54 protein-coding genes and 1 pseudogene (1 of these 55 running past the window's edge) are annotated in these 57,671 nt (G+C 50.8%); 52 read left to right on the forward strand and 3 right to left on the reverse strand.

Annotated elements, in window-relative coordinates:
* From E1963_RS13015 to E1963_RS13065, 11 genes are all read left to right on the forward strand, one after another.
* A partial coding sequence (locus tag E1963_RS13015) for an FGGY-family carbohydrate kinase (protein WP_243117721.1) occupies window positions 1-671 on the forward strand: 671 nt, incomplete at its 5' end.
* Window positions 672-1,176: 505 nt separating this feature from the next.
* Window positions 1,177-5,040 carry a DNA-directed RNA polymerase subunit beta gene (rpoB, locus tag E1963_RS13025; RefSeq protein WP_132278626.1) on the forward strand — a complete coding sequence of 1,288 codons (3,864 nt, stop codon included), beginning with the start codon at window positions 1,177-1,179 and terminating at the stop codon, window positions 5,038-5,040.
* A gap of 14 nt (window positions 5,041-5,054) precedes the next feature.
* Window positions 5,055-8,678, forward strand: a complete 3,624-nt coding sequence (rpoC, locus tag E1963_RS13030; RefSeq protein WP_132278628.1) for a DNA-directed RNA polymerase subunit beta' — start codon at window positions 5,055-5,057, stop codon at window positions 8,676-8,678.
* Window positions 8,679-8,827: 149 nt separating this feature from the next.
* Complete coding sequence (locus E1963_RS22750; protein ID WP_243117722.1) at window positions 8,828-9,163, forward strand: GIY-YIG nuclease family protein; 336 nt, start codon at window positions 8,828-8,830, stop codon at window positions 9,161-9,163.
* Window positions 9,081-9,503 carry a hypothetical protein gene (locus E1963_RS20705; protein ID WP_243117732.1) on the forward strand — a complete coding sequence of 141 codons (423 nt, stop codon included), beginning with the start codon at window positions 9,081-9,083 and terminating at the stop codon, window positions 9,501-9,503. The genes E1963_RS22750 and E1963_RS20705 overlap by 83 nt, the downstream gene beginning before the upstream one ends.
* 179 nt (window positions 9,504-9,682) lie before the next feature.
* Entirely contained in the window at window positions 9,683-9,925 is a 243-nt protein-coding gene (locus E1963_RS13040; protein ID WP_132278630.1) for a Fur family transcriptional regulator, read from the forward strand.
* A gap of 21 nt (window positions 9,926-9,946) precedes the next feature.
* Entirely contained in the window at window positions 9,947-10,159 is a 213-nt protein-coding gene (locus E1963_RS13045; protein WP_066580431.1) for a FeoA family protein, read from the forward strand.
* 14 nt (window positions 10,160-10,173) lie between these two features.
* On the forward strand, window positions 10,174-10,395 hold the full coding sequence (locus E1963_RS13050; protein ID WP_132278632.1) for a FeoA family protein: 222 nt from the start codon (window positions 10,174-10,176) through the stop codon (window positions 10,393-10,395).
* A 47-nt stretch (window positions 10,396-10,442) separates the two neighbouring features.
* Complete coding sequence (feoB, locus tag E1963_RS13055; RefSeq protein ID WP_132278634.1) at window positions 10,443-12,632, forward strand: ferrous iron transport protein B; 2,190 nt, start codon at window positions 10,443-10,445, stop codon at window positions 12,630-12,632.
* Window positions 12,633-12,651: 19 nt separating this feature from the next.
* Window positions 12,652-12,834 (forward strand): FeoB-associated Cys-rich membrane protein, encoded by a 183-nt coding sequence (locus E1963_RS13060; protein WP_066581866.1) that lies wholly within the window; start codon window positions 12,652-12,654, stop codon window positions 12,832-12,834.
* Between the two features lie 103 nt (window positions 12,835-12,937).
* On the forward strand, window positions 12,938-14,023 hold the full coding sequence (locus tag E1963_RS13065) for a M24 family metallopeptidase (protein ID WP_049728715.1): 1,086 nt from the start codon (window positions 12,938-12,940) through the stop codon (window positions 14,021-14,023).
* A gap of 273 nt (window positions 14,024-14,296) precedes the next feature.
* Here the strand turns inward: E1963_RS13065 and E1963_RS13070 are convergent, their stop codons facing one another.
* Complete coding sequence (locus E1963_RS13070) at window positions 14,297-14,665, reverse strand: TSUP family transporter (RefSeq protein ID WP_243117723.1); 369 nt, start codon at window positions 14,663-14,665, stop codon at window positions 14,297-14,299.
* Window positions 14,666-14,788: 123 nt separating this feature from the next.
* Here E1963_RS13070 and E1963_RS13075 point away from each other — a divergent pair, with 123 nt between their 5' ends.
* The 22 genes and pseudogenes from E1963_RS13075 to E1963_RS13175 form a co-directional block, all read left to right on the forward strand.
* Window positions 14,789-15,355 carry an HD domain-containing protein gene (locus tag E1963_RS13075; protein WP_132278636.1) on the forward strand — a complete coding sequence of 189 codons (567 nt, stop codon included), beginning with the start codon at window positions 14,789-14,791 and terminating at the stop codon, window positions 15,353-15,355.
* A gap of 266 nt (window positions 15,356-15,621) precedes the next feature.
* Window positions 15,622-16,203 carry a hypothetical protein gene (locus E1963_RS13080; RefSeq protein ID WP_132278638.1) on the forward strand — a complete coding sequence of 194 codons (582 nt, stop codon included), beginning with the start codon at window positions 15,622-15,624 and terminating at the stop codon, window positions 16,201-16,203.
* A 58-nt stretch (window positions 16,204-16,261) separates the two neighbouring features.
* Entirely contained in the window at window positions 16,262-17,056 is a 795-nt protein-coding gene (locus E1963_RS13085) for an energy-coupling factor transporter transmembrane component T family protein (RefSeq protein WP_132278640.1), read from the forward strand.
* Entirely contained in the window at window positions 17,044-17,904 is an 861-nt protein-coding gene (locus tag E1963_RS13090) for an energy-coupling factor ABC transporter ATP-binding protein (protein ID WP_132278642.1), read from the forward strand. Before E1963_RS13085 ends, E1963_RS13090 begins: the two co-directional genes overlap by 13 nt.
* Window positions 17,891-18,703 (forward strand): energy-coupling factor ABC transporter ATP-binding protein, encoded by an 813-nt coding sequence (locus E1963_RS13095; RefSeq protein WP_132278644.1) that lies wholly within the window; start codon window positions 17,891-17,893, stop codon window positions 18,701-18,703. The genes E1963_RS13090 and E1963_RS13095 overlap by 14 nt, the downstream gene beginning before the upstream one ends.
* A complete protein-coding gene (locus E1963_RS13100) occupies window positions 18,700-19,353 on the forward strand; it encodes a GDSL-type esterase/lipase family protein (RefSeq protein WP_132278646.1) in 654 nt (217 codons plus the stop codon). Before E1963_RS13095 ends, E1963_RS13100 begins: the two co-directional genes overlap by 4 nt.
* The gene (locus E1963_RS13105; protein WP_132278648.1) at window positions 19,316-20,593 is read left to right on the forward strand and encodes a M20 family metallopeptidase; all 1,278 of its coding nucleotides are present in this window, start codon (window positions 19,316-19,318) and stop codon (window positions 20,591-20,593) included. The genes E1963_RS13100 and E1963_RS13105 overlap by 38 nt, the downstream gene beginning before the upstream one ends.
* Window positions 20,594-20,607: 14 nt before the next feature.
* Window positions 20,608-21,888: an amidohydrolase family protein gene (locus E1963_RS13110; protein WP_132278662.1), complete on the forward strand. Its 1,281-nt coding sequence runs from the start codon at window positions 20,608-20,610 to the stop codon at window positions 21,886-21,888.
* Window positions 21,889-21,902: 14 nt separating this feature from the next.
* Complete coding sequence (locus tag E1963_RS13115; protein WP_132278665.1) at window positions 21,903-22,646, forward strand: glutamine amidotransferase; 744 nt, start codon at window positions 21,903-21,905, stop codon at window positions 22,644-22,646.
* Between the two features lie 58 nt (window positions 22,647-22,704).
* Window positions 22,705-23,832, forward strand: coding sequence for a M20 family metallopeptidase (locus E1963_RS13120; RefSeq protein WP_132278668.1), 1,128 nt, complete (start codon window positions 22,705-22,707; stop codon window positions 23,830-23,832).
* Window positions 23,833-23,981: 149 nt separating this feature from the next.
* Window positions 23,982-25,046, forward strand: a complete 1,065-nt coding sequence (locus E1963_RS13125; RefSeq protein ID WP_132278671.1) for a LacI family DNA-binding transcriptional regulator — start codon at window positions 23,982-23,984, stop codon at window positions 25,044-25,046.
* 128 nt (window positions 25,047-25,174) lie between these two features.
* Window positions 25,175-25,594: a 30S ribosomal protein S12 gene (gene rpsL / locus E1963_RS13130; protein WP_049728728.1), complete on the forward strand. Its 420-nt coding sequence runs from the start codon at window positions 25,175-25,177 to the stop codon at window positions 25,592-25,594.
* A 162-nt stretch (window positions 25,595-25,756) separates the two neighbouring features.
* A complete protein-coding gene (gene rpsG, locus E1963_RS13135) occupies window positions 25,757-26,227 on the forward strand; it encodes a 30S ribosomal protein S7 (RefSeq protein ID WP_207669408.1) in 471 nt (156 codons plus the stop codon).
* A 9-nt stretch (window positions 26,228-26,236) separates the two neighbouring features.
* Window positions 26,237-28,354, forward strand: a complete 2,118-nt coding sequence (gene fusA, locus E1963_RS13140) for an elongation factor G (protein ID WP_066580397.1) — start codon at window positions 26,237-26,239, stop codon at window positions 28,352-28,354.
* Window positions 28,355-28,489: 135 nt separating this feature from the next.
* Window positions 28,490-29,683 carry an elongation factor Tu gene (tuf, locus tag E1963_RS13145; RefSeq protein WP_006443176.1) on the forward strand — a complete coding sequence of 398 codons (1,194 nt, stop codon included), beginning with the start codon at window positions 28,490-28,492 and terminating at the stop codon, window positions 29,681-29,683.
* A 103-nt stretch (window positions 29,684-29,786) separates the two neighbouring features.
* The gene (locus tag E1963_RS20710) at window positions 29,787-30,146 is read left to right on the forward strand and encodes a carbohydrate kinase family protein (protein ID WP_243117724.1); all 360 of its coding nucleotides are present in this window, start codon (window positions 29,787-29,789) and stop codon (window positions 30,144-30,146) included.
* A complete protein-coding gene (locus E1963_RS20715; RefSeq protein ID WP_243117725.1) occupies window positions 30,133-30,531 on the forward strand; it encodes a carbohydrate kinase family protein in 399 nt (132 codons plus the stop codon). The genes E1963_RS20710 and E1963_RS20715 overlap by 14 nt, the downstream gene beginning before the upstream one ends.
* A 223-nt stretch (window positions 30,532-30,754) precedes the next feature.
* A complete protein-coding gene (gene uraA, locus E1963_RS13155; RefSeq protein WP_132278677.1) occupies window positions 30,755-32,014 on the forward strand; it encodes a uracil permease in 1,260 nt (419 codons plus the stop codon).
* 207 nt (window positions 32,015-32,221) lie between these two features.
* Window positions 32,222-32,755, forward strand: coding sequence for a DUF8052 family protein (locus E1963_RS13160; RefSeq protein ID WP_132278680.1), 534 nt, complete (start codon window positions 32,222-32,224; stop codon window positions 32,753-32,755).
* 70 nt (window positions 32,756-32,825) lie between these two features.
* Window positions 32,826-34,562, forward strand: coding sequence for a carbon starvation CstA family protein (locus E1963_RS13165; RefSeq protein WP_132278683.1), 1,737 nt, complete (start codon window positions 32,826-32,828; stop codon window positions 34,560-34,562).
* Window positions 34,563-35,330: 768 nt separating this feature from the next.
* Window positions 35,331-35,693, forward strand: a complete 363-nt coding sequence (locus E1963_RS23120; RefSeq protein WP_414655373.1) for a sensor histidine kinase — start codon at window positions 35,331-35,333, stop codon at window positions 35,691-35,693.
* A pseudogene (locus E1963_RS13175) lies at window positions 35,636-36,205 on the forward strand (L-arabinose isomerase); the annotation flags it as partial. The gene E1963_RS23120 and the pseudogene E1963_RS13175, both read left to right, overlap by 58 nt.
* Window positions 36,206-36,272: 67 nt before the next feature.
* Here E1963_RS13175 and E1963_RS13180 read toward each other — a convergent pair.
* Entirely contained in the window at window positions 36,273-37,055 is a 783-nt protein-coding gene (locus tag E1963_RS13180) for a DeoR/GlpR family DNA-binding transcription regulator (RefSeq protein ID WP_132278686.1), read from the reverse strand.
* 84 nt (window positions 37,056-37,139) lie between these two features.
* Window positions 37,140-37,469: a helix-turn-helix domain-containing protein gene (locus E1963_RS13185; protein WP_117772662.1), complete on the reverse strand. Its 330-nt coding sequence runs from the start codon at window positions 37,467-37,469 to the stop codon at window positions 37,140-37,142.
* A 277-nt stretch (window positions 37,470-37,746) separates the two neighbouring features.
* On the opposite strand from E1963_RS13185, the gene E1963_RS13190 reads away from it, so the two are divergent.
* From E1963_RS13190 to E1963_RS13280, 19 genes are all read left to right on the forward strand, one after another.
* Window positions 37,747-38,844, forward strand: coding sequence for an alcohol dehydrogenase catalytic domain-containing protein (locus tag E1963_RS13190; RefSeq protein ID WP_330570826.1), 1,098 nt, complete (start codon window positions 37,747-37,749; stop codon window positions 38,842-38,844).
* A 98-nt stretch (window positions 38,845-38,942) separates the two neighbouring features.
* Window positions 38,943-40,307 (forward strand): ABC transporter substrate-binding protein, encoded by a 1,365-nt coding sequence (locus E1963_RS13195; protein ID WP_132278692.1) that lies wholly within the window; start codon window positions 38,943-38,945, stop codon window positions 40,305-40,307.
* Between the two features lie 151 nt (window positions 40,308-40,458).
* On the forward strand, window positions 40,459-41,355 hold the full coding sequence (locus E1963_RS13200; protein WP_243117727.1) for a carbohydrate ABC transporter permease: 897 nt from the start codon (window positions 40,459-40,461) through the stop codon (window positions 41,353-41,355).
* Window positions 41,356-41,367: 12 nt separating this feature from the next.
* Window positions 41,368-42,240 carry a carbohydrate ABC transporter permease gene (locus tag E1963_RS13205; protein WP_132278695.1) on the forward strand — a complete coding sequence of 291 codons (873 nt, stop codon included), beginning with the start codon at window positions 41,368-41,370 and terminating at the stop codon, window positions 42,238-42,240.
* 32 nt (window positions 42,241-42,272) lie between these two features.
* The gene (locus E1963_RS13210; protein WP_132278698.1) at window positions 42,273-42,908 is read left to right on the forward strand and encodes a class II aldolase/adducin family protein; all 636 of its coding nucleotides are present in this window, start codon (window positions 42,273-42,275) and stop codon (window positions 42,906-42,908) included.
* A 13-nt stretch (window positions 42,909-42,921) separates the two neighbouring features.
* Window positions 42,922-43,686 carry an SDR family oxidoreductase gene (locus E1963_RS13215; protein ID WP_132278701.1) on the forward strand — a complete coding sequence of 255 codons (765 nt, stop codon included), beginning with the start codon at window positions 42,922-42,924 and terminating at the stop codon, window positions 43,684-43,686.
* A gap of 49 nt (window positions 43,687-43,735) precedes the next feature.
* Window positions 43,736-45,529 carry an L-fucose isomerase gene (locus tag E1963_RS13220; RefSeq protein WP_132278704.1) on the forward strand — a complete coding sequence of 598 codons (1,794 nt, stop codon included), beginning with the start codon at window positions 43,736-43,738 and terminating at the stop codon, window positions 45,527-45,529.
* Between the two features lie 18 nt (window positions 45,530-45,547).
* A complete protein-coding gene (locus E1963_RS13225; RefSeq protein WP_132278707.1) occupies window positions 45,548-46,657 on the forward strand; it encodes an ABC transporter ATP-binding protein in 1,110 nt (369 codons plus the stop codon).
* A gap of 22 nt (window positions 46,658-46,679) precedes the next feature.
* Window positions 46,680-47,708: an NAD(P)-dependent alcohol dehydrogenase gene (locus tag E1963_RS13230; protein WP_132278710.1), complete on the forward strand. Its 1,029-nt coding sequence runs from the start codon at window positions 46,680-46,682 to the stop codon at window positions 47,706-47,708.
* A gap of 15 nt (window positions 47,709-47,723) precedes the next feature.
* Window positions 47,724-48,695 (forward strand): carbohydrate kinase family protein, encoded by a 972-nt coding sequence (locus E1963_RS13235; protein WP_132278713.1) that lies wholly within the window; start codon window positions 47,724-47,726, stop codon window positions 48,693-48,695.
* Window positions 48,696-48,709: 14 nt separating this feature from the next.
* On the forward strand, window positions 48,710-50,170 hold the full coding sequence (locus tag E1963_RS13240) for a rhamnulokinase (RefSeq protein ID WP_132278716.1): 1,461 nt from the start codon (window positions 48,710-48,712) through the stop codon (window positions 50,168-50,170).
* Window positions 50,128-51,060: a ketose-bisphosphate aldolase gene (locus tag E1963_RS13245; RefSeq protein ID WP_330570827.1), complete on the forward strand. Its 933-nt coding sequence runs from the start codon at window positions 50,128-50,130 to the stop codon at window positions 51,058-51,060. The genes E1963_RS13240 and E1963_RS13245 overlap by 43 nt, the downstream gene beginning before the upstream one ends.
* A 13-nt stretch (window positions 51,061-51,073) precedes the next feature.
* Window positions 51,074-52,624 carry a rhamnulokinase gene (locus E1963_RS13250; RefSeq protein WP_132278719.1) on the forward strand — a complete coding sequence of 517 codons (1,551 nt, stop codon included), beginning with the start codon at window positions 51,074-51,076 and terminating at the stop codon, window positions 52,622-52,624.
* Window positions 52,621-53,667 carry a zinc-dependent alcohol dehydrogenase gene (locus E1963_RS13255; RefSeq protein ID WP_132278722.1) on the forward strand — a complete coding sequence of 349 codons (1,047 nt, stop codon included), beginning with the start codon at window positions 52,621-52,623 and terminating at the stop codon, window positions 53,665-53,667. The genes E1963_RS13250 and E1963_RS13255 overlap by 4 nt, the downstream gene beginning before the upstream one ends.
* A gap of 14 nt (window positions 53,668-53,681) precedes the next feature.
* Window positions 53,682-54,356, forward strand: coding sequence for a class II aldolase/adducin family protein (locus E1963_RS13260; protein ID WP_132278725.1), 675 nt, complete (start codon window positions 53,682-53,684; stop codon window positions 54,354-54,356).
* Window positions 54,357-54,371: 15 nt separating this feature from the next.
* On the forward strand, window positions 54,372-55,784 hold the full coding sequence (locus tag E1963_RS13265; protein WP_132278728.1) for an L-fucose/L-arabinose isomerase family protein: 1,413 nt from the start codon (window positions 54,372-54,374) through the stop codon (window positions 55,782-55,784).
* Window positions 55,785-55,836: 52 nt separating this feature from the next.
* Complete coding sequence (locus tag E1963_RS13270; protein ID WP_132278731.1) at window positions 55,837-56,832, forward strand: dihydroxyacetone kinase subunit DhaK; 996 nt, start codon at window positions 55,837-55,839, stop codon at window positions 56,830-56,832.
* 11 nt (window positions 56,833-56,843) lie between these two features.
* Window positions 56,844-57,482, forward strand: coding sequence for a dihydroxyacetone kinase subunit DhaL (gene dhaL, locus E1963_RS13275; RefSeq protein ID WP_132278734.1), 639 nt, complete (start codon window positions 56,844-56,846; stop codon window positions 57,480-57,482).
* Between the two features lie 125 nt (window positions 57,483-57,607).
* Window positions 57,608-57,671: the 5' portion of a PDC sensor domain-containing protein gene (locus tag E1963_RS13280; RefSeq protein WP_132278737.1), read on the forward strand. Its footprint extends 512 nt past the window's final position; 64 of the gene's 576 nt are visible here — the first part of the coding sequence; its start codon is at window positions 57,608-57,610; its stop codon lies off the right edge, out of view.

Raw genomic sequence — 57,671 nt, forward strand, 5'->3', positions numbered from 1 at the left:
TCATGATGAACATCGGGGAGGAGCCGGTCTTAAGCACCCACGGGGTGGTGACCTCCCTTGCGTGGAGCATGGGCGGGAAGGTGAACTACGTGCTGGAGGGGAACCTGAACTACACGGGAGCGGTGATCACGTGGCTGAAGGACGACCTGAAGCTCATAAGCTCGCCGGCAGAGACGGAGGAGCTGTCGGGGGAGGCGGTGCAGGACGACGGCCTGTACCTCGTCCCGGCATTCTCGGGGCTTGGGGCGCCGTACTGGGACAGCCATGCGGCGGCGGCCATCGTAGGGATGACGCGCACGACAGGGAAAGCGGAAGTGGTAAGGGCAGGCGTGGAATGCATCGCCTACCAGATAACGGACATCGTGAAAGCGATGAGCGAAGATGCACAGGTGAAGGTGGAAGAGCTGCGTGTGGACGGAGGGCCGACGAGGAACCGGTACCTGATGCAGTTCCAGAGCGACATCGCAGAGGCGGCGGTACAGGTGCCGGATTCGGAGGAGCTGTCGGGCATCGGCCCGGCGTACGCGGCAGGGCTTGCCCTCGGTGTGTGGGATGAAAGCATCTTTGACAGATTGAAACGGGTAAAATATGAGCCGAAGATGGAAGAGGACGTAAGGACAAAGAAATACAGCGGCTGGAAAGCCGCGGTGTCCTCTGTGCTGACAAAATAATATCGTGGACAGGACGATTCAGCCCTGCCGCTTTCTGATGAAGTAAAAACTTCGGAAAGACGGCGGGGCTGCTTTTGTTGCACTGAGGAACGGTAATAATCATTCTTGAGTTTTCAGGCTGTCCAAGAGTTTTATCGTAGAAGAAGAGAATAACTAGAAGCAGTGCATCCTGATTGAGTAAAATAAAGACGGTTTGTGTTCAGTTTGTTGGCATAGCTTAGGATATTGTACTACGATTTGACCGATGTGTCAGTTATACGAAGGAGGAAGAAGGATATGAAGAAATATGTTGCAGAATTTATAGGAACTGAGGAATGCCGCCTTTTTTACAGATTTTAGTTGACAAGCCCAAATTCTATGTGGTATAGTAAAAAATGCGCTATTGTGGAAAGTTATGCCATGATACCGCGTGAAATGGCTTGAACAAGCGGTTTCACTGAATCAGTTGTATGTTATGGGCAACTCGTAGCCCACCCAAAAAATATATGAGGAGTGAAACGTCAATATGGAGAAAAACAGAATTCGTCCTATCAAAAGCGGAAAAAGTTCACGCATGAGCTATTCCAGGCAAAAAGAAGTTCTTCAGATGCCTAACCTGATCGAAGTCCAGAAAGATTCCTACCAGTGGTTTCTGGATGAAGGGTTAAAAGAAGTATTTGATGATATTTCCCCGATTGCCGACTACAGCGGCCATCTCAGCCTGGAATTTGTTGATTTTACATTGTGCGAGGATGATGTGAAGTACACGATTGAAGAATGCAAAGAGCGCGACGCCACCTATGCGGCGCCTTTGAAAGTAAGAGTACGGCTTCACAACAAGGAAACCGATGAAATCAATGAGCATGAAATCTTTATGGGTGACCTGCCGCTGATGACAAGTACCGGAACGTTCGTCATCAATGGGGCGGAACGTGTAATTGTCAGCCAGTTAGTACGTTCACCCGGAATCTACTATGCGATTGCGCATGATAAGGTAGGAAAGAAGCTGTATTCATCTACGGTCATCCCGAACCGAGGTGCATGGCTTGAGTACGAGACGGATTCCAATGACGTTTTCTATGTGCGTGTAGACAGAACAAGAAAGGTGCCGATTACTGTATTGGTCCGTGCTCTGGGAATCGGTACCAACCCTGAGATTGTCGAGCTGTTCGGCGAGGAGCCGAAGATTCTTGCAAGCTTTGAAAAGGATGCTGCGACAAACTACCAGGAAGGCCTGCTGGAACTGTACAAGAAGATCCGCCCGGGAGAGCCTCTTGCGGTAGACAGTGCGGAAAGCCTTATCACAAGCATGTTCTTCGACCCGAGACGTTACGACCTGGCCAAAGTAGGCCGCTATAAATTCAACAAGAAGCTTGCCCTGAAGAACCGCATCACAGGCCATGTGCTCGCCGAAGATGTCAAACATGCATTGACCGGCGGACTTGTGGCGGAAAAAGGGACCAAAGTAACGAGAGAAATCGCTGACGCTATCCAGAATGCAGCGGTTCCGTTCGTGTGGATCGAAAGACCGGAGGAAGAACGCAATATCAAGGTTCTTTCTAACATGATGGTCGACCTTGCATCCATCGTAGACATCGACCCGAAAGAGGTAGGGGTTACCGAGCTTGTGTATTATCCGGTACTGGAGACGCTTCTGGAAGAGACGGCAGGCGATATCGATGAACTGAAGGATGCTGTCAAGAGGGATATCCATGACTTGATTCCAAAGCATATTACGAAGGAAGACATTCTGGCATCGATCAACTATAACATCCATCTGGAATACGGCCTGGGCAATGATGATGATATCGACCATCTTGGCAACAGACGTATCCGCGCGGTCGGAGAGTTATTGCAGAACCAGTACAGGATTGGCCTGTCAAGACTCGAAAGAGTTGTCCGCGAACGAATGACCACACAGGATCTGGAGGGGATATCCCCGCAGTCTCTGATTAATATAAAGCCTGTCACGGCTGCAGTGAAGGAATTCTTCGGATCTTCACAGCTGTCACAGTTCATGGACCAGAACAACCCGCTCGGCGAGCTGACCCACAAGAGACGTCTGTCTGCACTTGGGCCAGGTGGCCTGTCAAGAGACCGTGCCGGCTTCGAGGTGCGTGACGTCCACTATTCACATTACGGAAGGATGTGCCCGATTGAGACGCCGGAAGGTCCGAACATCGGACTGATCAACTCTCTTGCGACATATGCGAGAATCAACCAGTATGGATTTGTAGAAGCCCCATACCGCAAGATCAGCCATGAAGACCCGGATAATCCGGTCGTTACGGATGAAGTCGTGTATATGACCGCGGATGAAGAGGATAATTACCACGTGGCACAGGCGAACGAACCTCTGGACGGGGAGGGACATTTTATCCATAAGAACGTATCCGGACGTTACCGCGAAGAGACGCAGGAATATGAACGGACCAGATTTGATTATATGGACGTATCTCCGAAGATGGTATTCTCTGTCGCCACGGCGCTCATTCCTTTCCTGGAAAATGATGATGCCAACCGTGCGCTCATGGGTTCCAACATGCAGCGTCAGGCAGTTCCGCTTCTCATGACCGAGTCTCCGGTAGTCGGAACAGGTATGGAAGAAAAAGCTGCCGTTGACTCCGGCGTATGTATGGTGGCAGAAGCAGCAGGCGTGGTGGAACGCTCTACTTCCAATGAGATAACGATCCGTCAGGATGACAATACGCTCAAGAGATATAAGCTCACCAAGTTCCTTCGGAGCAACCAGAGCAACTGCTACAACCAGCGGCCGATCGTATTCAAAGGGGACCGGGTGGAAGCAGGCGACGTAATCGCAGACGGACCGTCAACATCCAACGGTGAGATGGCGCTTGGCAAGAACCCGCTTATCGGCTTTATGACATGGGAAGGTTATAACTACGAGGATGCGGTCCTCCTGAGCGAACGTCTCGTGCAGGATGACGTGTATACCTCTGTCCATATCGAAGAATATGAGGCGGAAGCCCGCGATACGAAGCTCGGGCCGGAAGAGATTACCCGTGATATCCCTGGCGTCGGCGACGATGCGCTTAAGAATCTGGATGAGAGAGGAATCATCCGTATCGGCGCTGAGGTGCGCGCAGGCGATATCCTCGTCGGCAAGGTGACTCCAAAAGGAGAGACCGAACTGACCGCAGAAGAGAGGCTGCTCCGTGCGATCTTCGGTGAGAAGGCGCGTGAAGTTAGGGATACGTCCCTTAAAGTACCTCACGGCGAATATGGTATCGTCGTAGATGCGAAGGTATTTACGAGAGAGAACGGTGATGAACTGTCTCCGGGCGTAAACCAGGCAGTACGTATCTATATTGCGCAGAAGAGGAAGATATCTGTCGGTGACAAGATGGCGGGACGCCACGGTAACAAGGGTGTCGTTTCCCGTGTGCTTCCAGTGGAAGATATGCCGTTCCTTCCGAACGGACGTCCGCTGGACATCGTTCTGAACCCGCTTGGCGTGCCTTCACGTATGAACATCGGTCAGGTGCTCGAAATCCACCTGTCTCTGGCAGCGAAGGCTCTTGGCTTTAATATAGCGACACCGGTATTCGACGGTGCGAACGAGATTGACATTATGGACACTCTGGACCTTGCCAATGATTATGTCAACCTGAGCTGGGAAGAATTTGAGAAGAAGCATAAAGAAGATCTGCTCCCGGAAGTGCTGCAATATCTGTCAGACAACCGTGAACACAGGAAACTTTGGAAGGGTGTCCCGATATCGAGAGACGGAAAGGTCCGCCTCCGCGACGGAAGAAGCGGGGAGTTCTTCGACAGCCCGGTTACGATTGGACACATGCATTACCTGAAGCTGCACCATCTTGTTGATGACAAGATCCACGCCCGTTCGACAGGCCCTTACTCCCTCGTCACACAGCAGCCGCTCGGCGGTAAAGCCCAGTTCGGCGGCCAGCGCTTTGGAGAGATGGAGGTGTGGGCGCTTGAGGCGTACGGCGCATCTTACACGCTGCAGGAGATCCTGACTGTCAAGTCGGATGATGTCATCGGCCGTGTCAAGACGTATGAGGCGATCATCAAGGGAGAGAACATCCCGGAGCCGGGCATACCGGAATCATTCAAGGTACTGCTCAAAGAGCTCCAGTCCCTCGGCCTGGATGTACGTGTGCTGCGTGATGACAACACAGAAGTTGAAATCATGGAGACGGTAGATATGGGTGAGACGGACTTCCATTCTCTCATTGAAGGCGACAGAAACTACCGCGAGGAAGATAACCTCGGTGCAAAGGGTTATACAGAACAGGAATTCCAGGGAGAAGAGCTTGTGGATGTGGAAGAAGAGGCAGAGGAAGACGACTTCGACGTGGAATTTGAAGAAACTGAAGAATTTGCAATGGATATAGATGAAGAATAGGAAGGGGTGCCTGTATGCCTATAAACAGTAATGAACAATCATATCAGCCAATGACTTTCGATGCTATCAAAATCGGTCTGGCATCACCCGATAAGATATTAGACTGGTCCAGAGGAGAAGTGACAAAGCCTGAGACCATTAACTATAGAACACTGAAACCGGAGAAAGACGGACTATTCTGTGAGAAGATCTTCGGACCGAGCAAGGACTGGGAATGCCACTGCGGCAAATATAAGAAGATCCGTTACAAAGGAGTCGTATGTGACCGGTGTGGCGTTGAGGTTACAAAGGCAAGCGTGCGCCGTGAGCGTATGGGCCATATCGCGCTTGCCGCCCCTGTATCACACATCTGGTATTTTAAAGGTATTCCGAGCCGTATGGGGCTTATCCTCGACCTGTCCCCGAGAACGCTGGAGAAGGTGCTGTATTTTGCATCTTATATCGTACTCGATAAGGGAGAGACAGACCTGCAGTATAAGCAGGTGCTGTCCGAACAGGAGTATCAGGAAGCGCGAGAATCCTGGGGAAGTGCGTTCCGGGTAGGTATGGGAGCGGAGGCGATCAAAGAGCTTCTGGAATCTATAGACCTCGACAAAGAATATGAAGAGCTTCAGGCGGGGCTCGAGGGGGCTACCGGCCAGAAGCGGGCCAGGATCGTGAAGCGTCTGGAAGTAGTAGAGGCGTTCCGTGAATCCGGAAATAAGCCGGAGTGGATGATAATGACCGCAATCCCGGTGATACCGCCGGATCTTCGTCCTATGGTACAGCTGGACGGCGGACGGTTTGCCACATCTGACTTAAACGACCTTTACAGAAGGATCATCAACAGGAACAACCGTCTGAAACGGCTCCTTGAACTTGGCGCTCCGGACATTATCGTTAGAAATGAAAAGAGGATGCTGCAGGAAGCGGTAGACGCGCTTATCGACAACGGCCGCCGCGGGCGTCCGGTCACGGGACCGGGCAACAGGGCGCTGAAGTCGCTTTCCGATATGCTGAAGGGCAAGTCGGGACGTTTCCGTCAGAACCTGCTCGGCAAACGTGTCGATTATTCAGGCCGTTCTGTTATCGTAGTAGGGCCTGAACTTAAGATATACCAGTGCGGCCTGCCTAAAGAGATGGCGATAGAGCTGTTCAAGCCTTTTGTAATGAAGGAGCTTGTACAGAACGGCACGGCGCACAATATCAAAAATGCGAAGAAAATGGTGGAGAGGCTGCAGCCGGAAGTGTGGGATGTACTGGAAGATGTCATCAAGGAGCATCCGGTCATGCTGAACCGTGCCCCTACGCTCCACAGACTCGGCATACAGGCATTCGAGCCGATTCTTGTGGAAGGCAAGGCAATCAAGCTTCATCCTTTGGTATGTACTGCTTACAATGCCGACTTCGACGGCGACCAGATGGCGGTCCATCTTCCGCTCTCGGTGGAGGCTCAGGCAGAATGCCGGTTCCTCCTCCTGTCACCGAACAACCTGCTGAAACCTTCTGACGGGGGACCGGTTGCCGTTCCATCACAGGATATGGTACTCGGCATCTACTACCTGACCCAGGAAAGGCCTGGGGCAAAAGGAGAAGGCAAGGTATTCAAGAGCGTAAACGAGGCGATACTCGCCTATGAAAATAATGCAATCACGCTTCATTCACGCATCAAAGTCCGTATGTCGAAGGCTTTGCCGGGCGGAGAGGTTAAGACGGAGACGATCGAGTCTACCCTCGGCCGGTTTATCTTCAATGAGATCATTCCTCAGGATCTTGGCTTTGTTGACCGTGAGGCAGAAGGAAATGAGCTGCTGCTTGAAGTAGACTTCCACGTAGGAAAGAAACAGCTGAAACAGATTCTTGAGAAGGTCATCAACACACATGGCGCCACAGCCACGGCGGAAGTGCTGGATGCCATCAAGTCCACCGGCTACAAATATTCTACAAGGGCGGCAATGACAGTATCTATCTCAGACATGACCGTACCGCCGCAGAAACCGGAGATGATCCAGCAGGCACAGGATACGGTGGATAAGATTACGAAGAACTACAAGCGCGGCCTTATAACAGAAGAAGAGCGTTACAAGGAAGTCGTAGAGACGTGGAAAGCGACGGACGATTCTCTGACCGAGGCGCTGCTGTCCGGGCTTGACAAATATAACAATATCTTCATGATGGCAGATTCCGGAGCCCGTGGTTCCGACAAGCAGATCAAGCAGCTTGCGGGCATGCGTGGCCTTATGGCAGATACGACAGGACGTACGATCGAGCTGCCTATCAAGTCAAACTTCCGTGAAGGGCTTGACGTACTGGAATACTTCATGTCTGCGCACGGTGCACGTAAAGGTCTATCAGATACGGCTCTGCGTACGGCGGACTCCGGTTACCTGACAAGACGTCTTGTCGACGTGTCGCAGGAGCTCATTATCCACGAGGTCGACTGTGCGAAGAAAGGTGCCGAGATTCCAGGAATGTATGTAAAAGCATTCATGGATGGAAATGAAGAGATTGAAAGCCTCCAGGAGCGTATCACAGGACGCTATCTCTGCGAGGACATCGTCGACAAAGACGGCAATATACTTGTGAAGGCGAACCATATGGTGACGCCAAAGAGGGCTGAGCTCATCATCAAAAGAGGTGTTGATGAGAAGGGCGGAGAACTCAAGAAGATCAAGATCCGTACGATTCTCACATGTAAATCACACAGCGGCGTGTGTGCGAAGTGCTACGGGGCAAATATGGCGACAGGAGAGCCGGTACAGGTCGGTGAGGCGGTAGGTATCATCGCTGCACAGTCTATCGGTGAGCCTGGTACCCAGCTTACGATGCGTACCTTCCATACAGGAGGTGTGGCCGGTGATGATATCACGCAGGGTCTTCCACGTGTCGAGGAGCTGTTCGAGGCAAGAAAGCCGAAAGGTCTTGCAATCATTACGGAATTTGCAGGTACGGCTGCTATCAATGACACGAAGAAGAAGCGTGAGATTATCGTGACGAATAACGAGACCGGCGAGTCAAAGGCATATCTTATCCCTTACGGCTCCAGAATCAAGATACAGGACGGAGCAGAGCTTGAGGCGGGAGATGAACTGACGGAAGGAAGCGTCAATCCTCATGATATCCTTAAGATAAAAGGCCTGCGCGCCGTCCAGGATTACATGATACAGGAAGTACAGCGGGTATACCGTCTGCAGGGCGTTGAGATCAACGACAAGCATATCGAGGTCATCGTGCGCCAGATGCTCAAGAAAGTCCGCATCGAAGAGGCGGGAGATGCTGAATTCCTGCCAGGGACGTCGGTCGATATCCTTGATTTTGAAGATGTGAATGAAAAGCTTGCGGAAGAAGGCAAAGAGCCGGCGACAGGAGAGCAGATCATGCTCGGTATCACAAAGGCATCCCTTGCTACCAACTCCTTCCTGTCCGCAGCGTCCTTCCAGGAGACGACGAAGGTTCTTACGGAAGCGGCTATCAAGGGCAAGATCGATCCGCTTATCGGCCTGAAAGAAAATGTCATCATCGGCAAGCATATCCCGGCCGGTACCGGCATGAGGAAATACCGTGATGTACGGCTGGATACGGAACTGTCCATGGAAGATGAGCTTATGTTCGATGAAGAGCCGGAAGAAGCGGAAGAATTCGTCGAAGCAGAAGAATAGAACGGGAATAAGAAGATGCGGGAACGCAGGCCCCAGGAGCATTACGGCGTAATGTGGGGACGGCGTTCCCGCATCTTTGTATTGATACGATCAAGCGAAAAGGTTATAATTGCAGTAGTTACATTTTGTTTCATAAAAAGGAGAGAAAAATGAGTGATACATGTGGATATATCTATATCTTAACGAACCCTTCCTTTGAAGAGTACGTAAAGATCGGCTATGCGGATGATGTTCAGAAAAGATTGAAACAGCTTAACAGAAGTGAATGTATTCCATTTGCATTTCGGGTATATGCTACCTATGAGGTCAACTCCCGGCTTTCCGATATGAAGATCCACAGTATTATTGATAAATTGAACCCTAACCTTCGGTCTATTGAGACTTTCGCAGGGAAAAAAAAGAGTGCGAGAGTTTTATGCCATGCCGCCGGAGGACGCGTACAGTATCTTGGAAGCAATTGCAGAAATGCACGGATGTACAGATAAGCTAAAGAAAATAGAGCCGACTGTTTCCGAAGAGCAGGCGGAAGAGATGGCAGAAGAAATTGAAGCTGAGCACAAAGAGAGACTGGCTCCATTTCGTTTTTCTATGTGCAATATACAGCCGGATTCTATCCTTGAATTTTGGACTAGCGCAAATGTCAATAGTGGCATTACATGTAAAGTTGCCAATGACAGACAAGTCGAGTATCAAGATAAGCTATGGTCTTTATCCGCGCTTGCAGCAAAGCTGTCAAATTCAAAATGGTCTGTTGCCGGGCCCAGATATTTTAAATACAATGGCGAATGGCTGAACGATATCCGGGAACAAATGTCGGTAGAGTAGACACGGTACGAAGAAAGATTTAAGAATGTGCACGGGCACATTCTTTTTTTGCCCTAAAACAAGGGTGCCCTGCACCTTATTGATAAAAGTTATCAAATATGTTGTTGACAAAGATTCTCATAAGGAATATAATACCAATGTAAATGATAATCAATATCAACAAATGCCGGAGTGATAATATGAGTCAGGAAGAACGTCTGCAGGAGATAATGAAACGTCTGAAAGAGAATGGGTATCGGATTACGAGCCAGAGAAAGATGCTGCTGGAAGTGATATTGGGCAATGAGCATTCTTCCTGCAAGGAAATCTATTTTGCCGCAAAGCAGATAGACAAGAAACTTGGCATTGCAACTGTATACCGTACCGTACAGCTTCTGGAGGATCTGGAACTGGTCAAGAAGGAGATGGCGGTACAGCTATAATGTGGATAAAAAGGAGTGATCATGATGCCACTGACAATGCTTGGGTCGGGCGAGACTGCGTCAATCAAACGTGTAGGAGGCCAGAACGAGGTGAGGAAGTTCCTGGAGAGCCTGGGATTCGTAACCGGTGAAGAGGTGAAGATCGTATCGGTGAACGGAGGCAATATTATCGTCCAGGTAAAGGAATCCAGAGTTGCAGTCAGCAAGGGAATAGCAAATAAGATCATGGTTTAGGAGGAACGAAGGGAATGCGCACATTGAGAAGTATCGGATGTAATCAGACGGTCTCGGTAGTAAAGCTTCATGGTGAGGGAGCGGTTAAAAGGCGGATTATGGACATGGGAATTACGAAAGGGACGGAAGTGTTTGTCAGAAAAGTAGCCCCTCTAGGCGATCCGGTTGAAGTTACCGTTCGCGGGTATGAACTGTCGCTGCGTAAGGCTGATGCAGAGATGATAGAGGTAAAGTAACGGGAAGAATAGCGATTGGCGAATAAGACATAGCAGGAGGAATAGAGATGGGAATCAAGATAGCACTTGCCGGAAATCCAAACAGCGGCAAGACGACGTTGTTTAATGGACTGACCGGTTCAAACCAGTTCGTAGGGAACTGGCCGGGGGTTACGGTTGAGAAGAAGGAAGGCAAGCTTAAGAGCAATAAAGAAGTAGTCATAATGGACTTGCCGGGAATCTACTCCCTGTCACCATATACGCTTGAGGAAGTGACTGCAAGAAATTACCTGATTACAGAGCGCCCGGATGCCATTCTGAATATCGTGGATGGGACGAACCTGGAGCGCAACCTGTATCTGACGACCCAGCTTATGGAGCTGGGAATCCCCGTTATAATGGCAGTCAACATGATGGATGTGGTCAAAAAATCAGGCGATGCCATCGATACGAGAAAACTGGGAGAAAAGCTCGGCTGTGCGGTCGTGGCAATCTCTGCGCTGAGGGGAGAGGGAATCGAAGAAGCAGCCGGGAAAGCGGTAAAAGCGGCGCAGAGCAGGCAGCCGGCAATGCCGGTACATGAATTTTCTCAGGAAGTAGAGGCGGTCCTGGATGAGATCGAGTCGATGCTGGGCGGAGACATTCCGGAAGAACAGAAGCGATTCTATGCAGTGAAGCTGTTTGAACGCGACGACAAGATTGCAGAGCAGATGAAGCATGTGCCGGACATATTTTCGATCATTGAAAAAGCAGAGAAAGATATGGATGATGATTCTGAGAGCATCATCACAAACGAGCGATATGACTACATAACCTCTATCATAGGAGAAAGCCTTACAAAAGCGAACAAGGAGAAGCTGTCCACGTCGGATAAGATAGACCGCGTCGTGACAAACAGATGGCTCGCGCTGCCTATATTTGCAGCCGTCATGTGGCTTGTATATTATGTATCTGTGTCTACGGTTGGTACATGGGCGAAGGACTGGGCAAATGACGGTGTATTTGGCGAAGGATGGAAGCTGTTCGGGCTGGTAGATGTGCCGGGCATACCTGTTATCGTAGAAAATGGGCTGAATGCTATCCATTGTGCACCGTGGTTGCAAAGTCTTATCCTGGATGGTATCATTGCAGGTGTAGGAGCGGTTCTCGGATTTGTGCCGCAGATGCTCGTGCTTTTCATATTCCTTGCATTTCTTGAGGCATGTGGATATATGGCAAGAGTCGCGTTTATCATGGACAGAATATTCCGCAAGTTCGGCCTTTCAGGAAAGTCGTTCATACCGATGCTTATCGGTACCGGATGCGGAGTGCCAGGCATCATGGCGTCAAGGACGATTGAAAACGACCGTGACCGGAAGATGACTATCATGACTACTACATTTATCCCATGCGGGGCAAAGCTGCCTATCATAGCGCTCATTGCAGGTGCCCTGTTCGGCGGAGCTTCCTGGGTTGCGCCAAGTGCTTATTTTGTAGGGATTGCAGCTATTATCTGTTCGGGCATCATATTGAAGAAGACGAAGATGTTCGCCGGAGACCCGGCACCGTTCGTTATGGAGCTTCCGGCATATCATATGCCTACGGTCGGAAATGTGCTCAGAAGCATGTGGGAGCGTGGGTGGTCCTTTATCAAAAAAGCGGGAACTATCATCCTGCTTTCTACTGTCTTCATATGGTTCACATCCAGCTTTGGATTTGTGGATGGTCATTTTGGAATGGTAGAAGATTTAAGCGACGGCTTGCTTGCAAGCATCGGCCGCGGCCTTGCCTGGCTGTTCGTTCCTCTTGGATGGGGAGACTGGAAGTCGGCAGTCGCAGCGATCACGGGTCTCGTGGCGAAAGAAAATGTCGTGGGAACCTTCGGTATTCTCTACGGCTTTGCGGAAGTGGCGGAAGACGGTGCAGAAGTATGGGGAACGCTTGCGTCCAGCATGACCGCTGTCGCGGCATATTCGTTCCTCGTGTTCAACCTTCTGTGCGCACCTTGCTTCGCCGCTATGGGCGCTATCAAGCGGGAGATGAACAATGTCAGATGGTTCTGGTTTGCAATTGGATACCAGACGATACTTGCTTATGCGGTATCTCTCTGCGTGTTCCAGTTCGGGAGCCTCTTTACAGGTGGCGGATTCGGAATAGGCACAGTGGCGGCAGTAATCGTGCTGGCTGGATTCCTGTATCTTTTGTTCAGGCCGTATAAGGAGAGCTCTTCGCTGAAAGCGAACGTATCCAGCGTAAATGCCCGCAAGGCAAAAGCATAAGCAGAAAGAAGGAGATATTATGGCATTGGCAGCAATCAGCAGTGTTTTATCAACAGGAGCGGTAGGGCTTGTCGTCCTCGGAATCATCGTCCTGATCGTACGGAGCATGTGGAAGAAGAAAAAGGCGGGCGGTTCCTGCGGCTGCGGCTGCAGCGGCTGTGCCCATAGCTGTGGTATGAAGTCGATGGACGAGACGAAGTAGATTGACTTTTTCTATGCAAGATAATATAATGAAGCTAGTTGAAACCGGTAGTGTACAGCTGCCGGTTTTAATGCCGAATATATAATGAAAGGTTGGGGAAAATATGGACCAGAACAAAGTATCAAGAGTTTTAAAGTCAATGGAAGAAAATGGAGTCCCTCAGATGATCATATCTGACCCGGTAGCCATCTTCTATCTGACAGGAGCATGGATTCATCCAGGGGAAAGATTACTTGCATTGTATCTGAATGTGAACGGTAATCATAAGATGATGATCAATAAGCTGTTCCCACAGGAAAAAGATCTTGGGGTAGACATCGTGTGGTATGATGACATCGAGGACGGTGTTGAGATCATGAGCAGATTTGTTGAAAAAGACAAGGTGATGGGAATTGACAAGACATGGCCTGCAAAATTCCTGATCCGCCTTCAGGAACTGGGCGGCGGAAGCAAATTTGTAAACGGCTCTCCTATCGTCGACTACATCCGTATGATTAAGGATGAAGGCGAGCAGGAACTGATGAGGGAATCCTCCAGACTGAACGATATCGCTATGGAAAAACTGATTCCATGGGTATCCAAAGGACTTACGGAGAGAGAGCTGAACGCTAAAATCCGTGAAATCTACAAAGAGCTCGGCTGTGAGGACGTATCCTTCGATCCGATTACAGCATATGCAAAGGGAGCGGCAGATCCGCACCATGTAACGGATGATTCAAAAGGGAAACGCGGCGACTGCGTAGTGCTTGATATCGGTGCATTCAAGGACAACTATGCGTCTGACATGACGAGAACCGTATTTATCGGCGAAGTGTCCGACCGTGCAAAGGAAATCTATGACATCGTCGTAGAAGCCAACAGACGTGGTATCGAAGCAGCAAAACCAGGAAACAGGATGTGTGATGTGGATCTGGCAGCGAGAAACTATATCGAAGAAAAAGGCTTTGGACAGTATTTTACACATAGGACCGGACATTCCATCGGTCTGGAAGACCATGAATTCGGTGATGTGTCTTCTGTCAATGAAGATATCATCAAGGTGGGACAATGCTTCTCTGTCGAACCGGGAATCTACATCCAGGAAGAGGGTATCGGCGTACGTATCGAAGACCTCGTAATCATTACAGAGGACGGATGCGAAGTGCTGAACAACTTCACGAAGGACCTTATCATAGTTCCGGAAGAGTAATAGAAAAAATAATTATAATAAGACCAGACGCTTCGCAACATGGGGCGTCTGGTCTTTTTTTCCTGCGTGTTAAAAGAAGAGGATGAGAAGGTAGAAGAACTGCTTGAAGCTGTCCGGAGACGCAGAGATGAAATATGATACCGTACCGGAGAGCGTTGTAGAGGTTAACCTGTTTCTCAGTGGAGAACCATAGGAAGACATTGAGATTCCGCAGGAGAATGTTCACAGCATCTGACCTGGAATGAAGGAAGCGGCTGACAGCCGCCGGCATAGTCAGCTGCCGCTTCCCATCACTTTAAGCGCCAGCAGCGCAAGCACGAGTAATATACTTGGCTTTACGACCTTCGTCCCATTCTTCATGACGAGGCCCGCTCCGATATAGCCGCCGAGCATATTGCAGGCGGCAGCGGCATGACCGAGCGGAATCATGACCTGGCCGTTGAGAAGAAAGACGATGAGCGAAGTTATGTTGGTAGTCAGGTTGATGACTTTGGCCTGCGCGTTGGCGGTCTTGATGCTGAGCTTTGCAAATATGGTAAAAGCAATGATCAGGAAGGTACCTGTTCCCGGCCCGTAGAAGCCGTCGTATCCGCCGATGAGGAAGGCGGAGAAGGGCAGGATGATTACAAGGACGTACGTCATGACGCTTTCCGGCACGAGCAAAGAGATGTGGCAACCGCAAAATCATAAAAAAGTACATATTCACAATTATTTTATGGTGTGTTAGAATATATGGCATATGAGTACAAAAGGAGGACGACCATAATGAACAGAGAGCAGGCACACGATATCTTGATGAAATATATGAAAGGTGATAATTATATTACGCATTCTTATGCCGTGGAGGCAATCATGAAAGGGCTTGCCAAGCGTCTGGCCCCGGACGAGGTGGAATACTGGGGAATCGTCGGGCTACTTCATGATCTTGATGAGGAACGGTGCGACTGGAAGAATGATATAAGCGTACATGGACCGACTTCCGTGGAGATACTGAAAAAAGAGGGGATTGACGATCCGGTGCTGTTTGACGCTATCAAGGCACACAATCCGAAGTGTGGCATGAAGGCGAAGACGAAGCTTCAGTACGCGGTGCTGGCGGCGGATCCGATGAGCGGTTTTGTTAAAGCGGTCGCTCAGATATATCCGGACAAGAAGATTGCCAGCGTAAAGCATAAGTCCGTGATGAAACGCTTTAATGAGATGCGCTTTGCGGCGGGAGCAAACAGAGATTATATGGAAATGATAGAATTTACCGGACTCAGCCTGGACGACCTCATAGATGTCGCTTTGGAGGAGATGGGGGCTATAGCGGATGTTCTGGGGCTGGCGTAAGAGCCGGCCCTTTTTTTCTGTATTAGGTAAAGCGATTTAATAAAATGCGTTATGCACAAAAATCAATTTTTATTTTGGTGAAAATAGAGAAAATAAAAGTTTGAATTGTGACAATTAACAAAAATATACCATATAAATCGTCGAAATATGACGATTGACACTTTTACATTTGTAAAGTATGATGTTGCTAAGACATTTGGTAAAACGGTTTACCGAACGTATTTACGCAACAATGAGAGAAAAGTCAATGTAAGAGGAGGAAAATCATGAAGAAATTTAACAAGTTAACTATTTTTTTGATTCCAATTGGTATTGCAGTTAACGTAGTGGGCGGACAGCTTGCGGTTCTGCTGAAGCTGCCTGTGTTTCTAGACAGCATCGGAACGTTCGTCGTAGGTGCTTTATGCGGGGGAGTTCCCGGAGCACTGGTGGGATTGGGATGCGGATTGATCAATGCCATATCGCTGCCGACACTTCTGCCGTACACGATCATAGGCGTGCTGTTTGGTTTTCTCGGTTCATTTTTGGCAAAAAAACAGATGTTCTCCAAGTTCTGGAAGGCGCCGGTCAATGGTGTGATCATAGCAATTATCAGTACCTGCATTGCCGTTCCGATTACAGCCATATTATATGGCGGATTTGTCGGAACAGGGGCCAGCGTAATTGTAACCACCCTCATGGCAGCGGGCTGGGATGTACTTCCGGCTACCTTTGTAAGTGAGCTGTCATCAGAGCTGATTGATAAAATTATCTGCCTGATTATCATATTCTTTGTCTTAAAGGCTATGCCCGCACGTTTTGTTGTAAAGCTTCCAAATGGAAAACATTTCATCAAAGAAGAGCAGTAATATATGGTTGCAGCCATAAGGCATATGGCTGCAACCTTTCCAAAAGGAGGAAGATTATATGGATTATGATTTTACAAAACAGTATATGAATCCAAAAAGGACAGGTAACGTGATAAGAGACCTGAACCCTATGAGCAAGGTAAATCTAATGCTGGTACTGGGGTTATCTCCGTTTATCGTCCAGAATTATTATTATGGTTTTGGAATGGTAATATTGTTTGTGCTGTTTTCGGCTGCAGCGGGCTGCTTCCGCTCTTTCTTTTCCTTGTACTGGAAAGTGCTGCTTTTATTCGGTGTATTCCTGTTTGTCGTAAAAGCGGCGTTTGCGCCGGGAGAGCATGTCCTGTTCAGGCTGTGGGGAATCTGCGTGTCGACGGAAAGCATACAGTCAGGGCTTAACATCGTATCGCTCGTTCTGGCTTTCAGCGGGGCGTTTATATTGTTCGTCAAGACGACGCCGATGGATGAATTTACATATGCCCTGGAAAAAAAGGGCGTATCACATATGGTATCATTCGTCATCTTGTCATCGTTTCAGACAATTACGGATCTAAAGCAGAATGCACAGGTCATTATGGAATCACAAAAAGCAAGGGGTATTGAGACAGAAGGGAACCTTCTGAAACGGGCGAAGGCTTACATACCGGTTATGGGGCCGCTCGTGCTCAACGCGATATCCAGCACGGAAGAGAAATCCATTGCTATGGATGCCAGGGCTTTTTCAGCACCCGTTGCACACACATTTCTGTCGGAGCTTCCGGAGGTGTCCATAGGGGAGAAAGCTGTTGTTATCTTATTCGACCTTGCTTTTGTAGGACTGGTAACAGGGAGGATAGTTTTATGGCTTATATAGAATTGAACGAGGTCACTTATACATATCCGCTTATGAAGGAGCCGGCGCTTCAGAACATATCCTGCTCGCTGGAGCTTGGAAAGTTTTATGGGGTCATCGGCGAAAATGCCGGAGGAAAGACGACATTCTGTAATCTGCTGCGGGGTCTAATCCCACATTTCTATAACGGTAAACTACTCGGAGATATGACGATAAACGGTGAGGATATCCGAAAAATCGATGTAGATATCCTGTCTACGAAGATGGGGTATATCTTTCAAAATCCATTTACCCAGATCAGCGGCGTCAGGAAGACGGTGTTTGAAGAGATAGCGCTGGGGCTTGAGAACCTGGGAGTCCCAAAAGCCCAGATGATAGAGAAGGTCATCGAGGTAGCGAAACTCCTGAAGATAGAAGAGCTGCTTTTGAACGACCCGAACCGGCTGTCCGGCGGGCAGAGGCAGAGGGTGGCTTTTGCATCGATCATAGCCATGGATTCAGATATATTTGTAATAGACGAACCGACCTCCCAGCTCGACCCGGAAGGAACGGAACGCATTTTCGAGATTATACACATGCTGAAGGAGCAGGGGAAGACGATTATTCTGGTGGAGCATAAGGTGGACCTTATTGCGGAATATGCGGATGAGGTACTGGTATTTCAGAAAGGCAGGCTGCTGAAAAAAGGGGATGCCAGAACCGTATTGAGCGATCTGGAACTTCTGGAGCATGGAACCATGCTGCCGCAGGCGGTTATATTAGAGCGGGAATTAAGACTTAACGGCATTGTACTTCCTAAGGTGCCGGTTACCACAGAAGAGTGCATAGACCTTTTGCGGAAGGGGGATGTCGGATATGAATCAAATTGAGTTGAGAAATGCCAGTTTCCAGTATCCGAATGGATTTTTAGCGAATGACGATCTAAACCTTATTGTGAAAAGGGGAGAAAGAGTTGCGATAGTAGGGCAGAATGGCGCGGGCAAGACGACGGCCGTGAAAATGATGAATGGGCTGCATAAGCCATGTAAGGGAGATGTACTTGTAGAAGGAAGGAATACGAAAGATTATACGACTGCCCAGATAGCGCGGCAGGTGGGATACGTATTCCAGAATCCTGATGACCAGATATTTAACCAGACCGTATATGCAGAGATAGCGTACATGCCTAAGTACTATAAGATGGCTGAAAAGGAAGTGGATAAGAGGGTAAAAGAGGTTGCAGAATTACTGGAGATAGAGACTTACTTAAAGATGAACCCTTTTGAGATCCCATATGTGACCAGAAAGTTTGTAACGATTGCAGCCATCCTGGCAACAAAGCCGCAGTACATTATTCTGGACGAACCTACAGCCGGCCAGGACCTGACGGGAATCAAGGTGCTGACGCGGGTGCTTGAGGAGCTGGAGAAAATAGAGATCGGCGTAGTGACCATCACCCATGATATGGAATTTGCAGCCAATAACTTTGAGCGTGTTGTCGCTATGGCCAATAAAAAGATCATAAAAGACGGAAACGTCCGTGACATATTCAGCGACGATGACATATTACGCCAAAGCAAGATAAAACGCCCCGGAATCGGACAGATTGCAGACAGCATAGGGCTGGGCAAAGATATCTTGAACGCCCGGGAGTTTGTAAAACGTTATAAAGAAGTGACGGCGCCATGATGCAGGTGCTGTGCTATGGGGATTCGAATACATGGGGATACCGGCCCGAGACAGATGGCAGGCTCATTTGGGAAGAGCGTTACCCGGGCATCTTAAGCAAGAAGCTGGGTGCCGGGTACCGGGTGGCAGAGAATGGACTGTGCGGCAGAACGACCTGTTTCGACAGCACAACGGAGCCCTATGTAAACGGGCTGGAAGAGGCGAACGTGTGCGCTTTGGTACATGCGCCCGTTGATATAGCGGTCGTCATGCTCGGAACGAATGACTGCAAAGACGAGTACGGCGCAGAAGTGGACGATATCGGGCAAGGGATGGAAAAGGTGGCGGAAGTATTTGAACATGCCGGGGCGCACATCATACTTGCGGCACCGCCGGTGCTGCGCGGACTGGAAAAGAGCCCTTTCTACCGTGAATTTGGAAGAGGGGCAGAAGAAAAGAGCAGGAGGCTGGCCGCATGTTATCAGAGTCTGGCATCGAGGCGCGGATGGCAGTTCCTGAATGTGGATACGGTTGCACGCGCGGGGAATCTTGACAGAATCCATCTCGATAAAGAAGGGCACCGAAGGCTGGCAGAAGGCATATACCGGATGATTGCACGTAAGGAGGAACGTGATGAACAAAAGCATAGAAAAAGCATTAGAAGAGAATAAACAGAAGTATATAGATTATCTACTGAAACTTGTCTCCATCGATACGCATGATATCGGCCACGGCATCGAGGGCGGCCTGGAGGCGGAAGGGCAGGACTTCATGGCGGACCTGTTCCATGAGCTTGGTGCAGGTGAAGTGGTAAAGGACCCGCTGAAAGAAGACAGTATCGTGAAATGCAAAGAGCAGTACAGGGAAGGGAATACGGGGCATAATTATGAGAACCGCTACAATGTCTACGCGAGCTTTCCGGGAAAGTCTAAGCGGTCGATCCTGTTTAACGGCCACATTGACCATATGCCTGCGGAGAACGAAGAAAACTGGTGCATACCGCCCCTGAGCCCGGCAGTGATAGACAATAGAATTACCGGCCTTGGCGTGGCGGACATGAAGGCAGGGCTTATGGCGTCCGTAATGGCCACAGCGCTTCTGAAAGATGCAGGCATAAGCTTGCCCGTCACTGTAAAATATGCGTCCGTATGTGACGAAGAAGGCGGGGGGAACGGATCCCTGTGTGCGGCGATGAGCGGTGTGAAAGCCGATGCGGTCGTGGTGTGCGAGCCTACGAACTATGAGCTGATCGTGGCACATATGGGATGGGTATTCTTCCAGGTCGAGATAGAAGGGATAGCAGTCCATTCCGGCTTGAAGCTGGCAGGGGTGAATGCAATAGAAAAAGCGGGAAAACTGATGAATGCCATCAATGAATTGGAGCACCGCTGGCTGCTAGAATATAAGCACCCTCTTCTGCCGCCGCCGTCAAGCAACGTGGGCGTTATCTACGGCGGAGAGGCCGGCTCGACCATACCAGATTACTGCTGCTTTAAGACCTGTGTCCACTACCTCCCGAATCTGATGAGCCATGAGCAGGTAGTTGAGGAATATACCGGGGCCATTCTCAGATGCTGCGAAGGAGACGAATGGCTGAAAGACCATAAGCCTAAGATCAGCGTATACCAGACGGGCAATCCATTTGAGATGGAATTGGGACATTCGTTTGTCGGGGCATTTAAAGATGCATATAGGAAAACCACCGGCAGAGAAGTAAAACTGGCAGGTTCGCCGGCAGGGTGCGACTCCAGGACATGGCACAATATCGTAGGGTGCCCGACGCTGCAGTATGGGCCGGGATCGCTGGAACAATGCCATGCGGTCAACGAATATGTCACGGTGGAGCAGTACCTTGACGCAATTAAAATTTATGCGAATCTGATTCTGGAGTGGGCAGAATCTGCAGAATAAGGGAAGTGAGAAAAATGGACAGGCGTGGAACTAGTACAAGGCATACAATACTGAAAAATGGTCTTGTCATTGATCCTTCAAATGGTATAGAAGAAGTGAAGGACATTGTAATAGAAGATGACCGGATACTTGAAGTGTGTGATAAGGCAGCCGTGGAAAAGGGAGACTGTGTCATAGACTGTGCCGGCCTGGAGATATGGCCGGGATTGATAGATATGCACCTGCATGTGAGCGACCTCTTCGAAATACATACGAATACGGCATATGGCGCTGCTGAGGACGGGGTTACGACAGCCCTTTCCCCGGGAGCAGGCAATACCTTCATGGCACCGGCTCTCTTAGGAGCAGAGATGGACAGAGGCCTGCCTCTCAACGTGGGAGTGTTTCTCGGAGCGGCAAACGTTCTCGGAACGAGATTAAAGGAAGAGGAACTGGTTGAACTATTCAGAGGTACGTTGGGACAGGAAGAGAAGGAAAGGAAGCTGAGCCATAACAGCATCGTCAATCATACGGCCCAATACACGGTGGGTATCAAGGAACATATGGGGCACTTCCTGCTCCCGGACGAGAAGATCTTGCAGCTTTACACTCTTACCGATAAGGCCCACCTGCTGTTTACCTCCCACACGCAGGATATCGATCACACGATGCATCTGTTCGATATGGCAAAAGGCAGGCACCTTCATCTGGGACATGCCAATGCTGCAGGCTGTGGCAGGCACGGAGAAGCTGTCTGGGCGATGAAGCAGGTGATCGGCTTATGCAGGCAGGAAGAGGTGAGTGGAGAGTTCGTGACGACAATGCTGCGCGAAGGCGGGGGATGCAGAGAAGGGCTGAAGATGACAGAACCTGCAAGGCAGATGGCACTGGAAGCTCTGGCAGAGCATATTGTTACGATTGCGGTGTCAGATGGCCAGAACCAGTCTACGATGAAGGGCTTCGGAGATACGAGGGATAATATCCCCTGCCTGCTGGAACTTGCAGAGCATAAAGTTCTGAGTAAAATGGACGCGGTTGCACTGATGACCTGCAATCCTGCGAAACTGCTGGCACGCAGGACAAGAAACGAAGAGTGGAGAAGCCGGTACGGACATCTGGGCATCGGCGCTTACGCCAATATCACTGTCGTTGACCCGAAACGGAAGTACGCAGTATACGTGCTGACCAACGGAAAGCTCGTATCATTTGAAAAAAGGTATCTGCGCCTGGGAGGCAGAGCCGGATACTGGGTAAGCAAATTTCAGACAAAGAAAAGTATGGGGATCGGAGAATTGCCCATGTACGATATCATATAGAAAGGCGGTACATTATAATGAAGAAAGTATTATTAGCCGGAGAATCATGGATGAGCTACACGACCCATGTGAAAGGATTTGACAGTTTTTATACATCCGTATATGAAACGGGGGAGAAGTGGCTGGTTGCGGCACTTAAAGAAGGCGGATATGAAGTGGATTTCCTTCCGAACCATATAGCTGCGGAGCAGTTTCCATTTACAGTGGAGGAGCTGGATGCGTATGACTGCGTGATCCTTTCCGATATCGGAGCAAATACTCTTCTGCTTCCGGCGGCTACGTTCACGAAGAGCGAGAAGAGGCCGAACCGGGCAGAGGTTATCAGAGACTATGTCATGGAAGGCGGAGCCCTGCTGATGATAGGGGGGTATCTTACCTTCTCCGGTGTGGATGCCAAAGGAAAATGGCACGACACCCCCGTCCAGGAGGTCCTTCCGGTGGAAGTGCTGACGGTAGATGACCGGATGGAGCACTGCGAAGGCGTGCGTCCGGTTACCGTAAGGGAGCACGAAGCGCTGAAAGGGATTCGGACGGAATGGCCGGAGGTGCTTGGCTACAATAAGACGATTGCCAGGCCGGAAGCTTTTGTGGCAGCTACAGTCGAAGGGGATCCATTTATCGCATTTGGTACATACGGAAAGGGGAGGAGCGCGGTATTTACAGGAGATTGTGCCCCCCATTGGGCTCCGCCAAAGTTCTGCGAATGGGAGGATTACAATCAGATCTGGCAGGGAATCGCGGGATGGCTGACGGATTGATAATACGACGTCTGCTGCCGATGGCAGCAGGCGTTTTCAGCATAGACAGGAGACGCAGATGAAGTATGATGCAGAGACATTCTTAATGGAAGTATTGAAAATCCCTACGGTCAACGGTAAGGATAACGAAAAGGCGCTGGCGATATTCCTTCGTGATTTCCTGAAGGAATGCGGAGTCAGCGCGGTGGTCCAGGACATCGACAGCAGACATGCGAACGTAGTGGGAGTCCTGGAAGGAAAGTCGAAAGAAACAGTTATCTGGAACGGGCATCTGGACACGGTGCCCTATGGCAAGATAGGAGAGTGGAAGACAGATCCGTCTGTGCCGTCGAAGAAAAATGGCTGTATCTATGCCAGAGGTGCCAGCGATATGAAGAGCGGCCTGGCGGCTATGGCTTATGTCCTGGGCAGTATGAAGGAAAAAGGATATGTACCCTCCCGCACGATATATTTCTGTGGTACGTGTGATGAGGAAAAGAACGGAATGGGGGCGAAACATCTTCTGGAAGTGCAGACGCTTGGCGAACCTGCGCTGCTCCTTATCGGCGAACCGACGGGCCTGCAGCCCGGAACGGCTCAGAAGGGCTGCATATGGCTGCAGATGAAGCTGCACGGAAGGACAAGCCACGGCGCATACCCGGAACAGGGAATCAATGCGGTAGAGTATGGAATCCGCATATTCCAGGATTTGAAAAGGAAGCTGAAAGAACACAGCCATGGCCTCCTCGGTTCCCCGACCTGCCAGATCACGAAGGCAGAAGGCGGCATAGTCCCCAACATGACGCCGGACACAGCGGAGTTTATGCTCGATATCCGGGTGGTTCCGGGCATTACCACATGGATGGCCGGCGAGTGGCTGCAGAAGATCATCGAAGGCTACAGGCAGGAGACAGACGGAGAACTGGAAGTGGAAGTGCACATACAAAACGACAGGCAGGCCATCGAGATACCGGCAGCCAGCCCGTGGCTCAAAAAGCTCCAGTGGGAGCTGAAGCTGGCCGGCCTGTCAAAAGAACCCATAGGAATCAACTATTTTACCGACGCCTCCATATTGGCAAAAGGAATACCGTCCACCCCGGTCCTCCTCTTCGGTCCCGGCCAGCCCGAAATGGCACACAAGCCAAACGAATACGTCGAAATAGAAAAATATCTACAATATATAAAAATATTAAAACGATTCCTGTAACCCCAAAATGGAAAAATATGGCATACTTATTGAACTACTAATGTTCAATAAGGTATACTGTACGTATAGGGCAGGGTCGCGGAACTTTTGCGAGGCTCTGCCCGTCTGTATATAAGCAGAAAAATAATAGTTTGGTGAGGGTATGAACATTGAGAACGACAATTAAGGACATTGCAAATTACACAGGTTTTTCGGTCACGACGATATCCCTGGTCCTGAATAATAAAGCGGATAAGATTCCCAGGAGTACGAAGAACAAGATATTGGATGCCGTTGAAGAATTGAACTATCATCCGAACCAGCTTGCGGTAGGCCTGGTTAAGAAGCGCACGCAGACGATCGGCCTGATCATATCAGACGTCAGCAACGTGTTTTTCTCTACGCTGGCAAAAGGGGTGGAGGATTCCTGCCGCAGCCAGGGGTGGAACCTGATTCTATGTAATACCAACGATAAGCATGAGCGTGACATGTCCTACATACAAGTGCTTGCAAATAAAGGGATCGACGGAATCTTGTTCTGCATGGCCAGAGACAGTGACAAGAAAAAGACAGAAGAGAGCATCCAGCTGCTGAAGAAGCTGAAGATACCATTTGTCATGATCGACCGGTATCTGGAAGAGGCAGACTGCAGTTCGGTCATCGTAGATCATAAGCAGGGGGGATATGCGGCTGTAAAGTATCTCTTAGGGCACGGACATAGAAAGATAGGATGTGTGACAGGGCCAAGCGGCCTGGAAGACTCTATGGAACGACTGAAAGGATATAAGAAAGCTTTGGAAGAATACCACATCTCCTTTCGGGATGAATTTATCTATGAAGGCAATTATGACCGGGAAAGCGGCGCAGGCGCAGTGGATTTTTTTGAGGGCAAGGAGATAAGCGCGGTATTTGCATTCAATGACATGTCCGCCTATGGTGTCTATAACAGCCTGAAGAAAAGAGGGATATCTGTGCCGGGAGGCATGTCGCTGATTGGGTATGACGATATCTTTTTTTCGGAAATTCTGGACGTACCCCTGACGACGGTCAAACAGCCGATCTATGAGATGGGAGTGGAAAGCGTAAAGCAGCTCATCGACGAGGTGGAGAGCGGCGTAGGTGCAAGAAAATGCATCGTGTTCCAGCCTGCGCTCATTGTAAGAGAAAGCGTCGGATACGGACCGGCATACGATCCGGACGTCGAATCCTTCAAAGAAAACACGTTTTTTCGCTAAAATCCTTGACTTTTCCATTTAATCATAATAAAATATTCTAGCGTGCACAAAGATGCATTGTATTTTTGTGCGCCATTATGCATATAATGCAAATCGCAACTTATTTAAAATCGTAGGAGGTGAAAGGAATGCCAACATTTAACCAGTTAGTAAAGAAAGGTCGTCAGACATCTGTAAAGAAGTCTACAGCTCCGGCACTTCAGAAAGGATACAACTCCTTGAGGAAGAGAGCCACAGACGTATCTGCTCCTCAGAAGAGAGGCGTATGTACAGCTGTTAAGACTGCTACTCCAAAGAAGCCTAACTCAGCGCTCAGAAAAATCGCCAGAGTTCGTCTTTCTAACGGTATCGAAGTAACAAGCTACATCCCAGGTGAAGGACACAACCTTCAGGAGCATAGCGTTGTTCTTATCCGTGGAGGAAGAGTAAAGGACCTTCCAGGTACCAGATACCACATCGTCAGAGGTACGCTTGACACAGCAGGTGTTGCCAAGAGAAGACAGGCACGTTCTAAATACGGTGCCAAGAGACCAAAAGATTCTAAGTAGTAGCTAAAATCGTTATCACAAACAGAACTATGATCAAGTAAGTTGCGGGTTATATAGAAGGTGTCCCGCTGCACTACACAGTATCATCAGAAAGACACATGTGAGTACCGATGAATTAATCAGTGTATCTGATACACAATCATGTTTAAGGAGGGAAGGACCGTGGCACGTAAAGGACATACTCAAAAAAGAGACGTATTAGCGGATCCATTATACAACAACAAAGTGGTTACAAAGCTTGTCAACAACATCATGTTAGACGGCAAGAAAGGCGTAGCGCAGAAGATTGTATATGGTGCATTCGATAGAGTGGCGGCAAAGACTGGCAAACCGGCTATCGAAGTATTTGAAGAAGCAATGAATAATATCATGCCAGTACTTGAGGTAAAGGCAAGACGTATCGGTGGCGCGACATACCAGGTGCCGATAGAAGTAAGGGCCGAGAGAAGGCAGGCGCTTGCTCTTCGCTGGCTGACATCATATTCTCGTAACAGAGGAGAGAAGACGATGCAGGAAAGACTGGCAAATGAGATTATGGATGCAGCCAACAACACTGGTGCATCTGTAAAGAAGAAAGAAGACATGCACAAGATGGCAGAGGCTAACAAAGCATTTGCCCACTATAGATTCTAGGAGGCAATAATGGCTGGAAGAGAATATCCATTAGACAGAACCAGAAACATCGGTATCATGGCTCATATTGATGCCGGTAAGACGACGCTGACAGAGCGTATCTTATATTATACCGGTGTAAACTATAAGATTGGTGATACTCATGAAGGTACTGCTACTATGGACTGGATGGAGCAGGAGCAGGAAAGAGGAATCACGATCACTTCAGCTGCTACGACATGTCACTGGACTCTGCAGGAGAACTGCCAGAGCAAACCAGGTGCCCTGGAACACCGTATCAATATCATTGATACGCCGGGACACGTTGACTTCACCGTAGAAGTTGAACGTTCACTCCGTGTACTTGATGGAGCTGTAGGTGTATTCTGTGCAAAGGGCGGAGTTGAGCCTCAGTCAGAAAACGTATGGCGCCAGGCAGACACTTACAACGTGCCAAGAATGGCATTCATCAATAAGATGGACATCTTAGGTGCGGACTTCTACAATGCAGTAGAACAGATCAAGACAAGGCTTGGAAAGAACGCAATCTGTCTTCAGCTGCCAATCGGCAAAGAAGATGACTTCCAGGGAATCATCGATTTGATGGAGATGAAAGCCTACATCTATAATGATGAAAAGGGCGAAGACATTTCTATCACGGACATTCCGGAAGACATGGCAGATGACGCAGAATTATATCGTACAGAACTCGTAGAGAAGATCTGCGAGTTAGATGATGACCTTATGATGGAATATCTGGAGGGAGAAGAACCTTCCATAGATTCCTTAAAAGCAGCGCTTAGAAAAGCTACATGCGAATGTCAGGCAATCCCTGTATGCTGTGGTACGGCGTACAGAAATAAAGGCGTGCAGAAATTACTCGATGCGATACTTGAATATATGCCTGCTCCGACGGATATCCCGGCTATAGAAGGCGTGGATGCGGACGGAAAAGACGTTGTCAGACATTCTTCAGATGATGAGCCGTTTTCAGCTCTTGCATTTAAGATCATGACAGACCCGTTTGTCGGCAAGCTTGCATATTTCAGAGTTTATTCAGGTTCTATGAACTCAGGTTCTTATGTACTGAATGCGACAAAGGGCAAGAAAGAACGTGTTGGCCGTATCCTTCAGATGCATGCCAACAAAAGAGAAGAGCTTGACAAGGTATATGCAGGCGATATCGCGGCTGCTATCGGCTTCAAGTTCACAACGACAGGTGATACGATCTGTGATGAGAAGCACCCCGTAATCTTAGAGTCCATGGAGTTCCCGGAACCGGTTATCGAGCTCGCTATCGAGCCGAAGACAAAGGCTTCCCAGGGCAAGCTTGGAGAATCTCTTGCAAAACTTGCAGAAGAAGACCCGACATTCCGTGCTCATACGGACCATGAGACAGGACAGACCATCATTGCAGGTATGGGTGAGCTCCACCTTGAAATCATCGTAGACAGACTTCTGCGTGAGTTTAAAGTAGAGGCTAACGTAGGTGCACCTCAGGTTGCTTACAAAGAAGCGTTTACAAAACCGGTTGATGTTGACAGCAAGTATGCGAAACAGTCAGGCGGCCGTGGACAGTACGGACACTGTAAGGTTAAGTTCGAGCCCATGGATGTCAACGGTGAGGAGACATTCCTGTTTGAATCAAGCGTAGTCGGCGGTGCGATTCCGAAGGAATACATTCCGAAGATCGGAGAAGGTATCGAGGAAGCCATGAAGTCAGGTATCCTTGGCGGATTCCCGGTAGTCGGACTGAAGGCGAACGTATACGATGGCTCTTACCATGAAGTCGATTCAAATGAGATGGCATTCCACATCGCAGGTTCCCTGGCATTCAAGGATGCTATGAAGAAGGCCTCCCCTGTTCTGCTTGAGCCTATCATGAAGGTTGAAGTCACGATGCCGGAAGAATACATGGGTGATGTCATCGGCGATATCAATTCACGCCGTGGACGTGTGGAAGGTATGGACGACCTTGGCGGCGGCAAGATTGTGCGCGCATTCGTCCCATTGTCCGAGATGTTCGGCTATTCAACGGACTTGCGTTCCAGAACACAGGGGCGTGGCAACTACTCCATGTTCTTCGAGAGCTACGAGCAGGTACCGAAATCTGTACAGGAAAAAGTGTTATCAGCTAAAAATGACTAATAAGCTGTACGGCGGTAAAAAAGTATTAAAAAGGCTTGAAAAACTGTACGATTTGAAATATAATCAGAGATAGCCGAGTAAACGTAAAGTATTAATAAATGCCTGGAAGGCGATATAATAAGGAGGATATTCAAAATGGCTAAAGCTAAATTTGAAAGAAACAAACCACATTGCAATATCGGTACTATCGGTCACGTTGACCATGGTAAGACAACTTTGACAGCTGCTATCACAAAGACTCTTTCTCAGAGAGTAGAAGGTAACGCTGCAGTAGATTTTGAGAACATCGACAAGGCTCCGGAAGAAAGAGAACGTGGTATCACAATCTCTACAGCTCACGTTGAGTACGAGACAGACAAACGTCACTACGCACACGTTGACTGCCCGGGACATGCCGATTACGTTAAGAACATGATTACAGGAGCTGCTCAGATGGATGGTGCTATCCTTGTCGTAGCTGCTACTGACGGTGTTATGGCTCAGACAAGAGAGCATATCCTGCTTTCACGTCAGGTAGGCGTTCCTTACATCGTAGTATTCATGAACAAATGTGACATGGTTGATGACGAAGAACTCCTTGAATTAGTAGAGATGGAAATCCGTGAACTGCTTGACGAATATGAATTCCCGGGCGATGATACGCCAATCATCCAGGGTTCTGCTCTTAAGGCTCTTGAAGATCCTTCAGGAGAATGGGGCGACAAGATTATGGAGTTGATGGATGCAGTTGATTCTTATATCCCAGACCCACAGCGTGCAACAGACCAGCCATTCCTTATGCCTGTAGAGGACGTATTCTCTATCACAGGACGTGGAACAGTTGCTACAGGTAGAGTTGAGCGTGGTGTTCTTCATGTATCTGAGGAAGTTGAAATCGTTGGTATCCATGAAGAGACAAGAAAGACAGTCGTAACTGGTATCGAGATGTTCCGTAAGCTGCTTGACGAAGCTCAGGCTGGTGACAACATCGGTGCGCTTCTCCGTGGTGTTCAGAGAGATGAGATTGAAAGAGGACAGGTTCTCGTTAAACCAGGTTCTGTAACATGCCACAAGAAATTTACAGCACAGGTATACGTTCTTACAAAAGATGAAGGTGGACGTCATACTCCATTCTTCAATAACTACCGTCCACAGTTCTACTTCAGAACAACAGACGTTACAGGTGTCTGCAACCTGCCGGACGGCGTAGAGATGTGCATGCCTGGCGACAACGTAGAGATGACGATTGAACTGATTCATCCGGTAGCTATGGAGCAGGGTCTTCGTTTCGCTATCCGTGAAGGCGGACGTACAGTAGGATCAGGCCGTGTTGCTAAGATTATCGAGTAATCTGATGATATAAAGGCATAAAGCATATAACTGCCCGGGAAACTTCGGTTTCCCGGGTTTTTTATGACATAATGGAGAAAGGTTTTCCGGGAGGAGAGAGCTGATGGACGGTGAGATATTAATTATTGGAGCTGCAATCATTGACGTGCTTGCATGTCCGGTGGATGAGAACGTATTCAGAGCCGGTTCCCTGCCTGCGCATGAGATACGCATGTCCACAGGGGGAGACGCGCTGAATGAGGCGACGGTGCTGGCCCGTATGGGGAAACGTGTGAGGCTTGCCACGGCCATCGGGAAAGATATGGCCGGCAGGATGCTGGCGGAACACTGTGCAGCAGAAGGCATCACACTTGAGGAGGGCTGCTTCTGTGATGATATGGACACAGGCATCAATATTGTGCTCGTGGAGGGCAGCGGGGAGAGAAGCTTCCTCACCAGTCTGCGCGGACATGACAAAATGTAAAAACAAGGAGACGGCAGAAGACCTTGCTCCTGCCCTTGCCTATGTCGACTATCTGTTTGCCAATGCGGCGGAGGCATCCCTTATAACAGGCGCGGAGAACCCGGAAGAGTCCGCCGCCCTGCTGGTGAGCGCTGGCGCGGCAAATGTAGTGGTCAAATGTGGGGGAGACGGATGTATCGTGCGCAGTACAGATGCCTGCTTCGCCGTACCGGCCGAGCCCGGGGTACGCTGCATCGATACGACGGGAGCCGGGGACAGCTTTGCCGCAGGCTTTCTCAGCGCGCTCTCAGAAGGACGGGCGTTAAAGGAGTGCGCTGAATATGCCAACAGGTGCGGTGCGCTTGCGGTTGCATCGGTTGGAGCTACGGAATGGAGCAAAGCTTGAAAAGTAAATGCCATTACATGGCGCTTCCTTTTCTGCGTGTGGTATAATGATTGCACGTGCGTGCAATCCAAGGCTATCGCCTTGCCGCCGTTACCGGCGGATTATACCCGGCAATCCACCGCTTGAAAAGTAAATGCCATTACATGGCGCTTCCTTTTCTGCGCTTGTGGTATAATGGGGAGCGAGAGTAAAATTAGAAAAGAACAGATGAGGAGGAAATGAAATGGAAGGTCGTAAGATTATCCAGGTAGAGGACAAGGTTCCTTTCCGGCAGCTCGTGCCGCTCAGTATCCAGCACATGTTTGCCATGTTCGGGGCATCCGTGCTCGTTCCGTTTATCTTCGGAATCAACCCGGCAATCGTGTTATTTATGAACGGCGTAGGTACACTATTGTTTATCGTGATTACAAAAGGAAAGGCGCCGGCTTATCTCGGATCCAGCTTCGCATTCCTGGCACCGGCGGGTATCGTGATAAGTGAGATGGGATATCAGTACGCACTTGGAGGATTTGTTGTAGTCGGTTTCTTCGGATGTGTGCTTGCGTTGGTTATCTACAAGTTCGGATCCGAATGGATAGACATCGTGCTGCCGCCCGCTGCCATGGGGCCGGTAGTGGCGCTTATCGGTCTGGAGCTGGCTGGTTCGGCGGCAGGTAACGCAGGGCTTCTGGATGAGAAGATTGACAGCAGAAATGTAATCGTATTTATGGTGACGCTCGGTGTAGCCGTATTCGGCAATATCGTGTTCCGCAAGTTCCTCTCCGTTATACCGATACTTATAGCAGTTATCGCGGGATATGTGGCCGCAGTCTGCTGTGGGATGGTGGATTTCGGACAGGTGGCTGCCGCATCATTGCTGGAGATGCCGAATTTCCAGACGCCCCGCTTCAGCATAGAGGCGATTCTGATTATCCTTCCGGTGCTGCTGGTCATAGCATCTGAACATATCGGGCATCAGGTGGTGACGAGCAAGATTGTGGGAAGAGATCTGCTCAAAGATCCCGGCCTCCACCGTTCCCTGCTCGGAGACAATCTCTCCACTATGTTATCCGGTATGATCGGCTCTGTCCCTACAACGACATACGGGGAGAACATCGGAGTCATGGCAGTCACGAAAGTATACAGTGTGCGCGTCATCGCAGGAGCAGCGGTGCTCTCCATCATCTGTTCTTTTGTCGGCAAGCTGTCCATGCTCATCCAGACCATTCCGGGACCGGTCATAGGAGGAATCTCTTTCCTGCTCTATGGCATGATCGGGGCATCCGGTATCCGCATCCTGGTCGATTCCCAGGTGGATTACGGAAGATCCAGGAACCTGACCCTGACATCTGTCGTATTCGTAACCGGCTTGTCCGGCATTGCGGTAAAGTTCGGAAATATACAACTGACAGGTATGGTGCTGGCATGTATCGTCGGAATGATGCTGAGCCTTATCTTCTATATACTGGATAAGCTGAAACTGACCAATGACAGAGATGAATGATGAGGGACACGGCAAAATGAATTGGGGACGGAGGTTTTTAAAAAAAACCCCGTCCCCAATTCATTTTCCGCAGTAACTTTGAGATTAAAAATAAATACAGAGTGCACTCTAAAAGTCTTGCATTTCTGCGGGATTAATGATAAAATTTAAGAGTATTTTAAGAAACGCTTTACTGTGATGCAGCGACAGCGAAGGAGAATTTCATATATGACAGGAAGAGAGCTATTAGAAAAACTGCTTGCTTCTTATGAGGCGAGCTATGACATAGAACGAACCTGCAGTATCAATGGGGATATATATGATGCACACGCGGCTTTTAGTGTGACCAGTGCCAAGTATGTCCTCGTCAAGAAGGCAGAACTGTGGCGGGCAGACTGCTTTGAGCACGTGTTTTTTCGTGTGAAGGACAGTCTTGGAGTGGACGACTTGGAGCGTTTCAGATTACAGGTTGCCTCATACATAGAACCGCAGCTCGTAAGAGGCGGAAAGAAATGGCCCGAAAAAAATCATATGTACACATACATTACGGGCGTGTTCATCTGTGAAAACGGCATCCCTGAGGAAGCCAGGCAGGCGGTGAAGAGTTTCCGCTTCGTGAAAAATTATAATTGGACAGTCCGCGGTTACAGCGAGGTAAGGATTCTCGTTTTTGACATGGAGAATAAGAAAGTCTTCGGCAACCGCGCGGCCAAAGACCTGGTGAAAGGCTATACTAAGGCCAAAGTAATAGGGCCTTTTTAGCAGCCAGCCGGAAAGCTGAAGGAGTCCGGCCGGTATACAGAACAAAAGAAGGAATGAGGAGGAAAACAAAATGAATGGTATTGTAGTATTGTTAGCGGGCATTGCGATTCTTATCATCGCCTATGTCACCTACGGCAAATGGCTTGCCAAACAGTGGGGCGTAGACCCGTCCAAGGACACGCCTGCACATACGGAAGAGGACGGTGTGGATTATGTCCCTGCAAAGGCACCTGTCCTGCTCGGACATCATTTTTCATCCATTGCAGGAGCCGGGCCGATCAACGGACCTATCCAGGCGGCAGTATTCGGATGGGTGCCCGTATTATTATGGGTGCTGATTGGAGGAATCTTCTTCGGCGCTGTCCATGACTTCGGCGCATTGTTTGCGTCCATCCGCCATAAAGGACAGTCCATGGGCGAGGTCATCGCGGACTCCATGGGAACAAAAGCAAAGAAGCTGTTTATCACGTTCTCTTATCTTACATTGATTCTCGTAGTTGCAGCCTTTGCCTCTATAGTTGCCAATACATTTATGGCTACATATACGGAGAGCGGGGCGGTAGACGTGGCAGCCAGCGCTGCCAACGCCAGAACTGCCATGATATCTATATTATTTATCGTAATTGCTGTCGTATTCGGCTTTCTCGTATACAGACGGAACGCATCGCTTGGCGTATCGACTATCGTAGGCGTCATTGCTATCGTTGCATGCATGGCAATCGGATTTAACTGGCATCCACTATACTTGAGCAGCACTACATGGATGATAATCGTAGGTATCTACATCACCGTAGCGTCTGTGACACCTGTGTGGATTCTGCTGCAGCCAAGGGACTATCTGAGCTCTTTCCTGCTCTACTTCATGATGGCTGTGGCAATCGTGGGAATCGTCGGCAGCGCGTTTACAGGCGGTGCCAGCATGGATATTCCTGCATTCACAGGATTCAAAGACACGCTGGCGCCGACCGGGGCATCGCTCGGCTATCTGTTCCCGGCCCTGTTCGTGACAATTGCCTGTGGCGCTATATCAGGCTTCCATTCGCTCGTCGGATCCGGTACGACGGCAAAACAGCTGAACAATGAAAGAGATGCCCGTCCGATTGCATACGGCGGTATGCTCATCGAGTGTGCGCTTGCTATCATTTCACTCTGCGCGGTAGGTTACATCTGGGCGAACTATGCCTCAGGAGAGACGGTTACACCGACCGTCGTATTTGCTACCGGCATCTCCAAGATGGTAGGTTCCATTCCGGGTCTGGCAGCAACAGAAGAAGTCGCTTACTCCATGCTTGTGCTTGCAGTGTCTGCATTCTGCCTGACATCGCTCGATACCGCGACACGTCTGGCCCGCTATATGTTCCAGGAGTTCTGGCTCAATCCGGGAGAGACGATTGCGGAAGCGACAGGATATAAGAAGGTGCTTACGAATCCGATTGTAGCTACGGTTATTACGGTGATACTCGGAGTCGGCCTCGGACTGACAGGATATGCGAACGTGTGGCCTCTGTTCGGAGCGGCGAACCAGCTGCTTGCGGCACTGGGACTGCTCGGCGTGGCCACATGGCTCGGCAAGGCAGGGAAGAACAACAAGATGTTCTATATCCCTATGGCATTTATGCTTGTAGTCACGATTACATCACTCTGCTTTACGATCAAGTCCAACGTAGCAGGCATCGCCCTGGGAGGCGAAGGCGTGTCATGGTGCTACGTACGTACGATTATCGCGGTTCTGCTCGTAATCCTTGCAGTAGTGCTTGCGGTTGACGGCATCAGGACGCTGATGAAGCAGGACAAAAAGGCTGCCTGACATCAGGGGCAGGCGAAGAGAGAAGGGCTATAAGATTACAGATGAACCGGCGCGGCATTGGCTGCGCCGGTTTTGCTATGGAGCCCCCACTTTCTGAAGCTTACATCTATCCATCATAATACCGCCTTCTTTCCATTTGCAGTAGGGTATGACAAAATGGATGAAACGGAGGGCAGGATGAAGAGAGAGAATTTTTTCAGGAAGAGATCCGGGGATAACAAGATACGGTTTCCTATCAAAAACAAGATAATGATGCTCACCGCGATGGCGGCCCTGCCATTTCTGACCATGGTCGTGTATCTGCTTATCACTATGATGAATTACAGCCGTGCCTACGATGATATCGTAAGGAACCTTGCCATTGCCAATAATTATAACCTGGATTTCAAAGAGGAGATGGATGAGAGCCTGTACAAGCTTGTAGTCGGATATGTTACATTTGACAATATATCCGAGAAAGACACGCTGAAGGATCCGTATGTCATGATTGATGAGCTTCGCAGCGAGTTCACGAAGCTTATGGATATAACGACGGAGACGGAGAGCAGGCTCTGGCTGGAAAGCCTGCTGCGCAATATCGACACATTGGAGATGAGGGTGGACGACATTGTGGAGAGCGTATCTGCGGGCGAGCGGTACGATGAGAATATAGAAGAGCTGGACAACAATATATATATTCTGACAGAACTGATTCAGGATGACATCCAGTATTACATATGCTACCAGACGCAGAGCATGGAAGAGGTTACCAATAACCTCAACCGCCGGATGAATGATTTCATCGTCATATGCATCATATTGGTCCTCCTTCTCGTGGCGGCGGTGACAGTGGTGACCGTCCTGATAGCTTCGGGCATCCTACGGCCGATAAGAGAGCTCTATGTTGCCACCGAGAAGATAGCGGAAGGCGATTTTGAAGTGCGGGCCAGTGCGGATTCCCGGGACGAGATCGAGGTGCTGGTCCACGGATTCAATAATATGGCAGGAAATATGCAGGGGCTGATCAGTAAGGTGAAGGAAGACGAACAGAAGATGAGGAGGGCAGACCTGCGGCTTTTGCAGGAGCAGATCAACCCTCACTTTCTGTACAATACGCTGGATACGATCGTCTGGCTGATCGAGGGCAACTAGACAGAACAGGCGGTAGATATGGTGGTCACGTTATCCGACTTCTTCCGGCTGGTGCTCAGCAAAGGAAAGGGGCAAAAGGTACTTCCTTCATGGAAGACTATACATACAACCTGGTTCCGGGTAAAGAAGGAATCCTTCAGGCCCATATGCTGGAAGTGTGCCCGTCTTGTATTTACTGCAAAAGAAGGTACCGCGGTGGCGACATCGCTCATCGACCTGGGAGGCCGGTTCCGGCTTATCATCAACAATGTAAATTGTAAACAGACAGAAAAGCCGATGCCGAAACTTCCGGTAGCCACGGCATTCTGGACGCCGGAGCCGAATCTCCAGACCGGAGCCGAAGCATGGATTCTGGCGGGAGCGCACATCACACCGCATTCTCCTATGACCTGAGTGCGGAACAGATGGGCGACTGGGCAGAAGCCATGGGAATCGAGGCGGTATACATCGATAAAGACACTACGATACGGCAGCTTAAGAACGAACTCAGGTGGAACGCGGCGGCTTACTGATTTCCCTGTTGCAATCCGTACCAGACTGTGCTACAATTCAGATACCCTAATTGCAGGGGTATCTGATTTACGTATTTTGAATCCTATATTTGGGATATTCTATATGCACCTCTTTCGTTTCAAGAAGCCTTTCCGTTTGTTTATCAAAGGAGGCATCGCAGATGAGGGTCTGTATCGGGGCCCATGTTTCTACAAGAAAGATTCCGTTCGAGTTAAATTTCGTGTGGTCCGCAAGCAGATAGTTGTGGGCTGAGTTCTGTAGTATGGTTCTTTTCACATCGATTCCGGTCGTCGCATTGTCGAAGAAGCCCCCGGCGGAGAAACCTCCGCAGGAAATAAAGGCCGTATCCACGAATATCTGCCGGGCCATATTGATCGTCGCCTCGGAGTCAAGCGTGACGCCATCGGTATGTGAGAGATAGCCGCCCATGATGAACAATTTTACATTCTGATAGTCCTTCAGATAGTTCAGGATAGCTGTACTGGCTGTGTAGACGGTCAGGGAATGCGTCCGGGGGAGCAGCTTGAGCAGCTCTAGCACGGTCGTGCTCGCATCCAGAAAGACGGAGGACGACTCCAGAAGGTGGGGCAGTGCAAGGCGGGCAATCGCCTGCTTATACTCAGTACCGTTCATGGAACGATAATAAAAAGAAAGCTCTGCCTTACTGTTGTCGGCTATGAGAGCTTTCCCGTATTTCCGTGAGACGAGCCCGTTCTGTTCCAGCTTGTCCACATATCGGCGCACCGTGACCGGTGATATGTTGAAATAACGGGCAATATGGTTGATAGATACCTCGCTGTGTTTCTTGATATAATCATATATGAGCGACTGCCTGGATGCTGACTTCATTGGGAACCCCCCTTTTTGCAAATCTTATAATGATTATAGATAGCGCGATTAGGGATGTCAAGAAAGCATTTTCGTATGTGGTCTTTAGGAGCTGTGCAGGTATTCGTCTATAATTATGTGTATGATCGCCCGGGTTCTCGGGCTCAGTTTCTTGTATTTCCCGATCAGGGCCTGCTCATCAGAATTCAGGGCATACTCCGCCACGGGCTCGATCTTATGAGGGATGGAAGTATAGCCGGCAAGGTAGTCGATAGAAGTTTCAAAATAATCCGCCATATTTTTTAATGTCTCCAGATTCGGTTCCGCAATTCCTTTTTCATACTTATATATTGACTGCTGGCTTGTATGCAGCAGGTCTGCCAGCTGCTGCTGGCTCAATCCTCTTTGTATTCTGAGCTTTTTTAGATTATCCATAGTATTCACATCCTTTTCTACTATTTTACCAACAACTGTAAGTGAAAAATAAATCTTTAAACGGTTTAAAAAGAAAACACCATAAGTTTATCGGGGAAAGTCGACATTGTGTTGCGTTATGGAACTATGTGCAAAGTGCACAAAAACTATTTTCATATACAGGATACCAGGTCAGAATGAACATTTTGTCTGTAGACAGTGAGCGTTTTGCTCCATAGAATGAAGAAAATCAATTGACCGTATATCTGTATCGCGTGAAGAAAAGGAGGCTATGCAAATGCAGTCTAAGATGAAAGCGCTCGTCACATACGGTGCTCATGACTACCGTTATGAAGAAGTGGACAGGCCGACAGCCGGTGAAGGGGAGATGATCATCAAGGTCGAGGGCTGTGGTATCTGTGCAGGGGATTTGAAGGCGTATCATGGCGGCAGCGTATTCTGGGGGGACGAAGGCAGCCCGCCTTATCTCGAAGTGCCGGCTATCGGTGGCCACGAGTTTACAGGGCGCATTGTGGAGATGGGCTCCGGAACCGAGAGGAAGGAGACATATGGAACAGCGGACAGCAGCTTCAAGGTCGGAGACCGGGTAGCGGTAGAGCAGATTACGCCATGCGGGGCATGCAGATACTGCGAAGAAGGCAGATACCACCTATGTGTACCACACAACGTATATGGATTCAAATATTATCTGAACGGAGGCTTTGCAGAATATGCGAAGCTCACGAAAGAGTCCCTTGTCTATAAGATACCGGAGGATATGCCTCTGGAGCAGGCGCTGCTGATCGAGCCCTATGCCTGTTCTCTGCATGCTGTCGGCCGGGCCGCGCCGGGTACGGATGACATCGTCGTCATCTCGGGAGCCGGGTGTCTGGGACTTGGCATGATTACCGCCGCGAGGAAGAGGAATCCGAAGTGCCTCGTCGCGCTGGATCTGAACGAGGAACGGCTTGAAAAGGCGAGGGAATTTGGATGCGATGTGACGATCAATCCGCTCCGGGAGAATCTGAAGGAGAAGATGATGGATATGACGGATGGATACGGCTGTGACGTATACATAGAGGCAACCGGACATCCGTCCAGCGTGAAGCAGGGGCTCGATATTATCTGCAAGGGAGGGAGGTTCATCGAGTTCAGCCTGTTCCTCGAGCCGGTCACATGCGACTGGAGCGTTATCGGAGATGGCAAGGAGCTTGACATGTACGGGGTGAGCCTGAGCCACAGATGTTTTCCGGAGACGATAGAAGGCCTGTACACAGGGGAGCTTAAATCGGAGGGTGTCGTGTCCCACAAGTTTGCCCTGGAAGATTATGAGGCTGCTTTTGAACAGAGCGCAAAGGGGAACGGTTCTATAAAAGTCGTGTTTACATTTGAATAATTCTGCAGGCGGACATTACGGGTGCGGGCTGAGGGCCCTCCTGCACAGCCGGGTGCGGTCGGCGGATTATTATAAATTATCAAGGAGGTAAAAAGTTTATGAAAAAAAGAATATCGGCGCTTCTGATGGTGTTGTGCATGTGTACGGGGCTTGCCGCCTGCGCAGGGAAGCAGGATGGTAAAAAGAGCGAGAAACCGTCCGAAGATGAGATCGTGGTATCAATCGCTACGCTGAACAACCCGATCGTATCCAACCTTGTCAAACTGGCACAGGAATACTATGACGAGAAGGGGGTCAAGCTGGATTTTGCGGTGCTACCGGAAAATGACCTGCGTGAGAAAGCGACGCTGGAGGCTTCTACAGGCGGTACGACTTACGACATCTATTTTACAGGTCCTTATGAAGCGAATTTCTGGATCACATATGGATGGGCAGAAAATCTGCAGCCATATATCGACAAGATGACGGATGAACAGAAGGAATCACTGGATTTGGATGATATCTTCCCAAGTATGCTGGATTCCCTGTCGGATCCGGAGACGGGGGATGTCTACGCGCTTCCGTTCTTCGGCGAGGCAAGCTTCTTCATGTACAATAAAGAGCTGCTCGATAACGCGGGAGTGACTATGCCGGAGAACCCTACATGGGAAGACATCTACGATATCGCGGTGGCGGTCGACGACGAGGAGGCAGGAATCACAGGTATGACGATGCGCGGCGCTCCGGGATGGGGCATGAGCGGAGCCCCCTTCGTCACCATCATCAATGCCATGGGCGGCAAGTTCTACGATATGGACTGGAATGCCACGGTAGAGACAGACGAACAGAGGGCTGCATGGGAGATGTATAAAAATATCCTCCGTGATGCAGGACAGGACGACATCATTACGTACACTTACAACGAATGTATCAGCCTCATGAATTCCGGCAAGTGCGGCATCTGGTATGACGCGACATCCAACGGGCCTAATCTGGAAGCAGATGATTCCCTTATCAAAGGAAAAGTAGGATATGCACCGGCCCCTTCAGGATGGCTCTGGAACTGGGGGATGAATGTCAACCCGAATTCTTCCGATGAAAAGAAGCAGGCTGCATTCGATTTCATGGTATGGGCATGTTCCAAAGACTACGTGGATCTGTCTCTTGAAAAAGACCCGAGCGGTGCGTCCACCCCGTCCGGCGTGAGAGCATCTACCTATGAGCTGGATGCGTACAAGGATCTGCCGTATGCACAGCCGACACTTGATGCGCTTTCCGACCTTGATTTTAACAATCCGTGTAAAGATGAGGTTCCTTATGTAGGACTGCAGTACATTGCAATTCCGGAATTCCAGGAAGCCGGTGATAAGATGACGGAATCTCTGGCTGCCTATGTGACGGACGAAATCACTCTGGATGAAGCGCTGGCCGCAACGCAGAAGGCCTTTGAACAGGCCGCGGAAGAAGGCGGTTACAAGAAGTAGAGCAGCATCATAAAGGGCGGCTGCCTTATGCCGGCGGCGGCCGGCGAAGCAGCCGCCCTTTATGCTCCCTGACAGGAGCGCCCGCCGCTGGCGGGCGGTGTACTGCATCTCAATGACTTACAGCACTCAAATGAAGAATGGAATGGAGCCTATGAGTAAAATAGCAAGAAACATGAAGAAAAAATATCCGGTGGAACGTAGCTTTGTAGTTCCTGCATGTGTAATCGTGGCTGTAGCTACGCAGGTGCCATTTATCCTGACGATTATCTTCTCGGCGCTGCAGTGGAACATCGTACGGCCCGATCAGGGAATTACGATTTCCGGACTTAGTAACTTCATCTACTATCTGGGGAACCCGGAATTTTATATGATCTGTCTCCAGACGATAGTGATGATTGGTGCGGCTCTGCTTTCGTGCCTTGTCTTTGGCTATCTCATCGCACTTATGCTGGACTGTGACATACCGGGCAAGACGATTTCCAGAACGCTGATCCTAAGCCCGTTTTTTATCATGACGACGACGACCGGGGTGCTCTGGAAGACTGTCATCCTGAATACTAATTTTGGATGGGTCGGAATGATAGCGGACTGGATGGGCATCAAAGCAGTCGATTTTGTGAGCTACTATGCCAGGCCGCTGGTCGTATTTTTGTTCGTATGGCAGTGGATGCCGTTTTTCGTGCTCGTCCTTCTGGGTGGACTTCAGGGGATCCCGGGGGAAGTGCTGGAGAGGGCCAGCCTGGATGGATGCAGCTGGTTTGAGATGGTATTCAAGATCAAGCTGCCGATGATATTCAACCATATGCAGGTAGCGCTCATGCTCGGGCTGATCTTTCTTGTAAAAGAGTTCGGCCTGATACTGACGACTACGGGAGGGGGGCCCGGGCAGAAGTCATATACGCTCACCTATTACATATATAAGACGCTGTTCAGCGGTTCTAACGTGGGGCGTGCCGCTGCCCTGTCCGTCATAACGGTCGTCGTGACGCTGACAGTTATCAATCTGATATTCCGGGCCATCAAAAAGCGCCGTGCGGCATACGAGTAAGGGAGGGATGACATGAAAAAAGCAGTGGTAAAACGTGATGCACGAAGCAGAAGGGCTGCGGCGAAAAAAGAGGCCAGGCGGTGGATAGCAGGTATTGTCATACTGGCCTTTGCATTATTTTATTTTTTCCCAATCCTGTACATGATCCTGAGCGGCTTTAAGACAGAGGCTGATGCGGCCGTGCCTGCGATCCTGTTCCATCCGACGCTCGTGACGTGGCAGAAAGTGCTCGCGGACGTCTCTATGATCAACTACCTGAAAAATACAATATTCCATGTACTGCTTGGAACGGGAATCTGCCTTGTGATCGGCATCCCTGCCACATATGCGCTCGTATTCGCGAAGTTTAAGAAGGAAGGGCGTGGGGAGAGCCTGTACAACTGGTTTGTCACGACGATTCTCCTTCCCCCGGTGGCTGTCCTCATACCTCTTTATATCACGTTCAAGGAACTGAACCTGAATCATACGAGGGGCGGGCTGCTGTTTCTGTACGTAGGCTTCCACCTGCCTCTGTGCATCTGGCTCCTGTATTCGTTTTTTAAAGACGTGCCGGAGGAAGTGGTGGAAGCAGCCAGGATAGATGGCTGTACAAACAGGCAGCTGATCATGCGGATCATCATTCCGCTTACGAAGACGGGAATCATGACAGCAGGGCTTCTTGTCGCAGTATTCATCTGGAATGAATTCTTCCTGGGTTATAATCTGACGACAAATGCGACAGCCACGCTTCCGGTCTATATGGCAAGGTTCGGGCAGCAGCAGGGCCAGTTTATCGCACAGCTGTCGGCATCCGCCTCCATCTCGTGCATTCCGCCTATGATATTTGGCTGGATATCACAGAAATCGCTGATTAAGGGGCTGACGGCAGGAGCGGTCAAAGGATAGCGAAAATACAATTATAAGGAGATTACTTGAATATGGACAGAGAATTGATAAGGCAGGTGCTTACGGTTGCAAAGCGTCTGGATGAAAAGAATCTGGTCAATGCTTACGAGGGAAACATATCGGCCAAGAGCGGCGATACTGTCTATATAACGCCCACCGGAAAGAACAAGGCGTTTCTGACAGAAGATATGATTGCTGCGGTAGATAAAAAGGGGAATCAGACAGGCGGAAGCTGTAAGCCCACATCAGAACTTCCCATGCACCTCCAGGCATATGAGATCAGAAAAGATATCGGCGGAGTCGTACACTGCCATCCCACGTTCCTGACCGCACATGCCATATGCAACAGGCCGGTGGTCACGAAAGGATATCCTGAGATGATGGCAAACTTCAAGGTATTTGAAGTGGCGCCCTACGGGCGGCCCGGCACCGGGGATATCCTGAAAGGCGCGATTCCGATCTTCGCACACAGTGACGTGGTGATTCTCGGGAATCATGGCGTACTGGCGGTCGGCAAGACGGTGGAGGATGCCATGAATAAAGTAGAGGCGGCAGAAGCCATAACAAAGGCACTGTATTATGCCGATGTACTTGACAGGCCGTTAGATCTGAGCGTGGAAGAGTGTGAATATTTCTATCACATATATGACTGCAAATACAGCAGATAGAGGAGTGGAAAGGATGAATATACTTGATAAGTTTTCTTTGAAGGGCAAGAAGGTACTCGTGACAGGAGGAGCCCGGGGAATCGGGCTGAATTATGCCATGGCAGCGGCCGGAGCCGGAGCGGATGTGGCGCTTGCGGATATTGACGGAACCAAAGCCAGGGAGGAGGCCGGGAAACTCAGCCGTGCATATGGAATTCAAGCGGCCGGCCTCGAGGTGGATGTTACCAGCCCGGAGCAGGTGGAGGAGATGTGTTCTTCCATGGCAAAAAAGATGGGCCGGATCGACGTGGCATTCTGCAATGCCGGGATATCCATCAATATTCCGGCAGAAGAGATGACCTTAGACCAGTGGAGGAAAGTGATAGACATCAACCTGACAGGAGTGTTCCTCACTGCGACGGCGGCAGGAAGATACATGATACGCCAGGGAGGAGGCTCCATCATCAATACTGCATCCATGTCGGGGCATATCGTGAATATTCCACAGCCACAGGCCGCCTATAATGCTTCAAAGGCCGGGGTCATCATGCTTACAAAATCGCTTGCGGTTGAGTGGGCGGGAAAAAATGTACGGGTCAACAGCATAAGTCCGGGATATATTATGACCGACCTGATCAAAGGGCATGAGCTCATTCCGGTATGGACCGGCCTCTCTCCCCTGGAACGGATGGGCTGTCCGGAAGAACTGCAGGGAGTGGCGCTCTATCTTGCGAGCGATGCCGGCACATTTACGACGGGTGCTGATTTTGTCGTGGACGGCGCCTATACCTGCGTATGACAGGGGCGGCGGCTCTATACGGAACGTTCAAAGCGAAAGGAGTGGTAAGATGGCAGGAAACCGTTATATCGGAGACTATCCTGCGGTCGGCATACGGTCGGTGATAGACGCCAGGAAAGGCATGCTGGATGTGAGAGGATCTCTCGAAGAGCAGACGATGGGGATGGCCTATGCCGCGGCTGAAGTCATAGAAGAGGAACTTACGTATCCGGACGGGCAGCCGGTGCGCGTAGTGATTGCAAGGCAGAGCATAGGGAGGGCCGCGGAAGCGGCGGCCTGCGCGGAGCAGTTCCACAAAGCCGGGGTGGCGGTGACGCTGACCGTTACCCCGTGCTGGTGCTACGGATCTGAGACGATGGATATGGAGCGGGGGACAATCAAAGCCGTATGGGGGTTCAATGCGACAGAGCGCCCGGGCGCGGTATATCTGGCATCGGTGCTTGCGGCACATGCCCAGAAAGGGCTTCCCGCATTTGGAATCTACGGCCGTGATGTACAGGACAAGGACGACATGAGAATGCCTCAGGACGTGCGGTGCAAGATGCTCCGGTTCGTCAAGGCGGCGGTCGCGGCGGCTTTCATTAAAGGGAAATCATACCTTCAGATAGGTTCGGTATGCATGGGAATTGCAGGCTCATCCGTTGATACGGACTTTTTTGAAGAGTACCTTGGAATGCGGGTGGAATCTGTAGATGAGGTGGAAGTGCTCCGCAGGATGGAGGAAGACATATACGACCGGGAAGAATATGAGCGGGCCCTAGCCTGGAGAAAAGAATACTGCCGGGAAGGATTGGATAAGAATCCGGAACAGGCCAGAAAGTCTCCGCAGCAAAAGGAAAGTGACTGGGAATTTGCAGTAAAGTCGGCGTGTATCATCAAGGATCTGCTGAATGGAAATGAAAGGCTAAAGGGCAGGTTCCCGGAAGAGGCGATCGGACACAATGCAATAGCAGGCGGGTTCCAGGGACAGCGTCAGTGGACCGACCATTATCCGAATACCGATTTTACAGAGGCGGTGCTCGCTTCTTCCTTTGACTGGAATGGTGCCAGGGAGCCTTACATATTTGCCACAGAGAACGATACGCTCAATGCAGCCTCCATGCTGTTTGGAAAGCTGCTGACAGGCTGTGCCCAGATGTTCTCGGATGTCCGTACATACTGGTCAAAAGAGGCCGTAAGACGGGCTGCTGGTTATGAGCTTTCCGGCATGGCCAAGGAGGCCGGAGGATTCATCCATCTGATCAATTCGGGCGCTTCCTGCCTTGACATGTGCGGTGAAGTGAGAGATGCCGGAGGAAGAGCGGTCGTCAAGCCATTTTATGATATGACAGAAGCAGATATAAAAGACTGTCTTGCGGCTGCCGAATGGTGTCCGGCCGACCAGGGATATTTCCGGGGAGGAGGATACTCCTCCAGGTTCGTGACGAGGGCAGAGATGCCGGTGACGATGACGAGGATCAATCTTATCAAGGGGCTTGGCCCTGTGATGCAGATTGCGGAGGGATATACGCTTCATCTCCCCGATGAGGTGACGGATATACTCTGGAAGCGGACGGATTATACATGGCCGTGTACATGGTTCGTGCCGCGGGTGACAGGAAAGGGTGCTTTCCAGTCGGCTTACAGCGTGATGAACAGCTGGGGCGCCAACCACGGGGCCGTGAGCTATGGACATATAGGAGCGGATCTGATAACACTTGCCTCTATGCTGAGGATTCCTGTCTGCATGCATAACGTGGAGGAGGAGCATATATTTCGCCCGGCCTGCTGGAACGCGTTCGGAATGGACAGGGAGGGGCAGGATTACCGTGCCTGTGGTACATACGGGCCGTTTTACAAATAGTAGAAGGAGGATATCGGAATGGCAAATATCAGCATGGAGCATATCTGCAAGACGTATCCAAATGGGGTGGGTGCAGTGGAAGATTTCAACCTGGAGGTCCAGGACAGAGAATTTATCATCTTTGTCGGCCCTTCCGGCTGCGGGAAATCGACGACGCTCAGAATGATTGCAGGTCTTGAGGATATCACTTCCGGGACGCTGAAGATAGACGGAGAGACAGTCAATGAGGTACCCGCAAAAAACAGGGACATAGCGATGGTGTTCCAGAGCTATGCGCTGTATCCGCATATGAGCGTCTATGATAACATCGCCTTTGGCCTCAGAAGAAGGAAGCTGAGCAGGGAGGAGACGGACCAGAAAGTGCGGGAAGCGGCAAGAATCCTGGATCTGGAAAGCCAGCTGAAGAAAAAGCCGAGGGAGCTCTCCGGGGGACAGAAGCAGAGGGTTGCCATGGGAGCGGCAATCGTCCGGAACCCGAAGGTATTTCTTATGGACGAGCCACTGTCCAATCTGGATGCAAAGCTCAGAGTGCAGATGCGCCTGGAGATCGCACAGCTGTATGAACGGCTACAGGCAACGATGATATATGTGACCCATGACCAGACGGAGGCGATGACGCTCGGGACGAGAATCGTCGTCATGAAGGATGGTGTAATCCAGCAGGTGGATACGCCGCAGAATCTGTACAGCCGGCCTGCGAACCAGTTCGTGGGCGGATTCATAGGCACGCCGCAGATGAACTTTCTGAATGCCGGGGTAGTGGAAGAGAACGGGAGGCTCGCCCTCAAGGTCGGAAGCAGCCTTCTAAAGCTGCCGGAGTCGAGGCAGCGGCCATTGGAGGAAAAAGGATATGCAGGCAGGGAGATAACGCTCGGCATACGTCCGGAAGATATCAGAGATTCGGAAATCATCGTCAACATGCTGGAGAACTCATGTATCACGGCGAAGATACAAGTGTATGAGCTGCTTGGGGCGGAGGCGCTGCTGTATTTTGAATATGCGGGGCATAAAGTGACCGCCAGCGTACATGCAAGGACAAAGGTGCGGGAAGGCGACATGGTCCGGCTGGCGTTCGATATGGAGAAATCGTACCTGTTCGACAAGGAAACAGGACAATCTATCCTGTGACAGAAGGAAAGGAAACGGAAGGATGAAAGTAGTATATTTGACAGAACCGGGGAACATGGCGATAGAAGAGGAGGATATCCCGGAGCTTAGAAAGGGATGTGTGCTTGTTAAGATTGAATATAACGGGATCTGTGGTTCAGACGTACACTTTTATAAGGATGGAAGAGTGGGAGACTGTGTATTGCGGGAACCTTTTGTGCTGGGACATGAAGTGGCGGGAACGGTGACGGAAGCTGCGGATGATGTAAACGGATTGAAGCCTGGAGACCGGGTGGCGCTGGAACCGGGATACGGGTGCGGGAGATGTGAGTATTGCAAGACAGGACGTTATAATCTCTGTCCGGACGTCAAGTTCTTTGCGGCACCGCCTGTAAGAGGCGCGCTGCAGGAATACGTCGTGCATCCGGCAGATATGTGCTTCCGGCTTCCGGACCACGTATCCACGATGGAGGGAGCCCTCGTAGAGCCGCTTGCGGTCGGGCTTCACGCCGCTTCACTGGGAGAGGTTACGCTAGGCCAGTCCGTGGCCATACTTGGTGCGGGATGCATCGGGCTCGTGACGATGCTTGCCGCAAGAGCCCGGGGAGCGGCCGATATCGTCGTCGTCGACCTGCATGAAAAGCGGCTCGAATATGCACGGAAGATGGGGGCATCGCACACGATCCGGGCAGACGGTACAGATGTGGCGGCAAGGGTAGAAGAAATCTTAGGCGGAGGGCCGGACGTCGTGTTTGAGACAGCCGGGTCACCGGTGACGATAGCACAGACCGCGTATATCGCAAAGCGCGGCGGAACGGTGGTTCTCGTCGGAATGGCATCCCAGAGTGAAGTGAACTACAACTTTTTTCAGCTTATGGAGAAGGAAGCAGTCGTTAAATGCGTATTCAGATACCGCAACCTGTATCCCAAAGCCATTGCGGCTATTGCAAGCGGCAGCATCAATGTCAGGCAGATCGTAACGCATGAGTTTGAACTGGAGGAAGCAGGCAGGGCGTTTGAGACGGTGGTGCGGGACGCGCAGGATGTGGTGAAGGGTATGATAAGAATGTAAAGCAGGTGACATCAGATGAGTACGGTAGGATATAAGGAATATGACATTCTCTGCGTAGGCTCCTGTGTGCAGGATATCCTGATAGAAGGGATGGGGCCGGATTCTTTCGCGGAACCGGTCACGGTGCTGGGAAGCGTCCTGTTCACGACAGGAGGAGATGCGGCGAATGAAGCGATAGTGCTCGGAAGGCTTGGAGACAGGGCGGGGCTTGTGGCGAGGATTGACGATGGCCCGGTAGGAGAAGCACTATACAGGAATCTTACGGAGGAAAAGATAGATTTATCATATTTGTGCAGGGATGAGGCAAGCCGCTCCACGACAGCCTTTGTCATTCTGGAGGAAGACGGCGGACACAAGTTCTTCCTGCACAAAGGATATGAGGAAGGCATATCCCTGAAGGAGATAGACATGGATATGCTGCAGAAGACGAGGGCGGTCTGTATCGGCAGCCTCTATACTTCTTACAGGCTCGACCGGGGTGGTGCTGCGGTGCTGATGCGGGAGGCCAGGAAAGCAGGTGTGCTGACATTTGCAGATATGGATCATGACGTGGAACAGCTCGGTCCCCGCGCTATGGACAGCGTGTATCCCTACGTGGATTATCTCCTGCCCAGCATAGAGGAGGCCAGATATATAACCGGGAAGGATAACGAAAGAGATGCGGCCGCAGAGCTGCTGTCAAGAGGGACGGACACGGCTGTCATCAAGCTCGGTGATAAAGGATGTTACGTAAGGAGCCGTGAGGAAGAATTCTATGTAGACCCGTTTGAAGTGGCGGCAAAGGATACGACAGGCTGCGGCGATAACTTTACGGCAGGCTTCATCCATTCTGTACTTGGAGGAAGGAGCCTGTACGAGTGTGCAAGATTTGCCTGTGCCGCGGGTGCGGTCAATTCACTGGACATAGGAGCACACATGGCGGTCAGAAGCAGCCCGCAGATAGAGAGATTTATGGACAAGACCGGGCAGAGAAAGATAACACGGTGACAGGAGGTAAGGCGATGTGCAGGGTATTGGCGGCGGACATAGGCGCAGGCAGCTACAGGGTGATGGAAGGTACATATACGGACCGGGGCCTCGATATGAAAGAGCTGGCCCGGTTCAGGCATGCGCCTGTCCAGAGGGGCGGACATTATTACTGGGATATTGAGGAGATGAGGGACAATCTGATCCAGGTGGTGAGAGCCGCGGCAAAGCAGGGCGAGAGGATCCGCTCCATCGGTTTTGATACGTTTGGTTCAGACTTCGGTCTGCTGGACAGGGACGGCGTGCTTCTTGACAGGCCGCTAGCCTACCGGGATAAAGTCAGTGACGGCATATACGAAGCGTACTTTAAAGAGGACAGAGCGATCTATGCAAGAACCGGCGTAACCTATGCCACTACAGGCACGGCCCATATACTGAAGGGAATGGCAGAGCAGAAGTTTCCGGCCCTTAAGCATGCCGCGCGCCTTCTCTTCCTGCCGGATCTGCTTGCCTATCTCTTTACCGGGGCCATGGTAAATGAGTATACGATAGCCACTACATCCCTGCTGCTGGATGTTAAGCGTAGGGAGTGGGATATGGGACTGATTGAACGCCTCGGACTGCCGGCACAGATATTCCATCCATTGTCTGCTTCCGGTACTGCCGTGGGACCGCTCAGAAAGGAAATCTCAGAGGGGATCCCCAATCTGCAGGGTACGGTGGTGACTGCATCCGTCTGCCATGACACGGCTTCGGCGGTATCTGTCGTCCCGTACGCCCGGGGCCGTTCGTTCATCAGCAGCGGCTCGTGGTCTGTAAAAGGAATCGTGTGCGGCAGCCCCTATACGTCAGATGCAGCCTGCGCGTGCAAGATGAGCAATGAGGGGCAGCCTGGAGGAAAGTACCGGCTCATCCGCAACATAACGGGGCTGTGGATTCTGGAAGAGTGCGCGAGGGCCTGGAGAGCAGAAGGTATGGATCTCCACATACCTGAACTCGCTAAGAGGGCGGAAGAAGGGGAAGACTTTCCATCTATGATATACACCGATGCCCCGGACTTTAAAAAGCCCGGCAACATGCCGGAGAAGATCAGGACGTACTGCGCCAGGACACGGCAGAAAGTGCCGGGAACGCCGGAGGCGGTCATGCGTACCGTAATCAACGGGCTCGCGTTGGAGTACAGGCGGCACAATGAACAGCTGGAAGGCGTGACAGGATGTCCGGTAACCGGTATATATATCGTGGGCGGGGGAAGACATAACCGGCTGCTGAACCAATGTGCCGCAGATGCCACGCAGTGTCCGGTAATCTGCGGGCACCCGGAGGCAGCGGCCGCCGGAAATATACTTATCCAGCTGCATGCGTTGGGAGCGGTCCCGTCTATGGACGAATTCCCCCGCATAGCGGCGAAGGATGTGCCGGAAGTGACATACATACCGGGCCAGAAGGAAATATGGGAAGAGAGATATGGAAGATATCTCGACTTAGCCAGATAAAAGAAAGACAGGAGGAAAAAGAGATGCTGATGAATATGAAAGAGCTTTTGGAGGTGGCAGACCGGCACCACTTTGCAGTACCGGCCTTCAATGCGGGCTGCGGCCAGATAGTAAAAGCGGCAATCGAGACGGCGGAAGAGAAGCATGCTCCGGTAATCATCGAAGTACATCCGGATGAGCTTGAGTTTCTGGGCGATGCCTTTATCACATACTGTGTCAAGGCCGCCAATGATACGAGGATGCCCGTGGTCATTCATCTGGACCACGGTTCCATGTACAGCCAGATTGAACGGGCAGTTCGTGACGGCTACACATCTGTCATGATAGATGTCTCCCGCAGGTCCTTTGAGGAGAATGTATTGATAACGGGACGTGTCGTTGAGTTCGCGCATCCGCTCGGCGTGTCCGTCGAGGCGGAGCTTGGTACGATCGGAATCATGGGAAACAGTGCGGAGGAAGGGACGAAGGAGATTACATATACGGTTCCCGCCGAGGCGGAAAAGTTCGTAAGACTTACAGGGGTGGACGCACTGGCAGTCGGTATCGGTACTGCCCACGGACTGTATCCGAAAGGGTATATGCCAAAGCTCCGGCTGGATATATTGGAAGAGATTAAGGCCGCGGTGCATATTCCGCTTGTCCTTCACGGAGGTTCCGGCAATCCGGATGAAGAGGTGGCAGCGGCAGTAAAGCTCGGTATCAATAAGGTCAATATCTCTTCGGACATCAAAGACCCATTCTACCGGCAGGTCAGAAAGACGCTTCAGGATGAGACGCTCAGGGAGCCGAATGAGATATATAAGGATGCCATGGCAGTGATGAAGAAGATAATGGGGCAGAAGATGGACCTGCTCGGCTGCACGGATATGGCAGGCCATTACCGTCCATAGAGAGGAAAAGCGTATGCGTAGTCTTGTTGTGGACATTGGTTCCAGTAATGTGAAGGTATATCTGGCAGAACTGCATGCGGATAAAGCGCTGGAGATGAAAGAGGCAGACCGCTTTGCGACGGACCGCTCTTTTTTCCTCGGACATCTGTCCACAGACATATTCCCTATCTATGACAGGATATGCCGGGTGGTCATGTCGCTTGCAAAACAGGGTATTTCTATTGAGTCTATCGGGATAGATTCGTGGTGCTCAGACTTTGGAATCCTGGACCTGGACAGCGGTTCCATATCGATGCCGGTCTTTTACCGGGACGGCCGGACGGATGGGGCGTTGGAGAAAGTGGAGGCCGTAATGGATTATGAGGAGATATACCGGCGAACCGGACAGAGGAAGCTTAAGGATTCCACGCTGTGCCAGCTTCTGGCCTATATGGAAGAGTACCCGCAAGGCCTCTGGGGCAGCAAAAAGCTGCTCTTTCTGGGAGATATGCTCATGTACCTGTTCACCGGCGTGGCCTGTTCCGAGCTGTCCGTGGCTTCGTACTCGCAGCTGTACGACATGCAGAGCGGGGGATGGGACCGCCATATGCTGGCGCGGTTTGGCATACCGGAAGAGATTATGCCGCCTGTCGTGCAGCCCGGGACAAGGGTGGGCGCCATAAGAGAAGACCTGGCCCGTTATCTCGGCATAGGCAGGGTATCGGCAGTCATGCCCGCAGTACATGACACTGCCTCCGCAGGGGCAGCGGTTCCCGCGGAGGCGGGGAAGGCATGGGCTTTCCTTGCTACCGGCTCGTGGTTCCTCATGAGCATGGAACTGGATGCGCCGGCGGACGCAGAGAAGTCTTATAGATATCAGCTTTCAAATACTGGCATGGGGTTCGGGAAGGTACTGCTGAAGAAGAATATCACTGCCATGTGGCTCGTGCAGGAGTGCAGAAAGCGGTGGAAAGAGAGGGGCCTCGATTATGAATACGGGGAGCTGAAGGAGATGGCGTGCAGAGCAGAACCGTTCCGGGGAATGCTTGATACGGAACATGAAGGGTTCCGCCACCCGGAGGATATGGTACGGGAGATCTGCTCGTACCTCAAAGACACGGGGCAGGAACCGCCCGGTGAAGATGATGCAGGGCAGATTGTGAGAATCATATACGAAAGTATCGCCCTCCAGTCGGCGGAGGCATTGCATATGCTGGAGGATGCGTCGGGCAGGGAGACGGAAGTGCTGTATGTCCTTGGAGGTGCCAACCGGATTGAACTGCTGAACCAGCTTCTGGCAGATGCCACGGGACTTACGGTAAAGACCGGGCCCACAGAAGCATCAGCCGTGGGAAACGCGCTGCTCCAGGCATATGGGGCAGGGATGGTCGGCTCTCTGGAGGAAATGCGGTCTGTGGCTGCGGGAATATGCCGGATTGAGGAGTATCAGCCCCGGGATACCGGCCGGTGGAAGAAACGCCGCGAAGCATATGAGACGTTTAAAGCAGAGGCAGGCACCCGTGTGTTGTCCGGCGGGAGAAGAGAACGGTGTAAGAGAGGCGGAGAAAGGAGAATAGAGCTATGACAGAAAAATATATGCGAGGGGTGGCGGCTGTCGGCGGCGGAGGCGTAGAACTGGTGCGTGATGTTCCGGTTCCGGAGATAGGGCCGTACGAAGCTCTCGTAAGAATGAAATCATGCGGGTTCTGCAACGGGACCGACTTCCACATCATACGGGGGGAGATGTCTGTGGAGGTCGACACCTTTCCCACGCTGCTTGGACATGAAGGCATCGGGGATATCGTAGAGCTTGGCAGCAAGGTGAGAAACTATAAGATCGGAGACCGTTTTATGAATCCGATGATTAAGTTGATGCCGGGTACACGGTACGGCTGTACATGGGGCGCCATGTGCGACTATGGCATCGTCCAGGATCAGAAGGCCATGGTTGATGACGGCGAAGATCTGTCGCTGCTGAACCCAAGGCAGCTGGAATGCGTGCAGATTCCGTCAGACTTCGATGTCATCGACGGCGGGTGCCTCATCACGCTGAATGAATGTTTCAGCGCCGCCAGGAACTTTGATGTGGAGGACAAGGACGTCCTTGTGTACGGGGCAGGCCCCATGGGACTTGCCACGATGAAATATATGAGGCATCTCGGAGCCAGGACGATCGTGGCCATAGACGGGGTAGAGGAAAGGCTTGCCCTGGCCAGGTCTCTGTCCGGTGCAGATGAGACGATCAATTATACGGAAGTGGACAAGAAAGAGGTGCTGAAGGGAAGAATCTTTGACCGTGTCATTGATATCGTCGGCCAGACCTCGATTCTGCTGGAAGGTTCCCAACTGCTGAAACCATATGGCATCATCGGTGCCATGGGCGTGCTTCGGAATACGGACGCGATGGTGGATGTGACAAAGCTTAAGAATAACACGCGCCTGCAGATGCTGAACTTTCCATATGGGCAGTATGACATAACGGCAGAAAATATCAGGCTGATAGAAAAAGGCGTCATCCATCCGAAAGATTTCTACAGCCATGTAATGAGCGTGGAGGATATCCAGGAGGCCGTGAGGCTTGTGGCGGAAAAAGAGGCGGTCAAGGTAATTCTGGACCTGGCAAACTAAGCGGAGGCGTACGGATGAAAGAAAGAGAACTGAAAGAACTTATATGTGATATCGGAAAACGGATCTACACGAACGGCTTCGTGGCTGCCAACGACGGCAATATCACCGTGAAGCTGAATGAAAAGGAGTATCTGGCTACCCCTACCGGCATCAGCAAGGGTTATCTGCGGCCGGAGATGATTGTCAAGGTAGACAGGAGAGGGGAGACGCTGGAAGGAGAATATAGACCTTCTTCGGAAGTGAAAGTGCATCTGAAGATATATGAACAGAGAGAGGACGTCGGAGCTGTCGTGCACGCACACCCCCCTTATGCCACCACTTTTGCAGTCGCGCATATTCCCCTTGATTCCTACCTCCTGCCAGAAGCGGTGTATGCGCTTGGCGCCGTGCCAGTCATACCATATGCACAGCCATCTACGCAGGAGCTGGCGGACGGGCTCGTTCCGTACCTTCAGGATTATGACGCATTCCTGCTGGAGAACCATGGGACGGTCACGGTGGGGGCAGATCTGATCCGGGCCTGGTACAAGACGGAGACGCTGGAATACAACGCGAAGATAACATATATGGCAAGGCTTCTCGGCAGGTCAAAGGAGCTTTCGCGGGAAGAGATTGACAAGCTTCTCGCTGCGTTTCAGAAGGACAATCCCGGCGCAAGACATCCGGGCTATGTAAAATTCAATGATTAGACAGGAGGCAGAAAGATGAAAAAGAGACCGGTGATAGGAATCGTAGGCCTGTCGGACGGTGAACCTGAAGTACACGCACAGCTCAAGGGCATCGTGCAGGAACAGGTTGATGCCATTGCCAGAGCGCTTCGAGAATCCGGCGAGATAGAAGTCATAGAAGCAGAAGAGCTTGTGTGCAGCGTCAGGACCGCAAGAGAACAGGCCGAATACTTGAGAAAGATGGATGTGGACGGTACGGTATTGGCTTATGGCGTATTTGCGTTCCCGAACTTTTCCGCAATCGTTGCACGTAATGGCAAGGGGCCGTTCCTGCTGGCTGCAAACCTGAATCCGGACTGGCCGGGCATGGTTGCGATGCTTGCCGCGGGAGGAGCGCTGAACCACCTTGGGATCCGGCATTTCAGGGCGAGCGGGGATATCACGCAGCCGGAAGTCTTTGAGAGGTATATGCGGTTTGCCAGATGCGCCCGGGCCGTCACCCGTCTGAACGGCCAGAAGTATGGCCTCATAGGCGGCCGCAGCCTGGGAATGTACAGTGCCACAGTGAGCATGCAGGACTGGCAGAAGAAGTTCGGCGTAGATGTGGATCATATGGATCAGAGCGAGCTTGTAAGGCTTGCGGGGGTAGTACCGGAAGAAAAAGTAGAGAAGGCGCTATCCTGGCTGGAAGAATATGTAGGAGAGATACGGTACAATGGCAGCAGTTTTACAAGAGATAGGTTAAGAACTCAGATACGGCATTATGAGGCGTTGAAAAAAATAATCAAAGATAATGCATATGATTTTGTAGGTATCAAGTGCCATTATGAGATGAGCCGCCACCATTGCACCGAGTGTATCAGTGCGGCCTTCTGCAATGACCCTTATGACTGGGACGGTGCAAAGGAGCCGGTGGTCTGCGCCTGTGAAGCGGATTCCGATGCCGCGCTTACCATGCAGATCCTGAAGCTGCTCACGGATGAGCCGGTCATTTTTATGGATGTGAGGCACTATGACGATGAGCACGGCGTGATGGTGTTCTGCAACTGTGGTTCCCAGTCTACCTATTATGCGACGGGACGCGACGATTACAAAGAGAACCTTCGCAGGACGAAGCTGTATCCGGCACTCGATATCTATGCAGGCGGAGGATGCCACGTGAATCTGATGACTGCACCCGGCCGGGCAACCATTGCCCGGCTCAACCGTAAGGAAGGGAAGTATCGGCTCACTGTCATACCGGCTGAATTTGTCACGCTCCCGGTTGAGAAGATGAAGGAGACGACGGAAGAATGGTCTCATGTATACGCCCGGCTGCCCTTCGACCATCAGATATTTCTGGATGAGTTTGATGCCAACCACTGCCATGCCGTATATGGAGATAAGACGGAGGACCTCAAGATGGTCTGCAGGATGCTGGACATAGAGGTAGAGGTTCTCGGAGAATGAATAAGAGGGATTGGGGATCCAATCGACTATATGAGACAGGAGGCGTTGCGACATGCAGAGAATATTGAATAATCCAGATGATATCGTGGACGAGATGCTGGCCGGTTTTTTGAACGTTTATGGGAATCTCGTTGAAAGGACCGGAAATCCCCGGGTTGTGCGGGCTAAGGACATCCCCCCGGGAAAGACAGGTGTCGTTACCGGAGGTGGTTCCGGGCACAAACCGGCTTTTGTCGGATATGTAGGGAAGAACATGTGTGACGCTGCTGCAGTTGGCGAGATATGTTCCTCCCCGACGGCTGCGGCCTTCCTGGATGCATTCCGGGCAGCTGACCAGGGCAGAGGCGTGGCCTGCCTGTATGGCAATTATTCCGGTGACAATATGAATGTCCGCATGGCCGTAAAGATGGCGGAGAAGGAAGGGATCCATGTAGAAACGGTGGCGGCCAATGATGATGTGGCCTCAGCTCCGAAGGAAAAGAGGGAAAAGCGCCGGGGCGTGGCCGGCGAGGTGTTCATGTGGAAAGCCGGGGGAGCAAAAGCAGCCCAGGGTGCGGAGCTTGACGAAGTAATCGCCGCTGCCAGGAAAGCCATAGACAATACGCGCAGCGTGGGCATCGGGCTGACACCGTGTACGCTGCCCGCGGTCGGACATCCTAACTTTGAGATCAAGGAAGGGACGATGGAAGTGGGAATCGGCCATCATGGCGAGCCGGGAATAGAAGTATGTGGGCTTGAGAGTGCCGCCGGTATGGCAAAGCGTATGGCCGACATCGTGCTTGGAGACAATCCGTTCGGGAAGAAAGAGGAGGCCGCGGTACTCATATCCGGTCTGGGCGCCACGCCGATGATGGAACTATACGTGCTTTACAATGAGATCGAACAGCTGTTCCGGAAGAAAGGGATCCATATATACAAGGCATATGTGGGAGATTACTTTACATCGCTTGACATGATGGGTGTTACGTTGACTGTCATGAAGCTTGATGACGAGCTGAAAGAACTGCTCGACTTTCCGGCACAGTGCGTGGGTATGACACAGTTATAGGAGGCAGTAGGATGGAGGGATTCAGTAATGCGCGGGGGAAGTCCGTGCTGCTTGCCATTGTCAAGGCGGTGCAGGATAATAAGGCTTATCTCGGCGAGATAGATGGGTTGATCGGTGACGGAGACCACGGAATGAACATGAACAAGGGGGTTACGCTCTTCGCAGCCAGATACGGCAGCAAGGACATCAGCTTTACAGACGGGCTGGAATTGCTGGGGATGGTCCTCTTAGGTGAGATCGGAGGATCCATGGGCCCTATATACGGCACCATCTTTACAGAAATGGCACGCACAGGCGCAGGCTTTGATATAATCGGATTGAACGAGCTGAGCCATATGATGGAAGCAGGGCTTAGGGAACTGGAAGATATCGTGGAGGCGAAAGTAGGAGACAAGACCCTCATAGACACCCTGTCTCCGGCCGTGTATACGCTGAAAGCAGAAGCCGGTACGGGAGGATGCTTTGCACAGGCTCTGGACAGGATGAAAGCCGCGGCAAAGGCAGGACAGGATTCCACAAGAGATATGGCTGCAAAGCATGGCCGTTCCAGCAGGCTTGGGGAGCGTTCCAGAGGCGTACTGGACGCGGGAGCAGTATCCTGCTGCATTATCCTGTGCGCTATGGCCGACGGCATAAAGGAGCTCCTTTAGGGCGCCGGCGGTAAGTAGAGGAAAACGTAGTATCATATTCTTCCTGTTCATAGTACAATAGAGACAACGAATAAAAAGGCTGGGTACGTACGATGAGAAGGTCTGGCAGAGAGAAAGAGGGAAGTATGCCTTATCTTAAATATGTAGTGGCTATCGTTGTATTACTGGCGGCATTGATTGCGGCGGTCG

Source organism: Extibacter muris, from assembly GCF_004345005.1.
GTDB lineage: Bacteria > Bacillota > Clostridia > Lachnospirales > Lachnospiraceae > Extibacter > Extibacter muris.

Bases quoted from the DNA above. Each gene is read 5' to 3' on its own strand.
- E1963_RS20710 (WP_243117724.1), top strand. From the start codon at position 29,787: ATGGACGGTGAGATATTAATTATTGGAGCTGCAATCATTGACGTGCTT.
- E1963_RS13065 (WP_049728715.1), top strand. From the start codon at position 12,938: ATGGACCAGAACAAAGTATCAAGAGTTTTAAAGTCAATGGAAGAAAAT.
- E1963_RS13180 (WP_132278686.1), bottom strand. From the start codon at position 37,055: ATGAAGTCAGCATCCAGGCAGTCGCTCATATATGATTATATCAAGAAA.
- E1963_RS13165 (WP_132278683.1), top strand. From the start codon at position 32,826: ATGAATGGTATTGTAGTATTGTTAGCGGGCATTGCGATTCTTATCATC.
- E1963_RS13090 (WP_132278642.1), top strand. From the start codon at position 17,044: ATGGCTTATATAGAATTGAACGAGGTCACTTATACATATCCGCTTATG.
- feoB (WP_132278634.1), top strand. From the start codon at position 10,443: ATGGGAATCAAGATAGCACTTGCCGGAAATCCAAACAGCGGCAAGACG.
- E1963_RS13120 (WP_132278668.1), top strand. From the start codon at position 22,705: ATGAAGTATGATGCAGAGACATTCTTAATGGAAGTATTGAAAATCCCT.
- E1963_RS22750 (WP_243117722.1), top strand. From the start codon at position 8,828: ATGAGTGATACATGTGGATATATCTATATCTTAACGAACCCTTCCTTT.
- rpoB (WP_132278626.1), top strand. From the start codon at position 1,177: ATGGAGAAAAACAGAATTCGTCCTATCAAAAGCGGAAAAAGTTCACGC.
- E1963_RS13260 (WP_132278725.1), top strand. From the start codon at position 53,682: ATGAAAGAAAGAGAACTGAAAGAACTTATATGTGATATCGGAAAACGG.
- rpsL (WP_049728728.1), top strand. From the start codon at position 25,175: ATGCCAACATTTAACCAGTTAGTAAAGAAAGGTCGTCAGACATCTGTA.
- E1963_RS13075 (WP_132278636.1), top strand. From the start codon at position 14,789: ATGAACAGAGAGCAGGCACACGATATCTTGATGAAATATATGAAAGGT.
- E1963_RS13190 (WP_330570826.1), top strand. From the start codon at position 37,747: ATGCAGTCTAAGATGAAAGCGCTCGTCACATACGGTGCTCATGACTAC.
- E1963_RS13270 (WP_132278731.1), top strand. From the start codon at position 55,837: ATGCAGAGAATATTGAATAATCCAGATGATATCGTGGACGAGATGCTG.
- E1963_RS13070 (WP_243117723.1), bottom strand. From the start codon at position 14,665: ATGACGTACGTCCTTGTAATCATCCTGCCCTTCTCCGCCTTCCTCATC.
- E1963_RS13060 (WP_066581866.1), top strand. From the start codon at position 12,652: ATGGCATTGGCAGCAATCAGCAGTGTTTTATCAACAGGAGCGGTAGGG.
- tuf (WP_006443176.1), top strand. From the start codon at position 28,490: ATGGCTAAAGCTAAATTTGAAAGAAACAAACCACATTGCAATATCGGT.
- E1963_RS13100 (WP_132278646.1), top strand. From the start codon at position 18,700: ATGATGCAGGTGCTGTGCTATGGGGATTCGAATACATGGGGATACCGG.
- rpoC (WP_132278628.1), top strand. From the start codon at position 5,055: ATGCCTATAAACAGTAATGAACAATCATATCAGCCAATGACTTTCGAT.
- E1963_RS13215 (WP_132278701.1), top strand. From the start codon at position 42,922: ATGAATATACTTGATAAGTTTTCTTTGAAGGGCAAGAAGGTACTCGTG.
- E1963_RS13225 (WP_132278707.1), top strand. From the start codon at position 45,548: ATGGCAAATATCAGCATGGAGCATATCTGCAAGACGTATCCAAATGGG.
- E1963_RS13185 (WP_117772662.1), bottom strand. From the start codon at position 37,469: ATGGATAATCTAAAAAAGCTCAGAATACAAAGAGGATTGAGCCAGCAG.
- E1963_RS13160 (WP_132278680.1), top strand. From the start codon at position 32,222: ATGACAGGAAGAGAGCTATTAGAAAAACTGCTTGCTTCTTATGAGGCG.
- E1963_RS13105 (WP_132278648.1), top strand. From the start codon at position 19,316: ATGAACAAAAGCATAGAAAAAGCATTAGAAGAGAATAAACAGAAGTAT.
- E1963_RS13230 (WP_132278710.1), top strand. From the start codon at position 46,680: ATGAAAGTAGTATATTTGACAGAACCGGGGAACATGGCGATAGAAGAG.
- E1963_RS13195 (WP_132278692.1), top strand. From the start codon at position 38,943: ATGAAAAAAAGAATATCGGCGCTTCTGATGGTGTTGTGCATGTGTACG.
- fusA (WP_066580397.1), top strand. From the start codon at position 26,237: ATGGCTGGAAGAGAATATCCATTAGACAGAACCAGAAACATCGGTATC.
- E1963_RS13240 (WP_132278716.1), top strand. From the start codon at position 48,710: ATGTGCAGGGTATTGGCGGCGGACATAGGCGCAGGCAGCTACAGGGTG.
- E1963_RS13110 (WP_132278662.1), top strand. From the start codon at position 20,608: ATGGACAGGCGTGGAACTAGTACAAGGCATACAATACTGAAAAATGGT.
- E1963_RS13265 (WP_132278728.1), top strand. From the start codon at position 54,372: ATGAAAAAGAGACCGGTGATAGGAATCGTAGGCCTGTCGGACGGTGAA.
- E1963_RS13045 (WP_066580431.1), top strand. From the start codon at position 9,947: ATGATGCCACTGACAATGCTTGGGTCGGGCGAGACTGCGTCAATCAAA.
- E1963_RS13245 (WP_330570827.1), top strand. From the start codon at position 50,128: ATGGGAAGAGAGATATGGAAGATATCTCGACTTAGCCAGATAAAAGAA.
- E1963_RS13040 (WP_132278630.1), top strand. From the start codon at position 9,683: ATGAGTCAGGAAGAACGTCTGCAGGAGATAATGAAACGTCTGAAAGAG.
- E1963_RS20715 (WP_243117725.1), top strand. From the start codon at position 30,133: ATGACAAAATGTAAAAACAAGGAGACGGCAGAAGACCTTGCTCCTGCC.
- E1963_RS13250 (WP_132278719.1), top strand. From the start codon at position 51,074: ATGCGTAGTCTTGTTGTGGACATTGGTTCCAGTAATGTGAAGGTATAT.
- E1963_RS13050 (WP_132278632.1), top strand. From the start codon at position 10,174: ATGCGCACATTGAGAAGTATCGGATGTAATCAGACGGTCTCGGTAGTA.
- E1963_RS13220 (WP_132278704.1), top strand. From the start codon at position 43,736: ATGGCAGGAAACCGTTATATCGGAGACTATCCTGCGGTCGGCATACGG.
- E1963_RS13255 (WP_132278722.1), top strand. From the start codon at position 52,621: ATGACAGAAAAATATATGCGAGGGGTGGCGGCTGTCGGCGGCGGAGGC.
- E1963_RS13085 (WP_132278640.1), top strand. From the start codon at position 16,262: ATGGATTATGATTTTACAAAACAGTATATGAATCCAAAAAGGACAGGT.
- E1963_RS23120 (WP_414655373.1), top strand. From the start codon at position 35,331: ATGAATGATTTCATCGTCATATGCATCATATTGGTCCTCCTTCTCGTG.
- E1963_RS13205 (WP_132278695.1), top strand. From the start codon at position 41,368: ATGAAAAAAGCAGTGGTAAAACGTGATGCACGAAGCAGAAGGGCTGCG.
- E1963_RS13235 (WP_132278713.1), top strand. From the start codon at position 47,724: ATGAGTACGGTAGGATATAAGGAATATGACATTCTCTGCGTAGGCTCC.
- E1963_RS13080 (WP_132278638.1), top strand. From the start codon at position 15,622: ATGAAGAAATTTAACAAGTTAACTATTTTTTTGATTCCAATTGGTATT.
- E1963_RS13095 (WP_132278644.1), top strand. From the start codon at position 17,891: ATGAATCAAATTGAGTTGAGAAATGCCAGTTTCCAGTATCCGAATGGA.
- E1963_RS13200 (WP_243117727.1), top strand. From the start codon at position 40,459: ATGAGTAAAATAGCAAGAAACATGAAGAAAAAATATCCGGTGGAACGT.
- E1963_RS13210 (WP_132278698.1), top strand. From the start codon at position 42,273: ATGGACAGAGAATTGATAAGGCAGGTGCTTACGGTTGCAAAGCGTCTG.
- dhaL (WP_132278734.1), top strand. From the start codon at position 56,844: ATGGAGGGATTCAGTAATGCGCGGGGGAAGTCCGTGCTGCTTGCCATT.
- uraA (WP_132278677.1), top strand. From the start codon at position 30,755: ATGGAAGGTCGTAAGATTATCCAGGTAGAGGACAAGGTTCCTTTCCGG.